Raw genomic sequence first — 55,605 nt, forward strand, 5'->3', positions numbered from 1 at the left:
GCGCCGGCCGCCGACAACGCCTTCGCCGGCGGGGCCCTGTGGGAATTGAGCGACGAACCGGCGGCGATCACGGATGTCGACGGGGTCATCCGCGCCGCCAATCCGGCCTGGTGCGAGCGTCTCGTGCCGGGCGGCGATGTGCCCGCCGGTATGCCCCTGGCGCGTTTCGTGCCGGAAGCGGGGAACCTGTTCCCGCTGTCGGAACCGGTGGTCACCGGCGAATCCGCCGGCGCCGACGGCGGCGAGCCCGTGACCTATCGCATCGCCGCGATCGAGAGCGGCGGCATGCCCACCTATCTGGTGACACTGCGTCCCGGCGCGGCACCGTCGCTCGCCGCGGACGACGCGACCGGAACGGGCCGTGATCCGCTCACCGGCCTGCCCGCCCGCGATCGTCTCGCGACGGCGCTGAAGCGGTTGTGGCCGGCCGACGAGCTGGCCGCCGCGCTCGGACTGCTGGTGCTGGACATCGTCGACTTCGGGCGCCGCAACCGGAGCCTGGGCCGCGACGCCTGCGACGAGTTGTTGGCCGCGTTCGCTCGCCGCCTGACGGCCGCGGTGCCGGCCGCCGAGATCGTCGCGCGCCTGGGCGGGGACGAATTCGCGGTGCTGGTGCGTCTGACCGCCGACGCCGAGGACATCGACGTCACGGCGCGACGCATCGCCGATGCATTCGGCGAGCCCGTGCGCAGCGGCGATCATGAGCTGATGATGCCGGTGGACGTGGGCTACGCCGTCGCACCCGAGGATGCCGATTCCCCGGCGGCGCTGCTGGCATGCGCCGAGACGGCCCTGACCGCGGCCCAGGTCGCCGGCGAGCACAGCCCGCGCCGGTACGCCCCCGACATGGCCGATTTCGGTGTGGACGTCGACCGCACGACACAGGCGCTGCGCCGCGACCTCGCCCGTCGCGCGGTGACCCTGCGGCTGCGCCCCGTCTGGGCCGGGACCGGGGCGGACGCGCCGGTCGCGGCCGCGTGGGCGGAGCCGGTCTGGGATGCGCCCGGCGACCGGCAATATGCCGGTCCCGCGTTGTTCGAACATGCCGAGAGCCTGGACATGGCCGGCGAGGTCGCCGCCTGGTGCCTGCGCGCGCTCGCCGAGACCTACGCCGACTGGCGCAACATCGGCCTCACCCCCGTGCCCCTGGCGATACCCCTGTCGACGGGCGCCGCCGTATCGGAGCGTCTGCCGGAGGCCTGGCGCGCGGCCCAGAGCCGCAACCGCGTGCCTCCGGAAGCGCTGGTGCTGGTGTTGCCTTCCGACGCCGCCGTGCCGACGGACGGCCCGCGCCGGATATACGCCGACGACGCGGCGGACGGGCAGGGCCTGTATCTCGAAGTCGCGACGCTCGCCAACGATACCGCGACCGCGGCCGAGCGGGTCGCCGCCGTGCGCACGCGCGGCCTCCCCGTGCTCGCGGGGCCCGTGACCGACGCGCAAGCCCGCGCCGCCGTCGACGCGGCCGGCGTCGAGTACTGGTTCGGCGACATCGACGACGCCGTCGCCCCGCGCGCCTTCGGCCGCCTCATCGCCCGCCGCGGCGCGCAGCCTATGTGATCTGTCGGTGTTGCCCGTTCTTGAAACAATCCACAGATTACGCCGATATACGCAGATTGGAAGAAAGGTAAAAAAATCTGTGCCAATCCGCGTAATCTTCGGATAGTTTTAGTAGAGCCTGACTGGAAAGCCACAGATCTTCGCTTGCGGCTGGCGATTCTCATTTCCTTCTCCCCCGCGGGGAGAAGGTCAGGATGAGGGGTTTGCATCCGGACTCTTCTTTTTTGTCTTATTTTTCTTTCTTTGATCTGCGTATATCGGCGTAATCTGCGGATTTTTTTAACCGTGTGATTTATTCGCCACGCCCTGATGAATCGACGTCGGAAAGCCGCAGCGCGAGGGCCGCGAACCGCTCGGGCGTGATCCGCTCGGCGCGGTCGCCGGGGTCGACGCCGGCGGCGGCGATGGCGTCGGCGTCCAGGAGGCCGGAGAGGGCGTTGCGCAGGGTCTTGCGGCGCTGGCCGAAGGCGGCCGTGACCACGCGGTCGTAGGCGGCCGGGTCGGGCAGGGGGAAGGGCGCCGGTCGCGGACGCAGCCGGACCACCGCCGAGTTCACGCGGGGCGGCGGGTTGAAGGCGCCCGGTCCCACCGTGAACAGGACCTCCGCCTCCGCGCGCGCCGCCACCGCCGCGCTCAGGCGGCCGTAATCGCGTTCGCCGGCGGTCGCGACGATCCGGTCCACGACCTCCTTCTGCAGCATGAAATGCATGTCCGCGACGGGGGCGTCCCCGCCGAGCAGGGCGAACAACAGCGGCGAGGAGATGTTGTAGGGCAGGTTGCCCACCAGCCGTAGCGGTCCCGCGGCCGCCAGGGCGGCGTAGTCGGCCTTGAGGGCGTCCGCCTCGATCACGGTCAGGGCCTCGCCGAAACGCGCGCGCAGCGCCGGTACCAGGTCGCGGTCGATCTCGATCGCGGTCAGACGCCCGATCCGCTCCAGCAGGCGCTCGGTCAACGCGCCCCGGCCCGGGCCGATCTCCACCAAGTTGTCCCCGGGCCGCGGCGCCACCGCGTCCACGATCCGGCCCAGCACCGCCGGGTCGTGCAGGAAATGCTGCCCGAATCGCTTACGCGCTTTCACGTTTGGATGCTAACCACAGAGGCACAGAGTCACAGAGGGAAACACAGCCAAGCGTATTGTCACATTCAAGCCGCGTCCGCTGCGCCGCTGTGGTTCGTTTTTTCAGGGAGTTGGCTAACCACAGAGACACAGAGGGCACAGAGGGAAAACACAGTAGGACTCATTGTCACATTCGCTCCGTGTCCTCTGTGTCTCTGTGGTTAGTCTTCTTCAGGGCAGCCATAGTCGATCGCCGCACGGGTATAACCATAGAGTCACAGAGAGAGTGCCATTCAAGGCACGGGAATTCCCGACGTCCGAATATCCGTGCCCCACGAATCCTTCGCGCGCCATATTCCCTGCGCCAACCGTTCTTTCCCTCCGTGCCCTCTGTGTCTCTGTGGTTATATCAGTCATCGATCGTGCGCGACGAGGTCGAGGGCCATCGCCAGGGCGGCCTCGGCGCTGCCGGTGTCCACCGCGTCGGTGCCGGCGATGTCCAGGGCGGTGCCGTGGTCGACCGAGGTACGCACGATCGGCAGGCCCAGGGTGACGTTCACGGTGCGGCCGAAACCCAGGTGCTTGATCACCGGCAGACCCTGGTCGTGGTACATCGCGAGCACGGCGTCGGCGCCGCGCAGGCGGGCGGGCGTGAACAGGGTGTCCGCCGGCAGCGGACCGGTCAGCTCCAGGCCCTCGTCGCGCAACGCCTCGATCACCGGCGCGATCACATCGATCTCCTCGCGGCCCAGGTAGCCGCCTTCGCCGGCGTGCGGATTGAGGCCGGCGACCAGGATGCGCGGCCGGGCGATGCCGAAGCGGTGGCGAAGATCGTCGTCGAGCACCCGCAGGGTATGGGTCAGCCCGTCGGCGGTGATCGCGCCGGGCACCGCGGACAGCGGGATGTGGACCGTGGCCAGGGCCACCCGCAGCTCCGGCTCGCCGCGCGTGGCCAGCATCATCACCGGCTCGCCGCTGCCGCAGCGTGCCGCCAGGTAGCCGGTGTGACCGTCGAAGGCGATGCCGGCGTCGTTGATCACGGCCTTGTGCACCGGGCCGGTGACCAGGGCGCCGCAGTCGCCGCGGCGGCACAGCGCCACGGCTGCGTCCAGGGTGTCGAGGACATAGCGCGCGTTGCGCGGATCGGGTTCGCCGCAGCGGGTCGGGGCGGCGCGCTCGACCGGCCATACCGTCAGCCGCCCCGGCCGCTGCGGCACGGGATCGCTGCCGAAGTCGGCCACGTCCAGGGTCAGCGACAGCCCCAGGGCCGCCGCCCGCTCGGCCAGCAGGTCGGGATCGGCCACGGCCACGATCTCGCAGGGATGCGCGGACTGGGCCAGCCGGACCGCCAGGTCCGGCCCGATGCCGGCGGGCTCGCCGGGGGTGAACACAACGCGGGGTGTTGCGTCGTGTTTCGTGTGTCGTATCGCGTGTTTCATGTCGGGTGACGGGTACGTCTAGGTTCGTCGATGGCACTGTCCATCACGAAACATGAAACACGAAACAGAGGACGGCCGTCGGTCGCGTCAGCCGCCTATCTCGGCGTCCTTCTTGTAATCGTCCATCCGGATTTCGACATACGCCTCGTCGCGCAGGCGGCGCAGCCAGACCTCGCCTTCCTCTTCGACCTTGCGCCGCCCCAGTGCCTGGCGGGCGCGGGCGCGGCGCCGCTCCTCGGTCTGGTCGCGCTCGCGGCGGTCCAGGACCTCGACGATATGCCAGCCGTTGGGCGACTTGAAGGGCTCGCTGATCTCGCCGGCCTCGAGCTGGCGCAGGCGCTCGGCGAAGGCCGGATTGTAGGCCTCGGCCGGTGCCCAGCCCAGGTCGCCGCCCTGGTTCGCCGAGCCCGGATCGTCGGAGTGCTGGCGCGCCAGCTCCGCGAAGTCGTCGCCGGCGAGAATCCGCTCGCGCAGCTTCTCCGCCTCCCGGCGGGCGCGCTCGTCGTCGCGGATCTCGTTGAGTTCGAGCAGGATGTGGCGGGCCTTGACCTCTTCCACGATCACCTGCTCGTCGGGCGCCGCGGCGTTGCCGGTGGCGCGCACGTCCTCCAGCTTGATCAGGTGGTAGCCGCTGGCGCCGCGGAAGGGTTCGCTGATCTCGCCCACTTCCAGCTTGGGCACCACTTCCGAGAACACCGTCGGCAGGTAGCCGCCGGCGAGCCAGCCGAGGTCGCCGCCCTCCAGGGCCTTCTGGCCGTCCGAATGCGCGATCACCAGGTCCGAGAACGAGGCGGTCCCGCTGACGGCGCGCTCGCGCAGCGTCTCGATGCGCTGGCGCGCCGCCCGCACCTGCTCGGGACTCGCGCCGTCGGGCAGGGAGATCAGCAGGTGGCGGATGCGGTACTCGCGGTTCTCCTGGACCCGCAGGGATTCGCTCTCCAGGTAGCGGTCCACGTCCTCTTCGGTGACCACGATCCGACTGTTGACCTCGCGCTGGCGCAGCTTGTTGATCAACAGCTCGTCGCGCAGCCGTTCGCGCAGATCCTGGGGTTCCATGCCGTCGGCGCGGATGTTGCGCAGGAACTGGTCCAGCGACATGCCGTTCTGCTGCGCGAGCCGTTGCAGGGCGGCGTTGACCTCGCTGTCCTCGACCCGCATGCCCGCCTTTTCGGCACGCTGCGTCTGCAGACGCTTGATGATCAACTGGTCCAGGACCTGCGACCGCAGTACGTCCTCGGGGATGCGCTGGGCCTCCGGGCCCAGGCGCGCCTGGATCTGCCGGGTCGCGGCGTCCAGTTCGCTTTCGAGGATCACGCCCTCGCCGACGACCGCGACGATGCGATCGAGTTGCTCGGCGGCCGGCACGGCCGGCACGAATGCCGCGAGAACGCCGGCGAGAAGACCGGCGGACAACAACCATCTCATGGGAATCGTATGTCGCTGTAGCCCGAATAATCCGACACGATATCACGATCCAGCTCGGACTCGATGTCGTCGCCGAAGCGGCCCAGACCGGTCAGCTCGATCTGCAGCATGATCGCGTTATCGTAGTCGCCCTCGTCGTTGCGCACGTACCGACGCCAGGCCGTGCGCACCGCCCAGCAGCAGCTCGCGCGGTAGGCGAGGCCCGCCAGGGTCTCGACGCTTTGACGCCGCTCCAGCGAATAGTTCCATCGCCCGATCAGTTTCCAGCGCTCGCCCACGGGGACCACCGCGCTGACATCGGTCTGCTCCAGCGTCTGGAAGCCGGTGCCGGCTTCGTTCGGACGGTAGTCGCGGTACAGGCGGTAGCCCAGGTCCAGGCGGGTGCCGTCGTCCTCGCGGTAGCCGATACGGGCCGCGGAACGGTTGGCGCGGTCGTCGTCCGGATCGTAGGCGACGGTCGCGCCTGCGTGCCAGCGCGGCCAGGGCGATGCCTCCACGTTGGCCACCACGTCCGAATGGCGATTGCCGTAGCCCAGCGCGGTGCGTTGCGGCAGGTCGACGCGCAGGTCGCGGAAACCGTAGGCCCGGCCCAGGTCCAGCTTGAGTAGGGTGCGGCCGGAGGCCGGGTCCAGGAACCGGGACGTGAGCGCCAGCGTGACCTGGTTGGCGTCGCCGATGCGGTCGCCGCCGACGAAGCGGTTGTCGGCGAACAGCCGGTCGAAATGCAGGTCGGGCACGCCGGTGTCGAATACCGGCAGACCGGACTGGTCCTCGTAGCGGTTGTAGAGATAGAAGGCGCGCGGCTCCAGGGTCTGGATCCAGCCGTTGCCGAGCCGTCGGGTGAAGCGCAGGCCGCTTTCCGCGGTCAGGGACGGGATCTCGCGGTCGCGGATGCTGTCGGTGCCCGCCGGCGTGTCGAGATCGTAGCGGGTATAGCGATAGGCGGCCTCGGTCTCGGCGTACCAGCCGCCGCGATCGATGCCCCAGCCCAGGCGCGGATGCACGTCGTAGCGCAGGCCGTCGAGGGCGTTATCGCGCCGGAAACTGGCGAAGCCCGCGTCCAGGCCCACGTGCCAGGGATGGGTCGGCGACAGCAGCGACAACCGGGCCTGCGGCAGGCGCGCGTAAGGCTCGGCGCGGAAACCGCCGCGGTCGTCCTCCAGCGTCTGGAAATCCTGCGCCAGCAGCGAGAACCGCACCCCCGGACGCGCCGCGGTGAACTGCAGCGTACGCTCGAGCTGCGACTGCGAGCTGCGGGCGAGGGTGTTGTCCAGGTCCTCGAAATACTCGTCGTCGCTGACCCGCGTGTAGTCGGCGCGTACCGCCAGACCCGGGGTCAGCCGGCCCTCGTGCCGGAAGGCGAACAGGCTGCGGTCGTCGCCGGCGACATCGTCGCCCGGCAGGTATTCGCCGACGATCTCGCCGCGACTGTGCCGGTTCAGGTAACGGAATTGGCCGGCGACCTGCAGGCCGCGCTCGCTCAGCAGCCGCGGGGTCACGGTGGCGTCGCGGTTCGGGGCCAGGTTGAAGTAATAGGGCGTGGCCAACTCCAGGCCGTTCTCCCCGGAATGGCCGAGGGTCGGGGTCAGGAACCCGCTGTGCCGGCGGTCGTCGATCGGGAAGTTGAGATACGGCGAATACAGCACCGGCCAATCGTGCAACCGCAGCACGGTGCCGAAGGCCTCGCCGCGTCCGGTACCCCGGTCGAGATCGATGCGGTCGGCGTTCAGCCGCCAGGCAGGATCGGGACCGGCGCAGGTGGTGTAGTCGGCGTCGTGCAGGCGGATCGCGTCGGCGTCCAGGGATTCGATGCGGTCGGCGTGGCCGCGGCCGCCGTTTCCGGTCAGGGCGAAATCCGCGTTCTCGAATACGCCCGTGCGGTCGTCGATGAGTACATCGGCGAATGCCGCCTCCAGGCTCAGGCCGGGCCGGGCGTAGCGCAGCCCCGATTCCGCCAGCACGCGGCCGGTATCGCGCTCGTAGCGCAGCCGGGGCGCCTCCACCGCCTGGTCGTCGTACTCCAGGCGCACATCGCCGAGGGCCTCGGCGACGTTGTCGTAGGTCTCCGCGGTATCCGCGGTCAGGCCCGATTCCGCGCCGGGCGCCGGCGGCGCGATGAAGGGCGCGACCGGGCAGCCCGCGGCGTGGGCGCCGCTGGCCGGGATCAGGGCGAGGAGGATAAAGTGGCGACGGAACGGGCGCAGGCGGCGGAAAACGGGAAACGGAAGACGGAAAACGGAAGACGGGAAACGGGATACGCGAGACGGTGAACGCGCGGTCTTGCCGGCGCCGTGGTCCGGCGTCGTGTTGTCCCTGGCAGATTTCATTCAGACACTGGTATCCATGAACGAGCTATATCGTCGCCGCGGCGCGAATCCCGGCGATTATGCGGGCCGGGGTCCGGCCCCGCAACGACGGAGCGGGGCCGCGTGAGCGCGGACGACACACGCCGACGGGCCCTGGCGGCCTGGGTCGCCGCCCGGCTGGGCGAGGCGGACGCGGTCCTGGTGCCGGTGTCGGTGGACGCCAGCTTCCGGCGCTATTTCCGGGTCCGGCATGCCGGCGGTACCCTGATCGCGGTGGATTCGCCGCCGGACAGCGAGGACCCGCGCCCGTTCCTGCGCGTGGCGGCGCTGATGCGCGAGGCGGGCCTGCATGTGCCGGCGGTGCACGCCGAGGACGCCGGGCACGGCTTCCTGCTGCTGGAGGATCTCGGCACCGAGACCTACCTGGATGCCCTGGACGACGATAACGCCGACCGTCTCTTCGGCGACGCGATCGCCGCCCTGATCGACTGGCAGGCCGCCAGCCGGCCCGGCGTCCTGCCCGAATACGATGCCGCGCTGTTGCGCCGCGAGCTGGAATTGTTCCCGGACTGGTTCCTGGGGCGCCACCTGGGCGTCGTCCCGGACGAGGCCGAGCGCGCCCGGCTGGCGACGGTGTTCGACACCCTGGTCGACTGGGCGCTGGCCCAGCCACGGGTCTATGTCCACCGCGACTTCATGCCCCGGAACCTCATGGTCAGCGAGCCCAATCCGGGCGTGATCGATTTCCAGGACGCGGTCCACGGCCCCATCGCCTACGACATCCTCTGCCTGTTCAAGGACGCCTTCCTGAGTTGGCCGGAAGCACGCGTCGAGGCCTGGCTGCGGGATTACCGGGAACGGGCCCGCGACCGCGGTCTGCCGGTCCCGGCCGGCTTCGACGAGTTCCGCGCGATGGTCGACCGCATCGGGATCCAGCGCCATCTCAAGGTGCTCGGGATATTCGCCCGCATCCGCCACCGCGACGGCAAGCCGCATTACCTGGAGGACGCGCCGCGCTTCGTGGGCTACGTGCGGGACGCCGCGGCGCGCCTGCCGGAGATGGCGCCGTTGGCGGGCCTGTTCGAGCGCCACGTCGTGGACCGGCTGGCATGAGTGCCGATACGGGCATGCGGGCGATGGTGCTGGCGGCGGGCCGGGGCGAGCGCCTGCGCCCGCTCACCGATCGGTTGCCCAAGCCGCTGGTGCGGGTGCGCGGCGCGGCCCTGATCGAACATCATCTACGGGCCCTGGCCGATGCCGGCTTCAAGGACGTGGTGATCAACACGGCCTGGCTGGCGGAACGGATCGAGGCCGCGCTGGGCGACGGCGCCGCCTACGGCGTGCGCATCCACTATTCCCGCGAAACGCCGGGTGCCCTGGATACCGGCGGCGGCATCCGCAACGCCCTGCCGCTGCTGGGGCAGGCGCCGTTCGCCGCGATCAACGCCGACATCCTCACCGACTACGATTTCACCCGCCTGCGGACACCCTTGCCGGCGGATGCCGACGCCCGGCTGGTGCTGGTGCCCAACCCGCCCCACAACCCGGCGGGCGACTTCGGGCTCGACGACGACGGCCGGGTCACGTCCGAATCCGCGTATACCTTCGCGGGTATCGGGGTCTACCGGCCCGCATTGCTCGCCGCGGAGCCGCGCACCCGCTTCGGCCTGGCGGCCGTGCTGCGCCCGGCCGTCGCGGCGGGCCGGGTGATCGGCGAGATTCACCGCGGCGTCTGGCACGATGTGGGGACGCCGGAAGCCCTGGAACGGCTGGGCGGGGGCCGGTGCGATGGCTAGGCCGGCGCCGGCGTTCGCGGCGGCCGACTACCGCCGCTTCCGCGCCGAGCTCGACGCGGAGACCGAGCGCCTGGGCCGCTGGTTCCGCGAGGACCGCTTCGCCGACGGTCCCGTCACCGTGGGGTACGAGCTGGAATCCTGCCTGGTGACCCCGGAGTTCATGCCCGCCGATGCCAACACGGAATTCCTCGCCCGCCTCAACATGCCCGAGGCCGTGCCCGAGTTGGCGCGCAGCAATGTCGAGTTCAACGGCCGCCCGCGCGGCATCCGCGACCGCGGCCTGGAGGCCCTGCACGCGGAGCTGGACGACTGGTTCGCGCGCGGGCGCCGCACCGCCGCCGAGATGGGGCTGCGGCTGCTGCTGATCGGCGTGCTGCCGACACTGCAGGAACGGCACCTGACCCTGGAGCACATCTCGCCCTCGCCGCGCTACCGGGCCCTCAACGCCGCTGTCGCCGCGCGCCGCGGCACGCCCTACGTGGAGCTGACGGTGCGCGGGCGCGAGACCTACCGCGGCTATTACGACAGCATCATGGCGGAATCCGCGGCGACCTCGTTCCAGATGCACATCAGTCTGCCGCCGGCGCGCGCGGCGCGCTGCTACAACGCCGCGCTGATCGCTTCCGGCCCGTTGCTCTCGGTGGCCGCCAACGCCCCCTACCTGTTCGGCCGCGACCTCTGGGCCGAGACCCGGGTGCCGGTGTTCGCGCAGGCCGTGGACGCCGGCGACGTGCATTACGTCACCTTCGGCCACGGCTACGTGCGCGAGTCGCTGTTCGAGTTGTTCGAACGCAACCGCGACGAGTTCCCGGTGCTGCTGCCCCAGGCCCGCGATACCGGCGGCCTCGAGCACCTGTTGCTGCACAACGGCACCGTCTGGCGCTGGAACCGGCCGGTGGTGGGGGCTGGTGAACCGCCGCACCTGCGGTTGGAACACCGCAGCCTGCCGGGCGGGCCGAGCGTGCTCGACATGGTCGCCAACTGCGCCTTTTTCTACGGCCTGATGCGGGCGCTGGGCGATCGCGTGCCGGCGCCGGAGACAGTGCTCGACTTCGGCGCCGCCCGCGCCAACTTCTATCGGGCCGCGCGCGACGGCATGGACGCCGAGCTGCATTGGCTCGACGGCCAGCGGCCGGCCCGCCGCCTGTTCGCCGACACCCTGTTGCCCCTGGCGCGCGACGGACTGGCGTCCCTGGGCGTGGCCGACGACCTGGCGCGGCGCTACCTGGATGTGATCGCCGCGCGGGTCGAACGCGGCCTGTCCGGCGCCGGCTGGCAGCGGGCCTGGGTCGCCCGCCACGGCCGCGACATGCCGGCCATGCTGGCCGCCTATGCCGAACGGCAGGCGAGCGGGGCGGCGGTGGCGGAATGGTCGTTGGATTGAACGGAGACGGGAAACGGGAAACGGAAGACGGAAAACGGAAGACGGGAGACGGGAGACGGGAGACGGGAGACGGGAGACGGGAGACGGGAGACGGGAAAGGTGAGCGGCGATAGGGACAACGGGGCGGTGCCGGTGTTGCGGCGTTTCGAGCGGGTACCGGACGGCTTCCTGGACGCGGACGCGGTCGGAGTCGCCGGCCTGCTGGGCGGGCCGGCCCTGATCGAGCTGCCCGGCGAGCGCTCGCGGCCGCTGTGCGTGGCGATCCTGCTGCATGGCAACGAGATCACCGGCCTGGCCGCGGTCCAGCGGCTGCTGCGACGCTATCGCGGACGGGCCCTGCCGCGGGCCCTGACATTGTTCGTCGGCAATGTCGCCGCGACGGTCGCCGGCATGCGGCGACTGCCGGAGCAGCCCGACTACAACCGCATCTGGCCGCGCGCCTCGGGCGGCGGTCCGGCGGTCGCGCCCTGTGCCGAGACCGATCTGGCGCGGACGGTGTACGCGGCGCTGGCCGCGCGCCATCCCTTCGCGGTCGTGGACGTGCACAACAACAACGGCCGCAATCCGCACTACGCCTGTGTCAATGTCCTCGACGCGGGCAGCCTGCGCCTCGCGGCCGGCTTCGGCCGGCGCGTGCTGTATTTTACGGACCCCGAGGGCACCTTCAGCGGCGCCTTCGCCGGCACGGCGCCGGCCGTGACGCTGGAATGCGGGCGACCGGGGGAGGCGGCCGGCACGGCCCACGCCGAGGCGTACCTGGAGCGGCTGATGCACCGCGCGGATTTGGGGCACACCATGCCCGGTCCGGACGAGATCGACCTGCATCGCAGCGCGGTGCGGCTGCACGTGCCGGAGGCGGTGAGCGTCGCCGTCGGTCCCGGCCGGGCCCAGCTCCTGCTGCGGCCCGATCTCGATGCGCTCAACTGGGTGCCGCAGCCGGCCGGTACGCCGTTGGGACGGATCGCCGTGCCGCTCGGCGGTGCCGCCCTCACGGCGCTGGCCCCGGGCGGGGCGGACGCGACCGGCGCCTACCTGCGGCGCCGGGGCGATGCGATCGTACTGGCCCGGCCCGCGACGCCCGCCATGTTCACGACCGATATCCGCATGGTCCGTCTCGACTGCCTGGGTTACCTGCTGGAACGCGTCGCGCTGTAGGTCCCGTCAGTGTCCGCGGTCGCGGTGGCTGGCACACCTTACAAGTCGCCGCATGCGGGTTTAGACTAGCGCCCTTTGTCGACCAGGAGTCCCGGTCTATGGGCATGGTTCCCGAATTCCGGCACGTCGCCGGGCTGGTACTGGCGGCCTGTCTGCTCGCCGCCTGTGCCGAGACGCCCCACCGCGTGCCCGCGCCGCCCGATCTGAGCCCGTTGTCGGAGGCCGAGGCCATGCTGGAGCGGGCCCGCGAGGCCGGTGCCGACCGGCTCGCCCCCGAGCCGCTGCGCGAGGGCCGGCGTCGTCTGGCCGCGGCGCGCGACATCCTGTTCCGGGCGGCCACCGAGGCGCGCGAGCCGAACGAGGCCGAGCGCCGCCGGGTGCGCCGCCTCGCCGACGAGGCCTACCTGGACGCCCGCCTTGCACTGGCTCGGACCCAGCGGGTCGCGGTCGACCGCAAGCTCGCCGAGCTCGAATCGGAGTTGTCCGCCGCGGATTCGGGGGATTCGCCATGAGGACCGGTCATATCGCGTTGTTGACGACACTGGCGTTGGCGACCGCCGGCTGCAGCCTGTTCCGCGGGTCGCCGGTGCCGCCGCCCCCGCCGCCGCCCGAGGCCGGGCCGGCGGAACTCGGCAGCGGCAATCTCGCCGGCCTGGTCGAGCGCAGCGAGGACGGCGCCGTCACCGGTTTCGAGCCGCTCGTCGAGGCGCGCGAGGCGGTCGCCGAGGCGCGCGCCGACGAGGCTGTCGGTGAATACGCCGGCGAGGCACTGGCCCGCGCCGAGACCGCGCTCGAAGCCGCCGAGTCCGAGTGGCGCGGCATCGCCGACGCGCCCGACGGCCATGCCGGGGTGCTGGCGACCGTGGCCCACCGCAGCCACCAGGCGCGGCGCTGGGCCGGGATTGCGCTCGCCGAGGCCGCACGCGAGGCCGGGCTGGCCGAGATCGAACGGGTGCAGCTCGACCTGGCGCGGATCGAGGCCGAGGACGAGCGCTGGCTCGGCAGCGAGTTGGTGCCCGCCATGTACGGGCATATCCGGTTCGCCCCCGGGACCGCCCGCATGACGGGCTCGAACGATGTGATCGCGCGATTGGTCGAGTTCCTGCGAGTCCACCCGCGCTACGCCCTGGAGGTCCGGGGTCACACGGACGACATGCCGCCCTCCGACGGCAACCTGCGTCGTTTCCTGGCATCGCACCCGGAGATCGCCGACAAGACCGAGAGCCGGGCGGAACGGGCCGCGGCCTACAACCGCGACCTGTCGCTGCGCCGCGCCGAGGCCGTGGTCGAGGCCGTGACGGCGGCCGGTATCGAGCCGGCGCGTCTGGAGGCCAAGGGCTTCGGCTCCAGCCAGCCGGTGGCGGACAACGATACCGCGGCCGGCCGGCGCGCCAACCGGCGGGTCGAGGTCCTGGTGGTTCCGGGTCTCGGCTGGGCCGGCGGTTAGCCGCGCCGGATCGTGGTCCGGCGGGTTAAACTCGTGACCATGGCGCCAAGGGAAACGGCATGACGGCAGGACTCACACGTGTCGCGAGCGGCTTGTTGCTGGCCGTGGCGGTCGCGTTGGCCGGTTGTGCCGGCACCCCGCCGCCCGACGACGCCATGGCGCGGGCCGATTTCTCGTTGCGCCGGGCCGAGCGCGCCGGTGCCGGCGAGCATGCCCCCCTGGAACTGCGCGAGGCCCGCAAGACCCTGGAGCGGGCCAAGTCCCTCGTCCGCGAGGGCGACAATCTCGCCGCGCGTCGTGCCGCCGAGCGCGCCCAGGTGGCCGCGGAGCTGGCCGAGGCCCTGAGTCTGGCCGCCCGCGCGGAAGCCGAGGCCGGCGAGGCCGAGGACAACCTGGCGCGCATGCGCGACGAACTGCAGCGCCGGAAGGACGACTACTGATGGCCGCCGTGCTCCGGTTGTCGGCGCTCGCGCTCGCCGCCCTGGCGGCGGCCGGCTGCGCCAGCGCGCCGACTCCCCGCTACGAGGAAGCCAAGATCGCCGTGATCGAACTCGGCGGCGACCGCGAGGTCGAGGACAAGGCGCCGGTGGCCCTGGCCGAGGCTCAGGAGGCCCTGGAGGCCGCCAAGGCCGCGGAGGAGCCCGAGGAGATCGAGCACCGCGCCGGCTTGGCCCTCGAGCGGGTGAAGATCGCCCGGGCCGAGGCCCGCCGCCGCGTCGCCGAGGCCCGCGCGAAGGAGGCCGGCGAGGCCATGGCGCGCCTACAGCTCGAGTTGCGCGAGCAGGAGGTGCGAACCGCCCTGCGCAAGGCCCGCGAGGCCGAGGAACGGGCCGAGCGCCTGCGCGAGGAGGCCGAGGCCGAACGCCGCCGGGCGCACTCGGCCCAGACCGAGTTGGACCAGCTCCAGCAGCAGCTCGCCGAACTCAAGCCGCGCCTGACCGAGCGCGGTCTGGTCCTGACGCTGGGCGAGGTCCTGTTCGATTTCGACAGCGCGCGGCTCAAGGCCTACACCCTGCGGATCATGGACCGGCTGGCGGCGTTCCTGAACCAGCATCAGCGCTACGTGCTCACGGTGGAGGGCCATACCGACAGTACCGGCAGCGCCGATTACAACATGCGACTGTCGCGGGAGCGCGCCCAGTCCGTGGCCGACGCCCTGATCAATCGCGAGATCGACCCCGACCGCATCGCCACCCGCGGCTACGGCGAAAGCCGGCCCATCGCCTCCAACGAGACCAGCTCGGGGCGGCGCCAGAACCGGCGGGTCGAGGTGGTGATCAACGAGTCTTAGGAGGGGGGCTGCAAAATCAACCGGCATGAGTGAGCCGTCTGGCCAGTAGCCAAGCTCCCGCCGTCCGGGGCCGGGCTTTGATTGGCGGAACATGAAACCACAGAGGCGCACGGAGGTGCACAGAGGTTTTTGATGGGCGCTTGTCGAGGCGCTTCCCGGAAGAAAGAATCCACAGATTACGCCGATGGACGCAGATTAAAGAACAGCCCTAACCAATCTGCGTTAATCGGCGTTCATCCGCGGATAAACAAATGCCCTGGTTCGGCACGGCACCGCCCGCGCAGCGCCCCGGCGACCGAAACGCGGAGCCAGAACCGGACCTTGGCGGGTGGTTGCCGGAAGAAACGATCCACAGATTACGCTGATGTACGCAGATTAAAGAACAGCCCCAATTAATCTGCGTTAATCGGTGTCAATCTGTGGATAAAACAAGCGCCTTGACTGGGCACGGCGCCGACCGCGCAGCGCCTAGGCGACCGAACTGTCGGGGTGGCAACGAACCTTGGCGGGCGGTTCCCGTAAAAAAATCCGCAGATTACGCTGATGTACGCAGATTAAAGAACAGCCCAACCAATCTGCGTTAATCGGCGTTCATCCGCGGATAAACAAATGCCCTGGTTCGGCACGGCACCGGCCGCGTAGCGCCCCGGCGCTCGAACTGCCGGGTTGGCAGCGAACCTTGACGGGTTATCCGCCTCTTCCGCTTGAAAACCGTGATCGTGTCCGGGACAACAGTCAGTTCCCTCTGTGTGCCTCCGTGCGCCTCTGTGGTTAATTTTCTGGCTGGCCGTTTGCCGAGGCGCTTTCCGCCGTTGTGCTCTTCGGCAGGGGGATGCCGGGAACGCGTCGCTTATCCCGGCCTACGGTCTGGCAGCCGGCCGAAGGCATTATTCGGGAAACGGGAAACACGTGCTCCGGCACGCGCACTACACCCGCCTCAGCACTCCCACGGCCACGCCTTCGATCACCGCGTCCTGCCGCCGCAGGTCGATCTCGATGGGCTCGTAGTCGGGATTGGCGGGCAGCAGGGTGAGGCGGTGGCCGTCGCGCTTGAGGCGCTTGACGGTGACCTCGTCCTCCACGCGCACCACGGCGATGCGGCCGTCGGCGGCCTCGGCGGTGGCGTGCACCGCCAGCAGGTCGCCGTCCAGAATACCGGCCTCGATCATGCTGGCGCCGCGCACTCGCAGCAGGTAATCCGGCGCCGGCGAGAACAGGCCCGGCGGCACCCGCTGCCGCGATTCCACGTTCTCCACCGCCAGCACCGGGGCGCCGGCCGCCACCCGGCCGACCACCGGCAATTCGGGGCCGTCTTCCTCGGGATCTCCGGCGGATGCCTCCTCGGGCAGCCGGATACCACGGCTCGCGCCGGATACGAGCTCGATCGCGCCGCGCCGCGCCAGGGCCTTCAGATGCGCCTGGGCCGCGTTGGGCGAGGCGAAGCCGAGGCCCGCCGCGATCTCGGCGCGCGTCGGCGGGATGCCGTTGGCGGCCGCGTGCCGGCGGATGAAGTCGAGCACCCGTGCCTGTTTCGGGGTCAGTTCCATGCTGTACGTAAATCCAGTGGTCCGGTGGATGCTAGTCGCGACGGTCCCGCTTGACAAGCGGCGGGCGCGCTCCTATGATGCGCCGCAACAAATGCTGCAACGCAGCATTGGTTAGGGAGCACGCATTCGAGCTTCAAAACGGGAGTAGAGGCAATGGCGATCCAGAATATCTTCAACACGGTGAAGGGCCGCGTCGAGACCGCGCGCAAGCAGTCGCGCGAGGCGTTCAAGGCCTACATGGACACGCAGAAGAAGGCGCTCGACGTGGTGTCGGCCAACGCGCAGTCGCTGGCCAAGACCGAGATCGGCGCGGCCAAGGACGTCTACGCGGCGGCCAAGGCCAGCTTCGAGAAGGCGCGCCAGGACGGCGTCCGCCAGGTGGCGAGCAAGCCGCAGGACTATGTCCCGGCCAGCCGCGACACGGTCGTGTCCGCCTACAAGGAGACCCTCGACCTGCTGGTGAAGACCGGCAACGAGCTTTCCACCGTGGTCAACAAGGGCTACAAGAGCGTGCGCGACAAGCTCACCGGCAAGAAGCCGGCGGCCCGCAAGACCGCGGCCAAGCGCAAGTCCACGACGACGACGCGCAAGACCACCGCCCGCAAGAGCACCGCGCGCAAGTCCGCCGCGACCCGCAAGTCGGGCAACGGCACCGCCGCGACCACCGCTTCCTCGTAAGCGGCCGCTCAGCGGCACCGGCCCGGCGTCCCCCAGGGGGCGCCGGGCTTTTTTGTGCGCGTCGTCCGGAGGGTCACGCCTTCTTGCCGCCGCCCCGGCCGCGTCGTTGTCCGCCGCCGGTGCCGCGGCGGGACCGGGTCTTGCCGCCGCCGGGCTCGTCTCCGTCATCCGCCGGTTCGTCGTCGTCCTCGACGTTCATCCGGGACGCGGCCATCGACAGGAGCCGCTGCAGGGTCTTGTTGCCCCACTCGGTGGTGTCGCGGATGAGGTCGGCGGGGTCGAAGCCCTCCGCGCCCCGGGACACGCGGCCCCGGATGTAGTCGATCATGTCTTCCTGGAGGCCGGCCACGTCGGGCAGGCCCAGGAAATGGCGCAGCTCGGCCGGCGTGACGTCGATCTCGATGTTGATCTTCATGCGGACCTCCCGACAGGAGCGGACGTCGCCTTACCAGGGGTTGTCCGGCGTGAACAGGATCTTGCCGTCGCGGCCGCCGGCCGCCGCCGCGCGTACCGCGTCGCGGAAGCGCTCCAGCGGGTAGGTGCCCGCGACCTCCGCCCGGATCTGGTCCTTGCGGATGTGTTCCAGCAGCTTGGCGTAGCGGGCCTGGGCCTGCTCCGCCGGGGTCTGCTCGGCCCAGCGGCTCAGCCAGAATCCGACCAGCCGGATATCGCGGAACACCAGGTCCTGCGGCGGGATCCGGCAGGGGGCGTCGGCCAGGGCGCCGTAGTTGACCACGGTGCCGCCGTCGGACAGACAACCGGCGATCACCGCGGTGGCTTCGCCGCCGACGGCGTCCACGCCCAGCGGGACCCGGCCGCCCCCGGTCAGGGACGCCGCCTCGGCCGGCACGTCCTGGCCCTGATCGACGATGACCTCGGTGGCGCCGATCGCCTTGAGGCCGTGGGTGACGCCGCCGTTGCGCCGCACCAGCGCCAGGGTCTTGAGACCGCGCCGGTGTGCCAGGGAGACGAGGTAATGACCCACCGCGGAATTGGCGGCGTTGACCACGACCCAGTCGCCCTCGCGCAATTCGACCATGTCCGAGAGCAGGACCTCGGCGGTCATGGGATTGATGTAGAGCATCGAAAGCTGCAGCGGGTCGACGTCGGCGGGCAGCGGGAACGCGCCGCGGGCGTCGAAGGTCATGGCGCTGCGCCAGGTGCCGCTGCCGGGTGGCAGCATCACCAGGTCGCCGACCTGCACCTCGGTGACGCCCTCGCCGACCTCGGTCACCCGGCCCACGCCCTCGTTGCCCGGCACCGCCGGCAGGTCGTCGGGCAGACGGCCGTACATGCCGCGCACGGTGAGCAGATCGGAGGGATTGATGGGCGCCGCCTCGACGCGGACCCGGATCTGGCCGGCGCCGGGCGCGGGGGCGTCGTCGTCCGCCAGTTGCAGTTCGTCGAGCGGATCGCCGAAGCGGTGGAATTCGATGCGTTTCAAGGCTGCCTCCTCGTGTCTTCGGGGTGGCGGCTGTCGCCGCCATGGTCAGGTCCCAATGCTATCAGTAGCCGTCGGCGTGCGTCGGCTCGCCGGGGGCGGGGTCAGCGCCGGACCGGCCGCTTGGCGAGCTTGCGCTGCAGGGTGCGCCGGTGCATGCCCAGCGCCCGGGCGGCGGCCGAGACATTGCCGTCGTGGGCGCGCAGGACCTGCTGGATATGCTCCCATTCCAGTCGTTTGAGACTGGGTGTCTCGACGGACGGCGCGGGGGCGTCGCCACGCAGGGCGGCGAGCACCTGGACGGCGTTGGCGGGCTTGGCCAGATAGTCGTCCGCGCCGCGCTTGATCGCCTCGACGGCGGTGGCCACGCTGGCGTATCCGGTGAGCACCAGCAGCCTGGCATCCGGCAGCCGCGAGCGCAGCGGCTCGATCAGGGCCAGGCCGGATTCCTCCCCCAGGCGCAGATCGATCACGGCGGCATCGGGGGGCGCCGCGGCGGCCGACGCGAGCGCGGCGGGGCCGTCGATCGCGTGCGCCACCCGGTGGCCGCGTGCCGTCAACGCCCGCGACAGCACGCGCGCGAACACCGGATCGTCCTCCACCAGCAGGATGCGGAGGGTGTCGCCGGGGCCGCTCACGAAGCGTCTCCGGGCGTCAGCGCCGCCAGGGGGACCTCCACCTCGGTCCGGGTGCCGCGCGGCAGGCGCGGCAACAGCCGCACTTCGCCGCCGAGCCGGGCCAGGGTGGCGTGGGACAGGACCAGGCCCAGGCCGAACCCGTCCGGCTTGGTGGTGAAAAAGCCACGGCCGGCGCGTGCGATCTGGTCCGCGTCCAGTCCCGGCCCCTCGTCCTCGATCGTGACCGTCAGGCGCTTGCCGTCGCTGCGGCAGGTCACCGCGACCCGGCGGCTGCCGTTGGCGTCCGAGGCATCGGCGGCGTTGTCGAGCAGGCTCCCCAACGCTTGCGCCAGCACCGGGTCGGGTCGTACCGCGGGATCGGCGAAGCCCGGCGCGAAGTCGAGGTCGGCCTCCGCCTCGGGCCGCAACAGCCGCCAGCGGCGCACGCTGTCCTCCAGGTAGCGGCGCAGGGGGCGGGCCTCGGGTTGGCCGTGACGGCCCGGGTCGGCCGCCGACAGCATCTCGCGCAGGCGGGTCGTGCAGACGTCGATCTGCTCCTCCAGCAGCCGCAGGTCGTCCTGGACGTCGGTGCCGAGCCCTTCCCGCGCGCGCAACTCGGATACCAGTACGGCCATGGTCGACAGCGGCGTGTTCAGTTCGTGTGCCGTGCCCGCGGCGAGCAGCCCGGTGGCCACGATCCGTTCGTGCTGGAGGATGCTCTCGCGCGCCTCCGACAGGGCGCGCTCGCGCCGTCGCAGCAGACCGGCCAGGGCCGTGAGCCCCGCGGTCAGCAGCACGGCGCCGAGCAGGAAATTCGCGCCCATGCCCCAGACATGCAGCATGAAGAAGCGGTGGTCCACCGGTCCGGTGGCGTGGCCCCAGAACAGGCCGGCATAGAGCAGGGCGCACAGGACCGCCGTGGCCCAGGCGTGGGCGGCGGGCAGCGCCGCGGCGGCGAGGGCGATGGGCAGCAGGTACAGGGAGGTGAAGGGATTGGCCGGGCCGCCGGACAGGGCCAGCAGCGCCGTCAGGGCGAGACAATCGAGGGCGAGGTGCAACAGCACCTCGCCGTTGGTGCCGGCGCGCAGCCGCCGCAGGCGCCACCAGACCAGAAGGTTCGCGAGCAGCAGCCCGCCGGGCACGGCGAACAGGCCGGCCCAGGGCAGATCCGGCGACAGCAGGAGGGCGACCGTGGCCAGCACGGCGACTTGCAGGGCCACGGCCCCCAGGCGCAGCCAGGCCAGGAGGCGCAGGATCTGAAGCGGGGTCAGGGAGAGGTTCGCGCGCATGGGGACTCCGGAGCGGGTCCAAGCATAACCCGGCGGCGGTCCGATCGTCCCCGCCGGCGACAATACGTCGCAGCGGCGAGTCCTTTTACCTAGGAGAAAAGTATTACACGCCTACTCCATTAAATTATTTATTCCTACATGAATAACGTCGCTTATAAGAGGGTTTTCATGATGATGCCGGACGAAAACAGCGGCCGTTAATCCTTAATATGTTGAATAAAGAGGGTATTAGGAAACGGGCCCGGTATTATTGTAGGAATAGGACTACGTAGAAAGACATATAATTCCTATATATCGAATCGGGTCAAATCGGTTCCGATGGGGGTGGAAGGGCCGAGGCACTTCCGAGTTTGGAACCCATACCTACCCACTCAGGGAAGCGGAGGAATAATCATGATCCGTAACACACTGACCGCGCTCCTGCTCGTCGGCTTCGCCGGCGTCGTGAGCGCCCAGGGACCGCAGGACGTCGTCACGGCGCTCAACAACGTCGACGGCGCCGTCAACAATCTCGTCGGCAACCTCCAGGGCACCAGCGTCTCGCTGCTGTCCGGCGACGCGACCGGCACGGCCAACGGTCTCAACGACAGCCTCACCGGCCTGGCCACCGACCTGTCCGCGAACACGCCGGCGAGCCCGCTCGGCGATATCGCGGTCCAGGTGGGGGACCAGCTCGTGGCGGCATCGGCGCCGCTGACCACGGCGCTGGACGGCCCGGCCGGCCAGCTCGCCGCGCTCGGCGCGCCGCTGGCGGAGCCGGCCATCGACGCCATCGAGGGTGTCGAGTTCGAGCTGTCGCTCGAGTTCGTGGCGCCCGGCCTCCCCGGTCTGCCTGGTGGCGGCGGCGGTCTGCCGCTGCCGTTGCCGGGTCTGGGCGACGGCGGTCTGCCGTCCCTGCCGGGACTCGACGGCCTGCCGGCGCTTCCCGGCCTGGACGGCGGCCTGCCGCTGCCGGGCCTGCCGGCCTGACGAGCCGAGACCGCGGACGCGAGGGGGACTCTCCCTCCCCCTCGCTTCCGTGTCGCCACCGTCGCAAGGCGGATGTGCGGCGACAAATGTCCTCCCCTGGCCGGGGGAAGGCATTTTTTTGCGTCCGGGCAAAATCCCTTGAAAGCGCCGGGATGTGCGCTGAGCGGGGGGCGGGTTTCGGCCCCTGAGGGTCGCATCCCGCCGCTGACGCGGCGGGAGCCCTGCTCCGCCTCTCGGGCCGATACCGCCGTAGGCGGACACACGAGCAACCAATCGACTAGCTGTCGAGGTCCTTGTCGCGCTCGATCTGCGCGTACGCCGAATGGTTGTGGATCGACTCGATATCCGCCGAAGGCGAGGAGCGGGTTTCGGCCCGCCGAGGGTCGCATCCCGCCGCTGGCGCGGCGGGAGCCCTGCTCCGCCTCTCGGGCCGATACCGCCGCCGGGCGGACAACTTTGAGCGTGTTATCGACTAACTGTCTAGGTCCTTGTCGCGCTCAATCTGCGCATAGGCCGAATGGTTGTGGATGGACTCGATATCCGCCGAAGGCGAGGAGCGGGGCCCCAGCGAAGCTGGGGTGCGACCGCCGTAGGCGGACAATTTCGAGCAACCAATCGACTAATTATCGAGGTCTTTGTCTCTCTCGATTTGCGCGTACGCCGAATGGTTATGGATAGACTCGAAATTCTCGGACTCCACCATGTAATACCGAAACCGAGCATCGTCATTCAGCCGGATGGCGACGTCCCGGACCAGGTCCTCGACGAACTTGGGGTTCTCGTAGGCGCGCTCGGTGACGACTTTCTCGTCCGGGCGCTTGAGGATGCCGTAGAGCTCGCTCGAGGCCTCCGACTCGGCCAGGTCGATCAGTTCCTCCAGCCAGAAGAACTCGTCGGCGCGCACGGTGATGCGCACGTGCGAGCGCTGGTTGTGGGCACCGTAGGCCGAGATCTTCTTGGAGCAGGGGCAAAGCGTGGTGACGGGCACCTGGACGAACACGAACATGTCGGATTCGTCGCCCTGCTGCTGGCCGCGGAAGCACACCTCGTAGTCCATCAGGCTCTTGACGCCGGTGGCCGGCGCCGCCTTCTCCACGAAATAGGTGAAGCGCATCTCGATGTGGCCCTCGTCGGCCTCCAGGCGCTGCGTCATCTCGTGCAGCATGTCCCGGAACGAGGCCACGGTGATCTCGCGTTCGTGGCTGTTGAGGATTTCCACGAAGCGCGACATGTGCGTGCCCTTGAAGTGATGGGGCAGGTTCACGTACATGCTGAACTCGGCGACGGTGTGCTGGTCGCCGCCGGTGCGTTCGCGAATGCGCACCGGGTGCCGGATGTCGCGGATGCCGACCTTGTTGATCGGCAGCCGGCGCGGATCGGCGCTGCCCTGGACGTCCTCGATCTCCTGGGCGTCCGGGCGCGACAGATCCTTGGATGCAACGGTCATGGGCTCACCTTAGGTATTCAGGGCCATTCATGCGGGCGGGGCGGGCGCGTGGTCCCGCAAACCGCCTATTTTACCGCCTGGGCGGGGGCGGGACAAAGCCGCGGTCCGCGACCGCGGCCTCGTCCCGGTTCCCGGCTGTCGGTTTCGGGGCGGCGGTCCGCTTGCCCGGCGCCCGGCGTCGATCGTTCCGGTGCCGGAAACCGGCGACGGCTCCCGGCCGGTGTCGTCAGCCCGGCGGCCAGGAGAAGCTACGTCCGCCGAGGATGTGCAGATGCAGGTGGAAGACGCTCTGGCCCACGGCCTCGCCGTTGTTCGTGACCAGGCGGAAGGCGTCGCCGTAGCCTTCGTCCCGGGCGATGTCGGCGGCCTTGAGCATCATGTGACCCAGTACGTCCCGGTCCTCGGCGGTGGCGTCCGCCAGCCGCGGGATGGGCTTCTTGGGGATCACCAGGATGTGCATCGGCGCCTGGGGATTGATGTCGCGGAACGCCAGGCATCGTTCGTCCTCGTGGACGATGTCGGCGTCGATCTCGCGGTTTATGATTTTCCCGAAGATGGTATCGGACATGTCGGGTCGTGTTCCGGTTCGGATGAGGCGTGACAGGTTACCGCAACAGCGGCGGGGCGCGGCACCGGCGATTCGCATCGCCGCGAGTATGCACATAGAATCCGGCGAAGGGGGAACGGCCAGAGTGCGTATCCTGCAAACCAACCTGCATTCTGTGAGCTGAACAATATGAAATATCTCGTCACCGGCGGCACCGGCTTCATCGGCCGGTTCTTGCTAGAGCGTCTGCTCAAGCGGCGCGGCGCCACGGTCTATGTGCTCATGCGCAAGGCCAGCGCCGACAAGTACGATGCCCTCCTGGAGCGCCTGGGCGCCTCGGAGGAGCGGCTGATCCCGGTCTGGGGCGATGTCACCCGCAAGGGCGTGACCGACGCCGCCACGCGCAAGGCGCTGGCCGGCGAGATCGACCATGTCTTCCACCTGGCCGCGGTCTACGACATGGACATGGACGACGCCACGGCCGATCGGGTGAACAACGAGGGCACCCGCAACCTGGTGGCGTTCGTCAACGAGCTCGGCGGCAACGTGCGCCTGCATCACGTCTCGTCGGTCGCCATCGCCGGCGCGGACTACGAGGGCGTGTTCACCGACGACATGTTCGACGAGGGCCAGACGGTCCGCCATCCCTACTACCGCACCAAGTTCGAGTCCGAGCGCATCGTGCGCGAGGAGGCGCGGGTGCCGTGGCGGGTCTACCGGCCGGGCATGGTCCTGGGCGATTCCGAGACCGGCGAGATGGACAAGATCGACGGTCCCTACTACTTCTTCAAGACGATCCAGAGGCTGCGCGACCGCCTGCCGAAGTGGGTGCCCCTGCTGGGTATCGAGGGCGGCCGCATGCCGCTGGCGCCGGTGGACTACGTGGTCGACGCCATGGACCGCATCTCCCACCTGCAGGACAAGAAGTGGGACGGCCGCGCCTATTTCCTGATCCAGCGCGACGCCCCCACCGCCGGCGAGATGCTCAATACCTTCATGCAGGCGGCCCACGGCCCCAGCTTCGTGCGCAACCTGCCGACCCGCGACCTGCCCCAGGACCTGGAGCTCTCGCTCAAGCGCCTGGCCGGGCGCGTGCCCATGGCGCGGGTGCTGGAGAAACGCCTGTCCAAGGCGCTGGGCGTGCCGCTGTCGATCCTGGGCTACGTGAACAACCGGGCGGAATTCGACGACCGCAACACCCGCGCCGCCCTCAAGGGCAGCCGCGTGCGCTGTCCGCGCCTGGAGGAGTACGCGGAGACCCTGTGGCGGTACTGGGAACTCCACATGGACTACGACGTGAAGGTCCCCGACCGCCTGTTGCCGCGGGTCAAGGACAAGGTCGTGGTGATCACGGGCGCGTCCTCGGGCATCGGCTTCATGACCGCGAAGAAGCTGGCCAAGGGCGGCGCCAAGGTCTGCCTGGTGGCCCGCACGCCCGAGAAGCTGGAAGAGACCCGCGAGATCATCGCCAAGTTCGGCGGCAAGGCTTATACCTATCCCTGTGATCTCAACAACATGGAGGCGATCGACGCCTGTTGCGAGCGGATCCTGGCCGATCACCACCACGTCGATATCCTGGTGAACAATGCCGGGCACTCGATCCGCCGGTCGATCTTCGAGTCGCTGCACCGCTTCCACGACTTCGAGCGGACCATGCAGCTCAACTATTTCGGCGCGGTGCGCATGATCATGGACTTCCTGCCGTCCATGGCGAAGCGCCGGACGGGGCACATCATCAATATCTCCAGCATCGGCTGCCTGACCAATGTGCCGCGGTTCTCCGCCTACGTGGCCAGCAAGTCGGCGCTGGATGCGTTCTCGCGCTGCATCTCCGGCGAGGTGGCCTCGCGCAACATCGACCTGACCACCATCTACATGCCGCTGGTGCGCACGCCGATGATCGCGCCCACCAAGATCTACGACTACGTGCCCACGCTCAGTCCCGAGCAGGCGGCCGACATGGTGGTCTCGGCGGTCATCGAGAAGCCCAAGCGGATCGCCTCGCCGCTCGGGACCACGGCCCAGGTGAGCTACGCCCTCTGGCCCAAGGTCAACGATTACGTCCTGAACAAGGCCTTCCACCTGTTCCCGTCCTCGGCCGCCGCCCGCGGCCGCAGGCACCAGGAGGAGCAGAAGCCGACCGTGCGCGGCATCATCATGGCGGCGTTGTTGCCGGGTCCCTACTGGTAAGCCGGCGCCCCTGTCCCCGGCCGTTCATTTCGATACCATGGGGACAGGGGACCAGACCCGTGCCGCATCGACGACGGGCACGAGGAGGCAGAGATGAGGCGTCCAACCATGGTCCGCGATACGATCGCGGGTATCGGCGCCGTCGCGGCGACACTGGTTGCCGCGCCCGCCGCCGGCGCTCCGCCGGCGCTCGATTTCAAGCAAGTCGATATCAACGACGACGGTCGTATCGCGCCGTTCGAGGCACGGCGGGCGGGGTTCTCCGACAGCCGGTTCGAGAGGCTGGACACCGATGGCGACGGCGTCATCAGCCGTCTCGAATGGCGGGCGGACGTGCGCGTCCCCGCGGACGGCGATCCGTCCGCGGATCCGTCCCGGATCTGAGCCGGTATCAGGAGGCTTCGGCCGAGGTCAGCTCGCGGCGTTGGGCCACCGCCTCGGCGAAATCCTCCAGCAGCGGCGCGGTGTCTTCCCACGACAGGCAGGCATCGGTGATGCTCTGGCCGTAGGTCAGCGGCTGGCCGGGGGCCAGCTTCTGGTTGCCCTCGACCAGGTGCGATTCGATCATCACGCCGAAGATGGCCTCGCTGCCGGCGGCCACCTGGCCGGCGACGTCGCGGCCCACCTCGAGCTGCTTCTTGTGCTGCTTGCGGCTGTTGGCGTGCGACAGGTCGATCATCAACCGGCCCGGCAGGCCGGCCTGCTCCAGCAGCGCCACGGCGGCGGCCACCGAATCGCTGTCGTAGTTCGGGCCGTTGCTGCCGCCGCGCAGGATCACGTGGCTGTCGTCGTTGCCCGCGGTGGTGAAGATGGCCGAGTGGCCGTCCTTGGTCAGCGACAGGAAATGGTGCGGGTGGTGCGCGGCGCCGACCGCGTCCACCGCGATCTTGATCGAGCCGCCGGTGCCGTTCTTGAAGCCCACGGGGCAGGACAGGCCGGAGGCCAGCTCGCGGTGGCCCTGGCTCTCCGTGGTGCGGGCGCCGATCGCGCCCCAGGCGACCAGGTCGGCCAGGTACTGCGGCGTGATCAGGTCCAGGAATTCCACGCCCGCGGGGATGCCCTCGTCGGCGAGGTCCAGCAGCAGCTTGCGGGCCAGGCGCACGCCCTTGTTGATGTGGAAGGAGTCGTCCAGGTCGGGATCGTTGATCAGGCCCTTCCAGCCGACCGTGGTGCGCGGCTTCTCGAAGTAGACGCGCATCACCACCAGCAGCCGGTCGGACAGCCGCTCGCGGATATCCGCCAGCTTGCGGGCGTAGTCGCGGGCGGCGTCCACGTCATGGATCGAGCAGGGCCCCACGACCACCAGCAGCCGGTCGTCGCGACCGTGCAGGATGTCCTGGATCTCGCGGCGCGTGCGGTACACGGTCTCGGCGGCCCGCTCGCTGATCGGCAGCTCCTCGAGCAGGGCGCTCGGGGCCACCAGTTCCTTGATCCCCTTGATGCGCAGATTGTCGGTTTCGTACATCATTTCCGCCCGTCCCAACGGGCCTCGGCAAAAGCGCAATGCTAGCAGAAATGGGTCCGTCCCATCTGCCGCCGGTGCAATGGCGGGCGCAGGCAACCGGTCGTCTACGGCGGGCGTAGACAGGGGATCGGGATCGGCGGCGCGGGGCGGTCGCCCCCGCGACCGATCGGAGAAGGAGCAAGAGTGACGAAACGCATCCTATTGGCGATCGCGGTGGCCGCCGCAATCGGCATCTTCCTGCTGTCGGACCCCGGCAGCCGTCTCGGTCCGGCCTGCGCCGACGGCCTGCTGTCGCTGGATTGCTTCGCCGCCCAGCGCGATGCCGTGGAGGCCTTCCGGCAGGCCCATCCGGTGGCCCTGGCGGCGGCGTTCTTCGCGGGTTACGTGGCGGTCACGGCCTTGTCCATCCCCGGAGCGGCGGCCATGACCCTGGTGGCCGGGGCGTTGTTCGGGCTGGGCGCGGGCACGTTGCTGGTGTCCTTCGCCTCCAGCATCGGGGCGACGCTGGCCTTCCTGGTGGCGCGCTTCCTGCTGCGCGATGTCGTGCAGCGGCGTTTCGGGCGTCGGCTGGCCGCGGTCAACCGCGGCGTCGAGCGCGACGGGGCGTACTATCTGTTCGCCCTGCGGCTGGTGCCGGTGTTCCCGTTCTTCGTGATCAACCTGGCGATGGCGCTCACGCCCATCCGTGCCGGCACTTTTTACCTGGTGAGTCAGATCGGGATGCTGCCGGGCACCCTGGTGTACGTGAACGCCGGTACCCAGCTCGGCCAGGTGTCCGCCGCCGGCGACATCCTGTCGCCCTCGCTGATCGGCGCGTTCGTGCTGCTGGGACTGTTTCCGCTGCTGGCGCGCAAGACGCTGCGTCTGTTCGAGCGGCGCAAGGCCCTGCGCGGCCACAAGCGCCCGCGGCGCTTCGACCGCAACCTGATCGTGATCGGCGCCGGCTCGGCCGGACTCGTGGCGGCCTACATCGCCGCCGCGGTCAAGGCGCGGGTGACCCTGATCGAGCGCGATCGCATGGGCGGGGACTGCCTCAATACCGGCTGCGTGCCCTCCAAGGCCCTGTTGCGTACGGCGAAGTTCCTGTCGCATGTGCGCCGCCATCGCGACTTCGGGGTGCGGACGGCGGAGGCCGAGTTCGATTTCGCCGACGTGATGGCGCGCGTGCGCGGCGCGATCGACACGATCGCGCCGCACGACTCGATCGAACGCTACGAGGGTCTGGGCGTGGAGTGCCGCACCGGCCATGCCCGCGTGGTCGATCCCTGGACCGTCGAGGTCAACGGCGAGCGCCTCACCGCGCGCGCCATCGTGCTCGCCACCGGGGCCGAGCCGCTGGTGCCCTCCATTCCGGGCCTGGCGGATACCGACTACCTGACCTCGGACAATCTCTGGGACCTGCGCGAGTTGCCGGAGCGGCTGGTGGTGCTCGGCGGCGGGCCGATCGGCTGCGAGATGGCCCAGGCCTTCGCCAATCTCGGCTCGCGGGTCGTGCAGGTGGAGATGGCGGACCGCCTGATGGGCGCCGAGGATCCGGACATCGCGGCCCTCGTCCGCGAGCGTCTGGCGGCGGACGGTGTCGAGGTGCGCACCGGCCACGAGGCCGTGCGGGTGGACCCCGAACGCCGGGTGCTGGTCTGCGACCGCGGCGGCGAGACCGTGGAGATCGACTTCGATCGCCTGCTGGTGGCCGTCGGCCGGGCCGCCCGCCTGGAAGGCTTCGGCCTGGAAGCGCTGGGCATCGACACCGATCGCGCCATCGGCGTCGACGACTTCCTGCAGACCTCCGTGCCCACCATCTATGCCTGCGGCGATGCCATCGCGCCGTACCAGTTCACCCACACGGCGGCGCACGAGGCCTGGTTCGCCGCGGTCAACGGCCTGTTCGGCAGCTTCAAGCGCTTCCGGGTGGATTACTCGGTGATCCCCTGGGCCACGTTCACCGATCCCGAGGTGGCCACGGTCGGACTCAACGAGACCCGTGCCCGGGCCGAGGGCATCGATTACGAGGTCACCCGCTACGACATCGCCGACCTCGACCGCGCCATCGCCGAGGACGAGGCCCGCGGCGTGGTGAAGGTGCTCACGGTCCCCGGCAAGGACCGCATCCTGGGCGCCACGGTGGTGGGGACGCACGCCGGCGAGACCATCGCCGAGTTCGTGCTGGCGATGAAGCACGGCCTCGGCCTGAACAAGCTCCTGGGCACCATCCACGTTTATCCCACCTACGCCGAGGCCGCCAAGTTCGCCGCCGGCGAATGGAAGCGGCAACACGCACCCGCCTGGGCCCTGCGCCTGCTGGCCCGCTTCCACGCTTGGCGGCTTTGATCGTTACTGCGCGGGTGTTTTTCAACTGGGGATTGAACCACAGAGGCACAGAGGACACAGAGAAAACCAATTTGTGTATCGGCCCTCTGTGCCCTCTGTGCCTCTGTGGTTAGAGTCTTGTTTTCTCAGAAAAAACGCGTGACGGTCACGGCGAGGTAGTCGTCGTCGCGGAAGCCGTATAGGGGGTCGGTCACCGGTATGTCGAAGAAGAAACGGCCGGTCAGGGCCGCGCGGTAGCTGCCGAGGAAGCGACGGCTGGCCTCCAGGTTGGCGAACAGGGCGCCGGTCTCCAGGTCGCGCACGGCGCCCGCCAGGATCTCGCTGCCGGCGAGGTCGTTGAAGGCCAGCCGTCCGCCGAGGAACAGGTCGTCCTGGAGGATGGCGGCGTTCTGGGTCTCGTCCACGGCCACCTGGAACGCGCGGGCCTCGCGGATCGAGTCGAAACGCAGGGTGTCGGATTCGGCCAGGCGCGCGGCGGCCTCCGCCACGGCGCGATCCAGGCGGCCGCGCTCGTCATAGAGATATTCCGCCAGCAGGCCCAGGTCGTAGCCGCTGCCGAACAGGTCGTAGAGGGTGTATTCGAGACCGACGCCCGCGGCGGTGAATTCGAACTCGCGGGCGCGGCGATGGATGGCCTCGGCCTTGAGCGACAGGGCGCCGCGCACGTACTGCAGGTCGATGCCCGCCTGGTCGATGCGGTCGTAGACCGGCGCGAAACGGGGGGCGTCGACGGTCACGTCCACGCCCTCGATGAGTCGCGGCAGCCAGGGCGGCAGGACGCCGGGATCGATGGCGCGGGCACGGTCGCAGCCCAGGGTGACCGGCGGTATCAGCGGCAGGCCGAACAGGGGGTTGAAGCGCACGCTGACGTCGCAGGCGTCGTAGATGGTATCGAAGCGCGGATCCCGGCCGGTGCCGTGGAACCACGACAGGCCCACGTCCAGCCGGCCGAAGCTGCCGAAGTAGCGCACCGCCGCGTCCAGGCCGTCGTCGTCGGTGCGCGCCGCGGCGGTGGAGACCGGGAGCAGGGGACGCGGACGCCCGTCCTCGGCCGGGAAGGTGCGCTCCCGGAAGACCGGCATCAGGTAGAAATCCACCGTTCCGACCGGGGCGAACCAGGCCAGGTTCACCATGGGCTGGCCGAGCTTGGCCTCGCCGGCGATGTCCTCGACGAAATCGGACTGGTTGATGGTGTCCACCAGGTGTGCGGATTCCAGCACGCCCCAGAATTCGCGCTGTACGCCCACCCGCCATTCGAAGTCGCGCGCGGTATAACGGTAGAAGGCCTCGCGCACGTCGGCGTGGGTGCGGCGGTCGTCATGGCGGTCGAGGCGTCCGAACAGGCGCAGGGTCACGCTCTGGTCGCGGTTGTCCCAGTCGGCATAGACCTCCGGGGCCAGGGCCAGCGAGCCGTAGTCCCGGTGCTGGGCCGGGTGCGGCGCGTCCTCCGGGAAATGCCGGTACTCGAGGCTGGCCTCCAGCGACAGGTCGAGCGCGGCCGCCGGCGTCACGACCGCGGCCAGGGCCAAGGGGAGCAGGCGGCGCAGTCCCTTGCGCGGGTTAATCCGGAACGACATCTTTCCCAGTTTACGCGCGAATGCCGGCATTTGGCATAGGATGTCACGCCATGATGGCCGTTATTCTCACTCTCGTCGCCCTGGCGGCCGCGACCCTTTCCGGCATGACCGGGCTGGGCGGGGGCACCGTCCTGATCGCGGCCCTGTACGCGGCCGGCCTGGCGCCGGCCGTGGCGGTGCCGCTGCATGCCGGGGTCCAGCTCGTGTCCAACGGCACGCGCACGCTGGCCTATCTGACCCATGTGGATTGGCGCGGGTTGGCGTTGTTCCTGGTCGGCGCGGCGCCGGCGCCCTTCCTGGTGGCGCCGTTGGTGGTACGCGCGGACGCCGACCTGCTGCGCCTGGTGATGGCGGGCTTCGTGGTGTTGGCGACCATGCCGGGGCTGATCCACCGCGCGCGCCTGGGCGGCGCCGCCGGTCTCGTCGCGGCGGGGGCGATCTCGGGTGGCGCGGGCATGGTCGTGGGCGCCACCGGGTTGCTGATCGCGCCGTTCTTCCTGCGCGAGGACTGGTCCAAGGAGACCGTGATCGCGAGCATGGCCGTGTGCCAGACCCTGGTGCACCTGCTCAAGATCGCGGCCTTCGCCTGGCAGGGGTTCGGCCTGCTCGGCGAACTCGACCTGCTCGTGCCGATGAGCGTGGCGGTGATCGCGGGGACACTGCTGGGACGGCGCATGGTGGGGCTGTTCGACGAGCGGTTGTTCCGCATCGTGTTCCGGATCGTGCTGCTGTCGCTGGCGGCGCGGCTGGCCTACGATGGCGTCACCGGTTTGTTGGGAGTGGGTGGATGAGTCTGATGACGGCGGCCGAGGTGCAGGCCGCGATCGAGCGCAACGTGGCCTCGGCCCTCGGGTTCGAGTTCGAAGTGACGGCGGTGACCGGGGACGGCGCCGAGGTGCGCGTGCCGTTCCGCGAGAACATGGTGCGCCTGGGCGATACCGTCTCGGGCCCGGTTCTCATGACGCTGGTGGATATCGCCCTGTACGCGGCCGTGGTCGGCCACGTGCCGGACGGCGAGTACGGCGTCACCAGCCATCTCAATATCGAGTTCCTGAACCGTCCGCCGCGCGCGGCGCTGGCCGCGCGCTGCCGCATTCTGCGCCGGGGCCGCCGGCAGATGACCTGCACCGTGTCGATCGAGAGCGAGAGCGACGGGCGCCTGGTGGCCCACGCCACCGGTGCCTACGCCCTGTTCGGGCCGCCGCCGGGCTAGGCCGCCCCGCATCCCCGCGGGGCGGGCGTCCTCAGATCACGGCCAGCAGGAGCAGGATCACGATCACCAGCAGCGCGATGTTGCCGACCTCGAAGGCGATCGTGCGCCACGGCTGCAGGGATAGCAGGTAGGTACCGGTGTGGGCGATGCGGGCGGCCGTGAACACGGTGAACAGCCACCACGCCAAGTCCTGCGAGGGGCCGGTCAGGGCATACAGGAAACCCGCCGCGAGGAAGGGCAGGATGTTCTCCAGGTCGTTCTGGTGGATGCGGCGCAGGCGCTCCACGAGCGGGTCGGTGTTCGGCTCGGCCTTGCCCACGAGGGCGTAATCCTCCTCGGTGATGTAGGCCTTGCGCACGATGCGCGTGACACCCGTGGCGGTGCCGGTAAGCCACATCTTGAGCACCAGCAGGGCGGCGCACACGGCGAATACCTGCATGGTGGGGTCGGTCATCAGTTGGGTCATGGTCTCTCCCTTCGTTATGCCGATGTTTTTGTCTGAGCTTGGTCTTCGTGGTCACCAGTCGGCCGCGGCCTCGCGCGCGGCCCGGTTCTCGGCGCGCGCGATCAACCCCGACTGGGTCAGGCTGACGCTGAAGCGGGCGCCGTCGGCCATGGGCAGGTAGGTGGCGCTACCGTAGCTGGCGTCGACCAGCGGCAGCCAGCTCGAATGGCGACGCGCCAGGGTCCAGACGTCCAGGCCGGGCTCGTCGGCGAGGTCGTGCGCGGTGCGCGGCCGGGAGGTCTCGTCGACGACGTCGGCGTAGCGGCCGCTGAGGCGTTCCAGGCGGTATTGCGCGTCCAGCCCCAGGAGATTGGCGGGGGCGCGCCATTTCAGCACGCGGGCGTCGAGCTGCCACTCGTCGCCGGCCAGTTCGTAGCGCCGGGTGGGCTTGCCGGGTTGTGCCAGCCGGGCCAGATAGCGGCCGTCGCCCCGATGCTCGAAGGTCACGGTCGCGACCGGCTGTTCGTAGGTCAGCCGGGCGTAGGTGTAGAGATTGAGCCCCGCGGCAATGAGCAGACCGCCCAGGGTCAGACAGCCGCCGCCCGCGCAGGCGCTGCGCGCCGCGGCCAGTGGGCGCCGCCGCCGGATACGCGCGCCCGACAGGCCGAGAAAGAACAGGCCTGCCGCCAGCAGAAGCGCGACGATCAGGATCGGATCGGGCATCACAGGCCCCGCACAAGCCGGCGGTCAGCATAACCGCCGGTCCGCGAATCACCAATCACAGGATACGCCTCAGGTCGTCCGGCGTGACGCCGTCGATCTCGACGGTCTTGCGGGGGGCGCCGGCACCCGACACCAGGTGCACATCGCGTTCGGGCACGCCCAGGCGCGCGGCGAGCAGCGCGATCACCGCGGCGTTGGCCTTGCCCTTCTCGGGCGGCGCGCTCACGCGGACCTTGAGGGCATCGCCGAGCCAGCCGGCGATCTCGTCTCGCCGGGCGCCCGGCACCACCTTGAGTTTGAGCTTCACGATGTCTCCCACGATTCAATCAGGACCGCGATCGTGTGCCGGGCGTAATCCGCCCCCGCCGGCCAGCCGCTGGCGCGCGGGCCGGCGACGTTGAGGCGCGTCACGCCGTGTCCGGCCACGAACCGCCGGGCCTCGCCGGCGGCCTCGTCCGGCGACAGGCGATCGGCGTCGACCAGCAGCACCGGACGCCCGTGGCGTTCGGCGAAGCGGCGCGTGAGTTCGGTGCCGCCGGTCGGCGGGCCGGGACACAGGATCAGGGTGGCGTCGGTGTCGCGCACATTGGCTTCGGTGCGCGCGGCATAGCCCGGATCGTCCAGCGTCGTCAGCGGGTATCGGGCCGGGATCGGGCCGTCCTCGGCGCGGCGGCCGGCGGGACAGGCGCCGCCGCAGGGCACGCCCGCCGCCAGGGCGGCATCGAGGGCACCGCGGTCGACACCGGTCTGGCCGCCGGAGACGATCTGCAGGGTCGGGCGGTTCATGCGGCGTCGGTATCGTGCGGGGCGATTTCCGGCGCCAGGGCCGCGGCGAGGATATCGGCCCAGCGCGCGTGGCCGGCGGGCGAGGGATGGAAACCGTCGGTGCAGAAGAAATCGGGCCCGCCGTCGCGCGGCACGGGCACGAAGCGGCAGCCGGCGGCGACGGCGGCATCGCGGGCGATGGCGTCGAGCAGGGCCGCGCGCAGCCCCAGCGCGCCGGCCAGGGGTTGGGGCAGGGCGGGGAAGCGATGCATCGGCGGTACGCCCGAGATGGCGATCGTCGCCGGTCGCAGCCGCGCGCGGATGTCATCGATCAGGCCGGCCAGCTCGCGGCGCCACGCGCGGGGCGGGGTGAGGCCCACGCTGTCGTTCACGCCCAGGGCCGCCACCACGATGCCGCCCGGTACCGGATCGAGGCCCGGCAGCAATTCGCGCCGGGTTCGCGCGGCGGTGACGCCGTCGCGGCCGCGGGCGCGCCAGTCGACGGCGCGCCCGGTGCGACGGGCGAGTGCCGCGGCCAGGCGGCCGGTTATCGCTTGTCCGTGGTCGGGGGCGCCCCAGCCGGCCACCGGCGATTCGCCGAGGGTGAGCAGCGACAGCGGTGGCGTCGCCCCCGCGACATGGCCTGTGGCCGCCCCCGCGGCGGGACCGACTCGGGGTGTCCGCCGGCGCACGCCGCGCCCCTGGAACCAGAGCACCGGTGCCAGGCCCAGCGACGCCGCCGCGGCACAGCGCAGCGCGAGCCCGGCGCCGGGCCGGGCTAGTTGAGTTGCCGGTAGCCCCACAGCAGGAGTAGCGCGCCGCCGGTCGCGATCACGATGCTGCCGAGGCTGAAGCCGGAGACTCCGCCGATGCCGAGGAGCGAGGCGATGAAGCCGCCGACCAGGGCGCCGGCGATGCCGATGAGAATGGTGACCAGAATACCGCCCGGATCTTTGCCGGGCATCAGCCACTTGGCCAGGGCGCCGGCGATCAGGCCGAGCACGATCCAGGAAATGATACCCATGTGCGCGTTCTCCTAGGGGTGGTCCGCGTCGTCGACGCCCAGTGTGCGGCAGGTTTCGGAGCGCGGCACGCTGCCGTGGTCCGGCCCGGTGCCCAGCGCCCGGTCGATCGGCGGCACGGTGAAGCTGTACCAATAGTTCTCGTTGCGGAAGTGGTGCATCCGATGGTTCCGGAATATCCGTCGCGCCATGCGGCTGCGGGGCTGGATGCGCGTGTGCACGATGTAGTGGGTCCACTCGTACAGGAGCGCGACGCTGAAGAGACCGGTCAGCACGCTGGCCGCCGGGCCGGGGGTGGGCAGCAGCGCGAAGGCCAGCGCCGCCAACGTCGGGATCGCCACCAGGTGGAGGTAGGGCGGCAGGAAGATCAGTTCCGGGATCCAGGGCTCGCGGTGGTGGGCGCGGTGCTTGCGCGCGAAGTCCAGGTCGACGCGCAGGCCGAGCAGCGTGAACGGCCGCAGGTGCAGTACGTAGCGGTGCAGGGTCCATTCCAGCAGCGGCCATACCAGCCAGGGTGCGGTCACGGCCAGCGCGTCGCCGGCGCCTAGGGCGCCCAGGTGGAGCCGGTACGCGAGCGCCGCCAGCAGGGCCGCCGCGAGGATCAGCGGGCTCGGATAGCGGAAGAACGCACGCACCGCGCCGCCCAGCGTGTCCGGGCTGTCGGCGGCGGCGAAGCCGTCGCCCCGCCGGGTGGGATGTGTCGCGGTCATACCTGATCCGGCCTCCTTCCTCGACGCGTCGGCCGACGCGTGTCCGTCCCGTGGTCCGCGGCCGTGGTCAGGCCGGCGATCGATTTCCTGGCCGGTCCGCTGGCGTCGGCGCGTGCAATGAACGGATCAATAAATCCTCGGAGCCGTCCGTGTCAAAACCGCGGGGCTGTCTGGCTTCGGATCACGAGGCACTCGCCGTCGCCAACGCCGGGCCGTCCCGCTCCTGTCCTTCCGTGGGTTCCCAGCGCAGGTTCCCGCAGTAGCGCCGGGTCAGCGAGCCGCCGTCATCCATGGCGATGAGGTGTAGCCAGCCGTTGTCGAACAAGGCGCGCACCTGCGGGTGTCGTGCCAGCACGTCGTTCATGGCGTCCGTGGGAGCCTCGATCACGACGGTCAGACGCAGCGGTTCGTGCACCAGCCGCTCGCCGTCGTGTACCGACTGCCAGGGCATCCCGACCCGCAGCGGGCCGTCGTTGCCCTCGAGTACCCCCATGCCGCCGACCACGTTGTGCAGCAGCTTGTTGCCGGCGCCGAATACCGTCGGCGCCACCACGGAACCGTAGTACTGCAGGCTGATCCAGCTCGCCACCACCACCGGTGCCGTCATGATCAGCTCCAGTACCTCGAAGCCCTCGTCCGCGCGCCAATCGTAGTTGTGCAGGAAGGTGCGGCCTTCGAGTTGCCGGTCGACCGTGCGGTGTCGCGGCGCGGCGATGAACGCCTTGCAGCCGGCCAGGCCCCACTCCGGGCGCACCTCGGCCCAGTCGCGGCTGCGCCGATGGATGTCGCGCGCCGTGCGCGCCCGCGGCAACCGGCGCGTCCGTTCGCCGCGCACGATCTCGCCGGCGGTCCGCAGCCAACGGCGCGCGGTGTCCAGGTCCGTCGCGTGCCCCGGCGCGGGACAGTCATCGTCGTACAGGGTGACCGTGTCCGTGGTGGTGTCGTGCAGCGCCCCCACGAACAGGGTGTCATCGGGAATCCGGATGCCGCGCTCGGCGAGACCGGTGCGCACTTCGGCGTCGTTGAGCAGCGCCGCCAACAAGCGGGCGTTGACGTCGCCGGCGTAGCCGCCGCAGGCGCCGCAATGCAGGGCACTGGCATGCGGATTGTTGACGACGTTCGCGCCGTGACCCGTCAGCACCACCAGCCGTGCAAAGCCGTCGGTCAACGACATTGCCCGGAGAATCGTCTCGGCGGTCGTCACGCGCTCGGCGGCCGGCAGCTCGGGATCGAGCTTCGGGGGCGGTTCGTGGTGGCCGTGGTCCGCCGGCCGCGCGAGCGCCCCGCGCAGCAGCTTGCCCACGTAGAGCGGTCCGGCGGCTTCGATGAAGGCGAACGAGGACACCGCGGCCAGCTTGAAGCGCCCCCAGGCGCGCACCGCCCTGGCGGCCAGGCGGGTCTTGCGGTCGGCCTCGGCGTACTCGGGGCCGCCGGCGCGGGTGTGCAGTTCGGGCTCCAGCAGCACCGGCAGCCGGGACTCGGTGACGTCCGACGCGAAGCGGCGATGTTCCAGGGGCAGGCCGAAGAAGCCGGCGAACCCCAGCGTCTCGATGCCGTCGTCGACGCTCTCCAGGGCGCGGCGGATGACCTCGGAGCGGACGTCGATGCAGAACGCCGCCTGCAGCGACGGACGCCCGCGGTCGTTCGCCGCCGGCGCGAGGAAGGTTGCCGCCAGCCGGCGTTGCTCGGCGCGTTCGGCCGCTTCCTGGAGGGTCGCGCTAGTCACCTGGTCGAGGTCGGGTGCCAGCGGCTCGGCGTGGGCGGCGCGTACGGAACGCCAGCGTTCGGCGACGGTTTCGGTGTGCTGGTCGTAGAGCGCCTGCTCCCAGATCAGCCGGATCGCCAGCAGGTCGACCACGCCGTCGTCGTGTTCGCCGGCGAGCTCGGCCTGCCACTGCAGGTGGCGCGCATACTGTGCCCAGCCGCCCAGGGTGGCGAGCAGCCGGTGGAAATAGGTCGGCAGTGCCGCCTCGTCGAGGCCGAGCGTCGCGACGCTCTCGATGATGGTTTCCTCCGCGGTGCGGGGGGCTTCCGCGACGCGGGCCGCGAAGCCGCGCACGCCGGCGATCTCGGGCGTCAGGTCGTAGATCGCGGTGGCCCGCCAGGCGGTGTACGGCGTTTTCTCCTGGGGCGCCGCCCACAGCGCCTGGCCGCGATCGAAGTAGCCGGCCGCCCACAGCCCGATGCGTTCCGCGATGAGCTCGGGGTAGTCCACGCCCGTGCCCTCGGCGGCCAGGTCGGCGATGGTGGGCAGTGCCGCCACCTCGGGATCGGGATCCGCGGCGGCGGCCTTGAGGGCGGCCACCGTCGGCGGGCGCGGCCGCGGCGCACGCGCCAGCGCAGCGGCGAGGTCCGCATCGCTGATGACGCCCGATTCGATACGCTCTCGGTACCACGCCCTGGGCATGGTGACGGGTGCCGCGGCGACGCGGGCCAAGCGCGCCGCGGCATGGGGCAGGTTCTCGCCGGTCTGCCCCAGAAACGGGTTGACGGCGACGGTCGCCTCCAGCGGCCAGGTCGGCGGGATGGCCCGCGCGGCTGCCTGCGCGGCGGCGAGCGCGGGGTGCTCCGCGGCAGCGCCGCCCGCCGGTTCGTGCTTGTGCATGCGGCTTCTCCTCGAGGCGTTCAATGATTTTCGCGGGCGGACCAGCGCCCGAGCGCGCGGTCGAACAGGGCGTTGACGTAAAGCCCGTTGGACAGATGCACGCGCAGGCCCGCCGACGCGGGGTGATAGGCCCACAGCGGGAACATGGCCTGGGCCACCGCCACCAGACCGAAGCTGACCACCGCCAGCACGATCAGTGCCCATTCCAGCGGCCCCGGCGCGGGCGTGACCGGGAGGGCGTCGGCGGTCAGCGTCGTCGCCATGGTCTGCAGCGAGAAATACGCGACCGACGCCGTCACCGAGTACAGCGCCGTCCGGTATGTCAGTGCCCGGGGCGCGGCGTCCGCCAGCCCCTGGGCCAGTAGATAGGCGACACCGAAGATGAGGATGGCGCCGAGCGCGATGGCCTGGGGCGACTTGTCCTCGAAGCCGATGGCGGCGCCCGTCAGGGCGTAGATCGCCAGCGCCAGGAGGAATGACTTGCCCACCGCGGCCATGCTGGGGATGGCGATGGGCCCGGGACGCCGGATGTCCGTCACGTGCTCGACGGTGTTGCCCGAGTAGAGGAAGGCGTGCGCCTTGTAAAGCGAGTGGGCGATGATGTGCAGCAGGGCCAGCGGGAACAGGGCCAGACCGCATTGCAGGATCATGAAACCCATCTGCGCCACGGTGGACCATGCCAGGGAGGTTTTGACCGCGGGCTGGGTGAGCATCACCAATCCGCCGAACAGCGCGGTCAGCCCCCCGACCATGACCAGCACGGCGAGCACCCCGGGCATCAGCAGCATGACGTCGGCAAAGCGGATGAGCAGAAAGCCCCCGGCATTGATCACCCCGGCGTGAAGGAGTGCCGAGACCGGCGTCGGTGTCTCCATCACCTCGGTGAGCCAGCCGTGGGTGGGGAACTGGGCGGACTTCAGCAATGCCGCCAATCCCAGCAGGCCCGCGGCGACGCAGGCGGCAAGCGGCGCCGTGCCGGCCCTGGCCGCCTCCAGGATGGCGGCGATGTCGCCGGTTCGGTAGCCGACCGCGAGCAGCAGGGCGGCGCCCAGCAGGGCTACGTCACCGGCGCGTGCGGTGGTCAGTTTCTTGCTGGCCGCGCGTTGCGCCGCCGGGCGTTCGGGATAGAACAGGAGCAGCCGGTAGAGGGCGTAGCTGGTGGCGGCCCAGGCCAGGACGAACGGCACCAGGTGTCCGGATTGCACCAGCAGCAGCACCATGGCCAGTGCCGTGCACAGCCAGCCGGTAAAGGCGCCCTGGCGCGGCTCGCCGTCCATGTAGGTGCGGGCGTAGCGCACCACCACCCAGCCCACGAAGGCCACGAGCAGCAGCATGGGAACGCTCACCGCGTCCACGCGTGTCGCCAGGTACACGTCGGCAATCCCGAGCGCCGGGCTGGTTCCCGGTCCCAGGGCGACCAGGACCGCCAGGGTCGCGATGGTCACTCCCAGGGCCGCGAGTGCGGCGGCCTCGGCCAGGCCCGTTGCCAGCCGCGGTCGTTGCCCCGGCGAGAGGAACGAGATCACGGCGGCGACGATCAGGATCGTGGGCGCGAGCAGCGGCAGCAGGTAAATGGCGAACATTGCCCGGGTCCGTCTCTAGGGGAATGGACACAATGTTACCCAGGTTTTAATATTTAAAAAAATCATTTTTTGAAATGTATCGTTCTTTTTTGTAGATGAATCATGAGCCGGCTCAACTACAATCACCTGCGGTATTTCTGGGCCGTCGCGCACGAAGCCAATCTGACGCGCGCGGCGGAGCACCTGAACCTGTCGCAGTCGGCGCTGTCGACCCAAATCCGCAAGCTGGAGGACCGACTCGGGCACGAACTGTTCGAGCGGCGCGGACGCAATCTGCACCTGACCGAGGCCGGACGGATCGCGTTGGACCATGCCAACGCCATCTTCGCGATCGGCGAGGAACTGGTCGGCACCCTGGAGGGGGCGGCGGCGCGCCGTCAGGTCTTGCGGGTGGGCGCGCTGGCGACGCTGTCGCGGAACTTCCAGATCGGTTTCCTGCGCCCGCTTCTGGGCCGTCCCGATGTCGAGGTGATCGTGCATTCGGGCGGCGCGGGCGAATTGCTGCAGGCGTTGCGGGCCCTGCGGCTCGATCTGGTGCTGGTGAACCAGGCGCCGGTACGCGACGCCGTCACCCCGTTCGTTTCGCATCGCATCGCCGAGCAGCAGGTGAGCCTGGTCTGCACGCCCAATCGCCTTCCCGGCGGGGAGCGGCCCGATCTGGCGGCGCTCCTGGCCACGCACCCGGTGGTCCTGCCGACGTCGCACAGCAGCATCCGCGTGGGTTTCGATGCGCTCCTGGACCGGCTGGAAGTGCGGCCGCAGGTTGCCGCCGAGGTCGACGATATGGCGATGATGCGTCTGCTGGCCCGTGCGGACGTCGGGTTGACCCTGGTGCCGCCGATCGTGATCAAGGACGAATTGTCCACCGGCGTGCTGGTCGAGGCCGCACAGATGCCGGGCCTGGCCGAGACGTTCTACGCGGTGACCATCACGCGCCGTTTCCCGAATCCGCTCGTTAGGGAACTGATCGAGGCCGGCACGCCGCCCGGCATCTGAGCCGGAGGCGGGCAGGCCCGAGCGCGCCGCGTTCGCGCCAGCCTATCCGAACCAGGCCCGCGCGCGTTCCCGGGCGCGGGCGCGCACACCGTCGTCGATATAGGCCGACAGTGTCGCGATGGCGGCGGTGAGGGCGGCCAGGTCGTCGGTGTAGCCGACGCCCGCCAGGAAATCGGGCACGGCGTCGGTGGGCAGGATGAAGTAGGCGAGGGCGCCGTAGGCGGTGCGGCGCGCCCAGGCGGGCGTGTCGGGCCGCTGCGCGGCGTAGTGGAGCTGCAACGCCCGTTCCACCACCTCGCGGCCGGCGCGCCCGGCCTGCCGCGCCAGCTTGCGCCAGAGGGCGGGCTCGTCGCCCGCCCGGTCCCCGGACGTCGGATAGTCGGCGTTGTCTCGCATACGCCGATTCTCGCATGCCTTCACAGCCCGCGGGCGCCTCTCGTATACTTGCGGGCAAATAAGTGACGCCTGTGTCATTTTTCGACCGGGCGGGAGGAGACCGTCCATGAGTGCCACCGTCGCCGCAGACACCCCAGCACGCGAGGTCGAGGTCGCGATCGTCGGCTCCGGCTTCGCCGGCTTGTGCATGGCCATCCGCCTGCGGAAGGCCGGTATCGACGATTTCGTGTTGTTCGAGAAGGCCGGCCGGGTGGGCGGCACTTGGCGCGACAACACGTATCCGGGGCTGGAATGCGACATCCCGGCGATGTTCTATTCCTTCTCGTTCGAGCCGAAGACCGACTGGTCGCGCAAGTACCCGCCGCAGCCCGAGATCCTGGCATACCTCGACCACTGCGCCGACAAGTACGGCGTGCGCCCGCACATCCGTTTCCATTGCGAGGTGAGCGAGGCCCGCTTCGACGAGGACGACGGTCGCTGGGATATCCGCACGGCGGACGGCGGCCGGGTGCGCGCCCGCGTTCTGGTCAGCGGCACCGGCCAGCTCAATCGCCCGTCGATCCCGGACCTACCGGGTATCGACCGCTTCCGGGGGCACAGCTTCCACTCCGCGCGCTGGGATCACGATCACGACCTGACCGGCAAGCGCGTGGCCGTGGTCGGCAACGCCGCCAGCGCGGTGCAGTTCATCCCCAGGATCGCGCCGCAGGTCGAACGCCTGACGGTGTTCGCGCGCAGCGCCCAATGGCTGATCCGCCAGAACGGCCGGCCCTATACCGCGTTCGAGAAGGGTCTGTTCACGCGTTTCCCGGTCATCGTGCGGATGCTGCGCGGCTGGCTCTGGCTCAAGCACGAGATGCGCTGGCCGGTGTTCGCGCGGGGCGATACCCGGCTCGGCCGCCTGTTCGAATGGCTCGCGGTGCGGGACATGCGCAAGCGGGTGCCCGATCCGGAGCTCCAGGCCAAGCTGATCCCGGACTATCCGGTGGGCTGTAAGCGCGTGCTGCTGTCCGACCACTATTACGAGGCCCTGCAGCGGGACAACGTGGAACTGGTCGACAGCCGGGTGAGCGAAGTGACGCCGAACGGCGTGGTCAGCGCGGACGGCCGCGAGCGCGAGGCCGACACCATCATCTACGCCACCGGTTTCAAGAGCACCGAGTTCCTGACGCCGATGACGGTCTACGGCAAGGGCGGCCGCAGCCTCAACGACGAGGAGTGGTCGTCCGGCGCGCATGCCTATCTGGGCGTGACGGTGCCCGGCTTCCCCAATTTCTTCATGCTGTACGGGCCGAACACCAACCTGGGCCACAACTCGATCGTGTTCATGATCGAGCGACAGGTCGGCTACGTCATGCAATGCCTGGAGGCCATGCACGAGCGCGGCCTCAAGGCCTTGAGCCTGCGCGAGGACGCCATGCGGCGCTGGCAGCGGGAGTGCCAGGCCAGCCTGGACACCACGGTCTGGGCGACCGGCTGCAATAGCTGGTACAAGACCGAGGACGGCAAGATCACCAACAACTGGCCTTACAGCACCATCACCTACTGGTGGCGCATGCGCCGGCCGGCACTGGCCGATTACCACCAGGTGCCCCTGGACGGCGACGACGATCTGTCGCCGACCGCCGCGGCGGCTTAGTGGTTGAATAATCCACAGATTTCACGGATTACACGGAAAGGCGGGGAAACAAGAAAAGTTCAGTGGATCTGCGTCCGTCTGCGGATAAAACAAATGCCCAGATTCGGCACAGCGCCAGCCGCGAAGCGTCCCGGCGACCGACTCGCCTAGCCGAAGATCGGCCTTGGCGGGTGCTTCCGGAAGGAATAATCCGCAGATGACGCAGATGGACGCCGATTAAAGAACGTCCTAAATGACTCTGTGAGAATCCGTGTAATCTGTGGATCACACAGACGCCCTGAACAGCCGCGGCGCCAACCGCGAAGCGTCCTGGCACTAGCGCTGACAAACCGGGCAGAAGAAGGTGCTGCGCTGGCCGATCACGCGCCGGCGTACGGGGCCGCAGCCGCGGGGGCAGGGCTCGCCGGCCTTGCCGTAGACGGCGAGGCGTAGCTGGAACCAGCCGGTGCCGCCGTCGACACCCACGTAGTCGCGCAGGGTGGTGCCGCCGGCGGCGATGGCGTCGGCCAGCACGGCGCGTACCGCTTCGGCCAGGGCCGTGTAGCGGGCGCGGGAGATCCGGCCCGCGGGCCGCGCGGGATGGATGCCGGCCATGTGCAGGGCCTCGCAGGCGTAGATGTTGCCCACCCCCACCACGATCCGGCTGTCCATCAGGAACGCCTTGACCGGCGCGCGCCGGCCGCGCGAACGGGCATGCAGCCAGTCGCCGTCGAAAGCGTCGGACAGCGGTTCGGGGCCGAGCCCGGCGAGCAACGGATAGGTCTCGGGTTCGCCGGTCAGCCAGAAGGCGGAGCCGAACCGGCGAGGGTCGTGGAAACGCAGCGCCTGTCCGCTGTCCAACACGATATCCAGGTGGTCGTGGCTCTCGGGTGCGAGCCCCGCGGGCACCACCCGCAGGCGGCCCGACATGCCCAGGTGCAGCATCAGGTGGCCGTCGCCCGCGGCGAACAGCAGGTATTTCGCCCGGCGCGAGACGTCGTCGATGCGCCGGCCGGGCAGGGTCTCGGCCAGCGCCGGCGACACCGGCCAGCGCAGCCGCGGCTCCCGCACGATCACCCGCTCGACCCGCCGGCCGATCACGTGCGGCGCCACGCCGCGGCGCGTGGTCTCGACCTCGGGTAATTCGGGCATCGGCTTTTGCCAGCGTCGTTATTAATCAAGCACGCCAAGCTTAACCACAGAGACACAGAGGGCACAGAGACTTGGCAGTTCAAGAAGCCGACAGGTCATGACACTGCTCCTGGCGGTGCGTTTCCCGCCGTTTGCGTGCCCAGACCGACTATTTCTGCTCTGTGTTCTCTGTGTCTCTGTGGTTCGTCTTTTCGGCATCGTGCTGCATGTCCAGAAGCGGGCCGGCTTCGTTGGCGGCGATATGGTAGTGCACGCCGAGCGCCGGGTCGCGGAGGATGAGCTGGGGCTGGCGGGCGACCACGGCCAGCTCGCGGACCTCGCCGCCGGCGAGGTGGATGCGTACGCGGGACTCGGGTTCGCGATCGTCCGCGGGTTTCAGCCACATGGCGCGCGCGGCGTGCCAGGCGCGGAGGGTGCGCTGGGCTGCGTCCGCGCCGCGGTCGGCGCTCGCCGGGCTGACGGCCCAGCCGCCGTTGCCGGCGGGGGTGAGGGTGGCCCCCGGCAGTTCCAGCTTCTCGATCTCGGCGTCCTCGGACAGCAGGTCGCGGGCGATCAGGTTGCTGAACTCGGCGTCCAGGGCCCGCATGTTGGGTTCGTCGATCAGGTACACGGTATCGCCCACGCGGGCATAGCGGTTGCCCTCCAGGGCCGATTGGCCGCCCAACTCGATGCGGGCCCCGCGGCCGTCGCCGGTTTCGAGGATCACCGTGTGGGGCGGCTCGTCGAGCCCGATACGGGCGGGGTCCAGTTCGCCCTCCGGGTACTCGCGGTGAACGTCGGCCTCGGCCAGCCGCAGTATCTGCATGACCTCGCTGTCCTCCAGCCGGGCCGCGATCGGCGCGGTCATGCGCCAGCCGTCGTCCCCGCGCACCAGGTGCAGGTCCAGGGCGTCGGGATACTCGATCCGCACGTCGGCGATCGCGTCCCGCGACAGCGCCGTGAGCGGGTCCGGCTCGGGCGCGCTCTCGCGGTCCAGCCAGAGCAGGGCGGTCAGCAGCACGGCCGCCGCGACCAGCACGAGGTTCAACAGACTGCGTCGATGCATGGCGTCTCGCTATCCCGGAGGGTGAAGCCTTGGCTGACGCTCAACGCCGGCGCCGCAGCCACCAGCGGCCCACGCCGACGGCGAGCAATGCCAGCGGCAGGATGACCACGAACAGATACCAGATCGCCCGGCCCTGCCAGGGCGCGAGCTGCAGCGAGCTGTCGGGTGCCGGCGGTACCCGCACCGCGATCTGCTCGTCGCGGTTGGCCAGCCACTGGAAGATCGACAGGCCCAGGTCGAGGTTGCCGGCGGTGTTGATGTAGCCGTTGGCCAGGAAATCGCTGTCGGCCATGACCACGGCGCGCTGTTGCGACGGCTTGCCGGTGTCCGTGCCGTTTGCCTCGTCGCCGGCGGGCCGTTCGCGGGTGGCGGCCATGCCGATGGTCACGGGACCGACCGCGTCCTCGCTGTCCTCGTCGTAGGTGACCTGCTCGGCATCCAGGGTGCCGGTCTCCAGCCACGAGCGCGAGGGGGTGCGCACCAGCGGCTTGGCCTGCCAGCCGCCGCCGGCGCTGTCGCCGTTCTCCGCCGCGGCCAGGCCGCCGGCGAAGGGGAACAGCGAGAGGCTGTCCAGGCGTTTCGTGATGGGGTGCTCGGGGTAGCCGATCACCAGGGCGATCGCCGGGTGCTTGAGGCCCAGCTCGCGGTAGTCCGGGTAGATCACGGTGCCGTCGCGCCAGCGCAGGCCCAGATCCCCGGCCAGCGGCGACAGGCCGTAGCGCTTGCCGGGATCGTCGGCCCACAGCAGGTTGCCGCCGCCGGCGACGTATTCGCGCACCATCTCGACCTCGCCCGGCAGCAGGCCGCGCTGCGGGCTGGCGATCACCAGCACCGCCGTGTTGTCGGGAATGCGCGGCGTTTCCGCGAGGTTGAGGGTACGGGTCTTGAGTCCCTGGCTGTCCAGCTCCTTGGCCAGGGCGCTGTAGCCGCCCTGTTCCTCGTCGGCCGGTGTGCGCTCGCCGTGGCCGGTGAGGAACACCACCCACTGCTCGCCCGCGGCCGAGAGCTGCTGCAGGGCGTTGGTGACGGTCTGCTCGCTCAGGTCGTCGAGGGTACGGGAACGGCCCTCGTAGCTCACCCGGACTTCGCCCGCGCGGCGCACGCCCAGTTCCCGCATCTTCTGCGGATTGGCGGTCGGATCGACGAAGGTCAGGGCGACGTTGTCGCGGTAGCGCCGGTAGCGGTCGATGCGGGTGCGAATGCCCTCGCGTTCGGGCCCGGGGTACTCGAACGCCGTGAACTCGATCGGCTCCGGCATGGCGTCGAGCACCCGCTTCGAGGCGTCGGTCAGCGAGTTGCGGTTGGCATGGGTCCAGTCGGCATCCCAACTGTAGCGGTTGCTGACGAAGACCAGCAGGGCCGCGATCGCGACGATCAGGACGACGGTGAGCGCACGTTGGTATTTCATTGACGCTCCATATCCAGGCGCTGGACGGTCAGGGCCAGGAACAGCCCGCAGAAGATCACGTAGTAGAGGACGTCGGCGGTGTCGAAGATGCCGTAGAGCAGGTCGTCATAGTGGCCGATGAGCGACAGTTGCCGCGCGGCCTCGGCCAGCGGGAGCTGGTAGCCGAACACCGCGGGTTGCCACTCGAAGAACGACACCGCGTGCAACAACCACACGCCGAGCAGTACGCCGAAGCTGCCGATCGCCGCCAGCGTGGGCTCGCGCGTCAGCGAGGACACGAAGATGCCGGTGGCCGCGAACGCCGCCATCATCAACCACAGGCCGAGGGTGGCCGAGGCCAGCATGCCCACGTCCAGCGGCGTGCCCATCAGCAGCGAGTAGGGCATGAGCGCGATCAGGGCCAGCATCACGGTGAGAAAGCCCAGCACGCCCAGGAACTTGCCGATCACCATGGCGGTGACCGACACCGGTGCCGCGGTGAGCAGGTCGAGGCTGCCGTTCTTGCGCTCCTCGGCGAAGCTGCGCATGGTCAGCAGCGGGATCACCAGCAGCAGGACGATGGTGGCGAAGCGGTAGAGCCCGGCGCCTACCACCTCGGAGACACCGGCGTACTCGTTGATCCGCTGCGGGTTCATCATCAGGTCGGCCAGCGACATCGCGAACAGCAGCCCCAGCAGGAGCTGCACGACCGCGAGGACGGTCCAGGCCAGCGGCGACACGAACAGTCGCCGCAGCTCGTGGCCGGCGATATGGATACTTCTCATGCGGCCTCCTCTCGGATCGGCTCGGGCTCGCGGCTGGTCAGCTCGGCGAAGATGCCCTCCAGGGTCCGGCGTGCCGCCGACAACTCATAGAGCCGCCAGCCACGCTCGGCGGCGGTGGCGGCCACCCGCTCGCGGATATCGACGCCGGACCGGCATTCGAGTCGCCAGCGACCGTTTCCGAGATCTTGGACCGCGGCGACGCCGTCGATGGCGGCCAGATCGTCGCGGGTGACGTCGGCATGCAGGCCGACGTCAACCAGTTCCGGCAGGCGGTCGCCCTCGATCTCGGCCATCGGCCGGTTGAACACGACCCGGCCGCCGTGAATGATCATCACCCGGCTGCAGGTCGCCTGGATCTCCGGGAGGATGTGGCTGGAGAGCAGTACGCTGTGGTGCTCGCCCAGGCGCGCGATCAGGCCCCGGATCTCGCGGATCTGGTTGGGGTCCAGGCCCACCGTGGGCTCGTCCAGGATCACCACGTCCGGCCGGTGAAGGATCGCCTGGGCGATGCCCACCCGCTGCTGGTAGCCCTTGGATAGGTTGCCGATCACGCGGCGGCCGGTGTCCGCGAGGCCGCAGTCGTCCTTGGCCGATGCCACGGCGTCCCGGCGGCGGGCGCGTGGCACGCCGTGCAGGCGGGCGCAGAAGCCCAGGTACTCGTCCACCGTCAGTTCGGGATACAGCGGCGGGCGCTCCGGGAGATAGCCGAGGCGGCCCTTGGCGCGGGCCGGGGCCTCGGCCATGTCGTGGCCGCAGATGCGCACGCTGCCCGAAGTCGGCGCCAGGCTGCCCGACAGCATCCGCAGCGTGGTGGTCTTGCCGGCCCCGTTGGGTCCGAGCAGGCCCAGGATCTCGCCCTGGCGCAGCGTGAGGTCCACGCCGGCCACCGCTGTCTTGACGCCGTAGCGGCGGTGCAGTCCCCGCGCGGAGACCAGTGGTTCGTCACTCATTCGACAACCTCCCCGTTGTCCGGTCGCGGCCTTGTTCGTTCTCGTGCAGCATACGGGACGGCGCCCGCCGGGGTGGCCGCCCCTTTCGTTTAAACTGTTTGCCCGACATGACTACCGCCGACGACAGAAGTTCCGGAGACCGCGCGTATCTGCTGGGTGTCGACACCGGCGGCACCTTCACGGACTTCGTGCTGTTCGACAGCGAGCGTCTGCGGGTCGCCAAGCGCCCCTCCACGCCGGATGCCCCCGAGCGCGCGGTGCTGGACGGCGCCGCCGGCCTCGCGCCGGCCGACGGACCGGCGCCGCGCCTGGTGCACGGCTCCACCGTGGCCACCAACGCCCTGCTCGAGGGCAAGACCGCCCGCACCGCCTATATCGCCAACGAGGGCCTGGCCGACGTGCTCACGATCGGGCGGCAGAACCGCTCGGAATTGTACAAACTGGAACCGGCTTGCCAAGCGCCGCCGGTGCCTTTCGATCTGTGTCTCGAAGTCGCCCAGCGCAGCGCGCCGGACGGTGCCGATGTGACGCCGCTGGACGCCGCCGCCCTGGAAGAGCTGGTCGCCCGGGTGCGCAAGCTGGACCCGGAGGCGGTCGCCGTCAACCTGCTGTACTCATTCGTGGACGACAGTGCCGAGCGTCGCATCGAGCGTGCCCTCATCGACGCCCTGGGCGCGGATGTCACCGTCTGCCGGTCGAGCCGGGTGCTGCCCGAATACCGGGAGTACGAACGCGGCATCGCCACCTGGATCAACGCCGCCCTCGGCCCCCGGGTCGGGCGCTACCTCGGCCGGCTCAAGGCCGGCGTGGGGCCGCTCGCGGTGATGCACGGGGCGGCCGGCACGGTGGACGTGGACCAGGCCGCGGACCACGCCGTGAATCTCCTGCTGTCCGGGCCGGCGGCGGGACTGCTCGGGGCCCGCTTCGCGGGACGGCTGGCCGGCGAGGAACGGCTGCTGACCTTCGACATGGGCGGCACCAGCACCGACGTCGCCCTGATCGACGGCGGGATCCGGCTCACCAGCGAGGGGACGATTGCGGGCTACCCCGTGGCCGTGCCCATGGTGGACATGCACACCATCGGCGCCGGCGGCGGCTCGCTGGCCCGGGTCGATGCCGGCGCCATGCTGCGCGTGGGCCCCGAATCCGCCGGCGCCGATCCCGGCCCCGCCTGCTACGGCGGCGGCGGGGAACGGCCCACGGTCACCGACGCCAACGTGGTGCTCGGCCGCCTGCCCGCCAGCACCCGTCTGGGCGGGGACATGGCGTTGGACGTGGCCGCCGCGCGCAAGGCGATGGGCGGACTGACCGACACCCTGGGCGTGGATGTCGCCGAGGCCGCCGAGGGGGTGATCCGGGTCGCCAACGAGGCCATGGCCCAGGCCCTGCGCGTGATCTCGGTGCAACGCGGCGAGGATCCGCGCGACTACGTGCTGCTGTGCTTCGGCGGGGCCGGCGGCATGCATGTCTGTGCGCTCGCGGAGGCGCTGGGCATGCGTCGGGCCCTGGTGCCGGTCTACGCGGGCGTTCTCTCCGCGCTGGGCATGCTCGCCGCGCGCCGCTCGCGCGAGCTGTCGCACAGTGTCCTGAAGCCGCTGGCCGCGATCGACGCGGCCGCGATCGACCGGCGCCTGGCGGACATGCGCGAGCGCGGCCGGCGGGAACTCGCGGCGGAGGGCGTCCCCTCGGCGGACATGGAGGCCCGCATCAGCGCGGACCTGCGTTACGCCGGGCAGAGCTTCACCCTGAGCCTGCCCTGGCGCGGCCCGGAGGAGACCGGCGACGCATTTCATGCCGCCCACGAGGCGCGCTACGGCCACCGCCTGGATCTGGACGTGGAACTGGTGAACCTGCGCCTGTCCCTGCAGGGGCCGGAGCCGTCGCTGCCGATTCCGCAATTGGCGCGGGGGGACGGGGTGCCGGACCCGGTCGAGCGGGTGCATGTGCACGACGTGGACGGGGATGTCCCGGTCTACGCGCGCGAGGACCTGTTGGCCGGCCAGCGCTTCGCCGGCCCGGCGATCGTGCGCGAGCGGGTGTCGACGACCTGGGTGGCCCCCGGCTGGGGGTGCGCGGTCGACGACTACGGGAATCTGCGGTTACAGGGGTAACCAGATTGCAGATTACAGGTTACATATCAGAAAGAAGACGGGTGCCTGCGGCGCCTGTCTTGCTTGCAACCTGTCTCCTGTAACCTGAATCCTATGAAGAAGGCCCGCGTCGAGCGGGCCTGCTTCATTATTTGATCTTGCCTTCCTTGAAGATCACGTGCTTGCGCACGACCGGATCGTACTTCTTCATCTCGAGCTTGTCCGGCGTGTTCCGCTTGTTCTTGTAGGTCGTGTAGTAGAAGCCGGTGTCGGCGGTGGAAACGAGCTTGACCTTCTCTCTCATCAGACCTTCTCCCCGCGCGAACGAAGCTCGGACAGCACCGTGTCGATGCCCTTGCGATCGATGATGCGCATGCCCTTGGAGGACACCCGCAGGCGAACGTAGCGCTTCTCGGACTCGACCCAGAAGCGATGCCAATGCAGGTTCGGCTCGAACCGGCGCTTGGTCTTGTTGTTCGCGTGCGACACGTTGTAACCGGTGACCGGACGCTTGCCGGTGACCTGACAGACTCGGGACATGGCCAAAATCCTTGGGTGACGACCTCGAATCGGGGCCGGCGAGCGCGCCGAGCCCCTGCAAAGAGCCGCGTTTTATACCAGTTCGCGCGGCTCGGCGCAAACGGCGGGCGCGAAAAAAGGCCCCGCCGGGGCGGGGCCTCAAGTCGCCCTCGACGGCGGTTTACATCCAGTAGAAACGCGCGCCGAGGCGGATCTCGTTCTCGAGGTCGATATCGGCGTTGACGCCGCCGCCGTCAGCTTCGAGGTTATGCGTGCGCCACTCGGCGTTCAGCGCGACCTGATCGGTGACGTTGAAGATGCCGCGGATGCCGTAGCGCCAGCCGTCGAGGTCGAGACTGGTGCCATCGATCTCGCCGTAATCGACATAGGCCACGGAGGGATTGATCTCGACGCCGGCGGTCGGCACCCAGCGGAAGCCGCCGGTCAGGCCGAAGCCCTCGGCGTCGGAGTCGAACTCCTCGTAACTGAGCATGCCGTAGACATCGGCCGCGCCGTTGGCGGGATTCAGCGCCGCCCGCAGACCCACGCCCAGGGTGGTCAGGTCGGCGTCGCCGGCATCGTCGAAGGACAGGTCGTTGTACTCGCCGAGCAGGAACAGGTTGTCGGTAACGGCGCCGGAGGCCTCGATACTCCAGCCGTCGTAGTCATCGGAACCGTTGCCGAGCCCCGGCACATTGGTATCGAGGTCGATCTCGCCGTCCGCGATCCAGTCGGCCTGGACGTAGTTGTAGCTGATGTCGGCATTGGCGGTCAGGGGCCAGGCCAGGGCCGCGCCCATGACCAGTGCAATACGTTTCATAGTCGTCTCTCCCATTGCAGAGTTGCTTTCGCGTCGTAGGAACGCCCCACAACAGTGCTTATAATGGACTGGTTATATTACTTTTTTTCGAATCATGCAATCACTTTCGATTGCCGTTGCGCCGGATCGGTGCAGCATTACAGGAGACCGCGTTCGGCGAAGGAGGTGCTGGCGCCGTCGCCGATCACCAGGTGATCGAGCACCCGGATGTCGACCAGGGCCAGGGCCTCGCGCAGGCGCCGCGTGAGCTCGCGGTCGGCGCGCGACGGCTCGGGGATGCCGGAAGGGTGGTTGTGGGCCAGGATCACGGCCGCGGCGTTGTGCGACAGCGCCGCCTTGACCACCTCCCGAGGATAGACCGCGGCCCCGTCGATGGTGCCGCGGAACAGTTCCTCGCAGGCGATCACGCGGTGGCGGTTGTCCAGGAACACCACCGCGAACACCTCGTAGGCGCGGTCGGCCAGGCGCTGCCGCAGATAGGCCCGCGTGGCCTCGGGGTCGGTGAGGGCGTCGCCGCGCCGCAGGCGCTCGGCCAGATGACGGCGGGCCATCTCCAGCACCGCCTGGAGCTGCGCGTATTTGGCGGCGCCGAGACCGCGCGTGCCGCAGAAGCGGTGCCGGTCGGCCTCCAGCAGCGGGCGCAGGCCACCGTACTCGCTCAGCAGCGACCGAGCGAGGTCGACGACATTGGTGCCGGTCACGCCGGTACGAAGGAAAATCGCCAGTAGCTCGGCGTCCGACAGCGCGGCGGCACCGCGCTCCAGCAACTTCTCGCGCGGCCGTTCCCCGGCCGGCCAGTTGGTGATGCTCATGGTTCTCCGCTTCCCTGCGGGTTGTGGGCACTAGATTGCTTGGAGCGGGCGTTTGGATCAACCGGTTTCGTGTTTCGTGTTTCGAGTTCGGCGGCTCGATCTTTGGGGGCGCTGTGCGGTTGGCGCGGTGCCGGGTCAAAGCGTTTGTTTTTATCCGCAGATGGACGCCGATTAACGCAGATTGGTGGGGGGTTGTTCTTTAATCTGCGTACATCTGCGTCATCTGTGGATTGTTTCTTCCAGAGGCACCCGCCCAGGTCCGTTTCCGGCTCGGCGTTTCCGTTGTCGAGGTGCTGCGCGATCGGCGCCGTGCGGCTCGGAGTCCGGTTTGATCCACGCATTACGCAGATGACACAGATTGATGTCTGTGTCATCCGTGAAATCCGTGGATTGTTTGACCCGGCACGCCGCGCCGGGCGCCGATCCGGTAGAATCCAACCCCATGAGCGCATTGCAAAACCGCCGTATCCTACTGGGCGTGACCGGGGGCATCGCCGCCTACAAGGCCGCCGACCTGACGCGCCGCCTCGTGGAGGCGGGCGCCGAGGTCCAGGTCGTGATGACCGACGGCGCGCAGCGGTTCATCACACCGCTGACGCTGCAGGCGGTCTCCGGGCGCGCCGTGCGGACCTCGCTCTGGGACGAGTCCGCGGAGCTGGGCATGGGCCACATCGAGCTCGCGCGCTGGGCCGATCTGGTGTTGGTCGCGCCGGCGACCGCGGACCTGATCGCGCGATTGGCCCAGGGGCGGGCGGACGATCTGCTGACCACGTTGTGCCTGGCCACGGAGGCGCCCCTGATGGTGGCGCCGGCAATGAACCGCGTGATGTGGGCGCATCCGGCCACGCGGGCCAACTGCGACACCCTGCGCGAGCGCGGCGTGACGATCGCCGGGCCGGGCGAGGGCGAGCTCGCCGAGCGCGAGAGCGGTCCCGGCCGCATGCTGGAGCCCCTGGATATCCGCGAGCGGGTGATCGCGCATTTCGCCGGCGGGGCGCTGTCCGGCCGGCGGGTGCTGGTCACGGCGGGGCCCACGCGGGAGCCGCTGGACCCGGTGCGCTATCTGAGCAACCGCTCCTCGGGCCGCATGGGCTTCGCGGTGGCCGCGGCCGCGGCCGCGGCGGGCGCCGAGGTGACCCTGGTCACCGGCCCGGTCGCGCTGGCCACGCCCCCGGGCGTCGCGCGCGTGGATGTGGAGACCGCGCAGCAGATGTTCGACGCCGTCGCCGAGCGGGCCGCGGATGCGGATATCCTGATCGCGGCGGCGGCGGTGGCGGATTACCGGCCGGAGACGGCGGCCGCGGGCAAGATCAAGAAAACGGATGCCGCGATGACGCTGGATCTGGCCCGTACCCGCGACATCCTGGCGGAGACCGCGGCCGCGCATCCGGATCTGTTCGCGGTGGGTTTCGCCGCCGAGACCGACGACATGGAGACCTACGCCCGCGGCAAGCTGCGTGACAAGGGCCTGGACATGGTCGTGGGTAACGAGGTCGGGCCGGACAAGGCCTTCGACCGCGAGGACAACACGCTGTACGTGTGCTGGCCGGGGGGCGAGGCCCGTTTCGCCACGGCCTCCAAGACGGCGCTGGCGCGGGATCTGGTGACGCTCGTCGCCGAGAGATTGGAAGACTCGACACAGACCTAGGAAACGACGATGCACAAGCTCCAGGTGCGGATACTCGACCCCCGGCTCGGGACCGAATACCCGCTGCCCGATTACGCCACCGCCGGCTCCGCCGGCATCGACCTGCGCGCCTGCCTGGACGCGCCGTTGACACTGCAACCGGGCGATTGCGAGCTGTTGCCCAGCGGCATGGCGATCCACATCGGCGATCCCGGCCTGGCGGCGGTGATCCTGCCCCGCTCGGGGCTGGGCCACAAGCACGGTATCGTGCTCGGCAACCTGGTGGGGCTGATCGATTCCGACTACCAGGGCCAGGTCATGGTCTCCTGCTGGAACCGGGGCGGTACCGAGTTCACCATCGAGCCCGGCGAGCGCATCGCCCAGATGGTGCTGGTGCCCGTGGTCCGGGCCGCGCTGGAGGTCGTGGACGAGTTCCAGGCCAGCGAGCGCGGCGAGGGCGGCTTCGGCTCCTCCGGCAGGCATTGATTGTGAATGAACCACAGAGGCACAGAGCACACAGAGTGCTTTGAATAGCAGAATACCGTAGAGATTTTTGTCGCCGAGAAATGCTCGCGCTCGCGAGTCTCAATATCTTTTACAGGCGATTCATTACTCTGTGCCCTCTGTGTCTCTGTGGTTAATCTTTGGGAAAAACCATGTCGCTGACTTCGGAACAGGCCATGAACATCGCCCGGGTACTGGGCGAGGCGTTGCCGTACATCCGGCGCTTCGCCGGCAAGACCGTGGTGGTGAAGTACGGCGGCAACGCCATGACCGAGCCCACGCTCAAGAGTGGCTTCGCGCGCGACATCGCCCTGATGAAGCTGGTGGGTATCAACCCCGTCGTGGTGCACGGCGGCGGGCCGCAGATCGGCGAGCTACTGGGACGGCTGGGCAAGGAGAGCCGTTTCGTCGGCGGCATGCGGGTGACCGACGCCGAGACCATGGACGTCGTGGAGATGGTCCTGGGCGGCTTGGTGAACAAGGAGATCGTCAACCTGATCAACCAGCACGGCGGCCGGGCCGTGGGCCTGTCCGGCAAGGACGGCGGCCTGATCCGGGCGCGCAAGCTGCCCGCCGGCAGCGGCGATGCCGGCGAGGAGGTCGATCTCGGCTTTGCCGGCGAGGTGGCGTCGATCGACCCCGACCTGGTCCGGCGGCTGGACGAGGACGACTTCATCCCCGTGATCGCGCCGATCGGCGTCGGCGACGACGGCCGCTCTTACAACATCAACGCCGACCTGGTGGCCGGCAAGATGGCCTCGGTGCTCGGCGCCGAGAAACTGATGCTGCTGACCAACACCCCCGGCGTGCTGGACAAGGCGGGCAAGCTGCTCACCGGCCTCAAGCCGGCCCAGGTCCAGTCCCTGATCGATGACGGCACCAT

Annotated in this window: 54 protein-coding genes (2 of these 54 only partly in view); 22 read left to right on the top strand and 32 right to left on the bottom strand. The window is 69.7% G+C overall.

The window, feature by feature from the left end:
* A protein-coding gene (locus PC39_RS03450; protein WP_353251964.1) for a diguanylate cyclase domain-containing protein crosses the window boundary here: on the top strand, positions 1-1,560 show its 3' portion. It extends 1,107 nt beyond the left edge of the window; the window shows 1,560 of its 2,667 coding nt (coding positions 1,108-2,667); its start codon lies off the left edge, out of view; it ends in the stop codon at positions 1,558-1,560.
* 292 nt (positions 1,561-1,852) lie between these two features.
* Here PC39_RS03450 and rsmA read toward each other — a convergent pair whose 3' ends face one another.
* The 4 genes from rsmA to PC39_RS03470 form a co-directional block, all read right to left on the bottom strand.
* The gene (rsmA, locus tag PC39_RS03455) at positions 1,853-2,638 is read right to left on the bottom strand and encodes a 16S rRNA (adenine(1518)-N(6)/adenine(1519)-N(6))-dimethyltransferase RsmA (protein ID WP_353251965.1); all 786 of its coding nucleotides are present in this window, start codon (positions 2,636-2,638) and stop codon (positions 1,853-1,855) included.
* A gap of 392 nt (positions 2,639-3,030) precedes the next feature.
* Positions 3,031-4,056 (bottom strand): 4-hydroxythreonine-4-phosphate dehydrogenase PdxA, encoded by a 1,026-nt coding sequence (gene pdxA, locus PC39_RS03460; protein WP_353251966.1) that lies wholly within the window; start codon positions 4,054-4,056, stop codon positions 3,031-3,033.
* Positions 4,057-4,143: 87 nt separating this feature from the next.
* Positions 4,144-5,481: a peptidylprolyl isomerase gene (locus tag PC39_RS03465; protein WP_353251967.1), complete on the bottom strand. Its 1,338-nt coding sequence runs from the start codon at positions 5,479-5,481 to the stop codon at positions 4,144-4,146.
* Positions 5,478-7,808, bottom strand: a complete 2,331-nt coding sequence (locus PC39_RS03470) for an LPS-assembly protein LptD (protein ID WP_353251968.1) — start codon at positions 7,806-7,808, stop codon at positions 5,478-5,480. The genes PC39_RS03465 and PC39_RS03470 overlap by 4 nt, the downstream gene beginning before the upstream one ends.
* Before the next feature lie 102 nt (positions 7,809-7,910).
* Between PC39_RS03470 and PC39_RS03475 the strand changes: the two genes are divergently transcribed.
* The 8 genes from PC39_RS03475 (at position 7,911) to PC39_RS03510 (ending at position 14,860) form a co-directional block, all read left to right on the top strand.
* Positions 7,911-8,900 (top strand): aminoglycoside phosphotransferase family protein, encoded by a 990-nt coding sequence (locus PC39_RS03475; RefSeq protein WP_353251969.1) that lies wholly within the window; start codon positions 7,911-7,913, stop codon positions 8,898-8,900.
* A 14-nt stretch (positions 8,901-8,914) separates the two neighbouring features.
* Positions 8,915-9,583, top strand: coding sequence for an N-acetylmuramate alpha-1-phosphate uridylyltransferase MurU (murU, locus tag PC39_RS03480; protein ID WP_353252044.1), 669 nt, complete (start codon positions 8,915-8,917; stop codon positions 9,581-9,583).
* Positions 9,576-10,967: a glutamate-cysteine ligase family protein gene (locus PC39_RS03485; RefSeq protein ID WP_353251970.1), complete on the top strand. Its 1,392-nt coding sequence runs from the start codon at positions 9,576-9,578 to the stop codon at positions 10,965-10,967. Before murU ends, PC39_RS03485 begins: the two co-directional genes overlap by 8 nt.
* 99 nt (positions 10,968-11,066) lie before the next feature.
* Positions 11,067-12,122: a M14 family metallopeptidase gene (locus PC39_RS03490; protein WP_353251971.1), complete on the top strand. Its 1,056-nt coding sequence runs from the start codon at positions 11,067-11,069 to the stop codon at positions 12,120-12,122.
* A gap of 98 nt (positions 12,123-12,220) precedes the next feature.
* On the top strand, positions 12,221-12,634 hold the full coding sequence (locus tag PC39_RS03495; RefSeq protein WP_353251972.1) for a DUF4398 domain-containing protein: 414 nt from the start codon (positions 12,221-12,223) through the stop codon (positions 12,632-12,634).
* Positions 12,631-13,569 carry an OmpA family protein gene (locus PC39_RS03500; RefSeq protein ID WP_353251973.1) on the top strand — a complete coding sequence of 313 codons (939 nt, stop codon included), beginning with the start codon at positions 12,631-12,633 and terminating at the stop codon, positions 13,567-13,569. Before PC39_RS03495 ends, PC39_RS03500 begins: the two co-directional genes overlap by 4 nt.
* 59 nt (positions 13,570-13,628) lie before the next feature.
* A complete protein-coding gene (locus tag PC39_RS03505; RefSeq protein ID WP_353251974.1) occupies positions 13,629-14,009 on the top strand; it encodes a DUF4398 domain-containing protein in 381 nt (126 codons plus the stop codon).
* Positions 14,009-14,860, top strand: coding sequence for an OmpA family protein (locus PC39_RS03510; RefSeq protein WP_353251975.1), 852 nt, complete (start codon positions 14,009-14,011; stop codon positions 14,858-14,860). The genes PC39_RS03505 and PC39_RS03510 overlap by 1 nt, the downstream gene beginning before the upstream one ends.
* 926 nt (positions 14,861-15,786) lie before the next feature.
* On the opposite strand, the gene lexA is transcribed toward PC39_RS03510, so the two are convergent.
* On the bottom strand, positions 15,787-16,407 hold the full coding sequence (gene lexA, locus PC39_RS03515) for a transcriptional repressor LexA (RefSeq protein ID WP_353251976.1): 621 nt from the start codon (positions 16,405-16,407) through the stop codon (positions 15,787-15,789).
* A gap of 153 nt (positions 16,408-16,560) precedes the next feature.
* Here lexA and PC39_RS03520 point away from each other — a divergent pair, with 153 nt between their 5' ends.
* Positions 16,561-17,085, top strand: a complete 525-nt coding sequence (locus PC39_RS03520; protein WP_353251977.1) for a hypothetical protein — start codon at positions 16,561-16,563, stop codon at positions 17,083-17,085.
* A gap of 73 nt (positions 17,086-17,158) precedes the next feature.
* Here PC39_RS03520 and PC39_RS03525 read toward each other — a convergent pair whose 3' ends face one another.
* The 4 genes from PC39_RS03525 to PC39_RS03540 all read right to left on the bottom strand — a co-directional run bounded on the left by PC39_RS03525 (position 17,159) and on the right by PC39_RS03540 (position 20,432).
* Positions 17,159-17,500, bottom strand: a complete 342-nt coding sequence (locus tag PC39_RS03525) for a hypothetical protein (protein ID WP_353251978.1) — start codon at positions 17,498-17,500, stop codon at positions 17,159-17,161.
* Between the two features lie 30 nt (positions 17,501-17,530).
* Entirely contained in the window at positions 17,531-18,529 is a 999-nt protein-coding gene (locus PC39_RS03530) for a zinc-dependent alcohol dehydrogenase family protein (protein WP_353251979.1), read from the bottom strand.
* Positions 18,530-18,630: 101 nt separating this feature from the next.
* Positions 18,631-19,164 carry a response regulator transcription factor gene (locus tag PC39_RS03535; RefSeq protein WP_353251980.1) on the bottom strand — a complete coding sequence of 178 codons (534 nt, stop codon included), beginning with the start codon at positions 19,162-19,164 and terminating at the stop codon, positions 18,631-18,633.
* Entirely contained in the window at positions 19,161-20,432 is a 1,272-nt protein-coding gene (locus PC39_RS03540) for a sensor histidine kinase (protein ID WP_353251981.1), read from the bottom strand. The genes PC39_RS03535 and PC39_RS03540 overlap by 4 nt, the downstream gene beginning before the upstream one ends.
* A 393-nt stretch (positions 20,433-20,825) precedes the next feature.
* Between PC39_RS03540 and PC39_RS03545 the strand changes: the two genes are divergently transcribed.
* Positions 20,826-21,401 carry a hypothetical protein gene (locus PC39_RS03545; RefSeq protein ID WP_353251982.1) on the top strand — a complete coding sequence of 192 codons (576 nt, stop codon included), beginning with the start codon at positions 20,826-20,828 and terminating at the stop codon, positions 21,399-21,401.
* A 619-nt stretch (positions 21,402-22,020) separates the two neighbouring features.
* Here PC39_RS03545 and folE2 read toward each other — a convergent pair.
* Together folE2 and PC39_RS03555 are read right to left on the bottom strand one after the other, a co-directional pair.
* The gene (folE2, locus tag PC39_RS03550) at positions 22,021-22,848 is read right to left on the bottom strand and encodes a GTP cyclohydrolase FolE2 (RefSeq protein ID WP_353251983.1); all 828 of its coding nucleotides are present in this window, start codon (positions 22,846-22,848) and stop codon (positions 22,021-22,023) included.
* Between the two features lie 226 nt (positions 22,849-23,074).
* A complete protein-coding gene (locus PC39_RS03555) occupies positions 23,075-23,416 on the bottom strand; it encodes a histidine triad nucleotide-binding protein (RefSeq protein ID WP_353251984.1) in 342 nt (113 codons plus the stop codon).
* 168 nt (positions 23,417-23,584) lie between these two features.
* Here PC39_RS03555 and PC39_RS03560 point away from each other — a divergent pair, with 168 nt between their 5' ends.
* A complete protein-coding gene (locus PC39_RS03560; RefSeq protein WP_353251985.1) occupies positions 23,585-25,585 on the top strand; it encodes an SDR family oxidoreductase in 2,001 nt (666 codons plus the stop codon).
* A gap of 93 nt (positions 25,586-25,678) precedes the next feature.
* Positions 25,679-25,969, top strand: coding sequence for an EF-hand domain-containing protein (locus PC39_RS03565; RefSeq protein ID WP_353251986.1), 291 nt, complete (start codon positions 25,679-25,681; stop codon positions 25,967-25,969).
* Positions 25,970-25,976: 7 nt separating this feature from the next.
* Here the strand turns inward: PC39_RS03565 and aroG are convergent, their stop codons facing one another.
* Positions 25,977-27,053, bottom strand: coding sequence for a 3-deoxy-7-phosphoheptulonate synthase AroG (aroG, locus tag PC39_RS03570; protein WP_353251987.1), 1,077 nt, complete (start codon positions 27,051-27,053; stop codon positions 25,977-25,979).
* A 180-nt stretch (positions 27,054-27,233) separates the two neighbouring features.
* Between aroG and PC39_RS03575 the strand changes: the two genes are divergently transcribed.
* Positions 27,234-29,378 (top strand): dihydrolipoyl dehydrogenase family protein, encoded by a 2,145-nt coding sequence (locus PC39_RS03575; RefSeq protein WP_353251988.1) that lies wholly within the window; start codon positions 27,234-27,236, stop codon positions 29,376-29,378.
* Between the two features lie 125 nt (positions 29,379-29,503).
* On the opposite strand, the gene PC39_RS03580 is transcribed toward PC39_RS03575, so the two are convergent.
* Positions 29,504-30,955, bottom strand: a complete 1,452-nt coding sequence (locus PC39_RS03580) for a hypothetical protein (RefSeq protein WP_353251989.1) — start codon at positions 30,953-30,955, stop codon at positions 29,504-29,506.
* Between the two features lie 50 nt (positions 30,956-31,005).
* On the opposite strand from PC39_RS03580, the gene PC39_RS03585 reads away from it, so the two are divergent.
* Both PC39_RS03585 and PC39_RS03590 read left to right on the top strand, forming a co-directional pair.
* Positions 31,006-31,746, top strand: a complete 741-nt coding sequence (locus tag PC39_RS03585; RefSeq protein ID WP_353251990.1) for a sulfite exporter TauE/SafE family protein — start codon at positions 31,006-31,008, stop codon at positions 31,744-31,746.
* Complete coding sequence (locus PC39_RS03590; RefSeq protein ID WP_353251991.1) at positions 31,743-32,168, top strand: PaaI family thioesterase; 426 nt, start codon at positions 31,743-31,745, stop codon at positions 32,166-32,168. Before PC39_RS03585 ends, PC39_RS03590 begins: the two co-directional genes overlap by 4 nt.
* Positions 32,169-32,199: 31 nt before the next feature.
* On the opposite strand, the gene PC39_RS03595 is transcribed toward PC39_RS03590, so the two are convergent.
* From PC39_RS03595 to PC39_RS03635, 9 genes are all read right to left on the bottom strand, one after another.
* On the bottom strand, positions 32,200-32,634 hold the full coding sequence (locus PC39_RS03595) for an MAPEG family protein (RefSeq protein WP_353251992.1): 435 nt from the start codon (positions 32,632-32,634) through the stop codon (positions 32,200-32,202).
* Between the two features lie 51 nt (positions 32,635-32,685).
* Entirely contained in the window at positions 32,686-33,336 is a 651-nt protein-coding gene (locus tag PC39_RS03600) for a hypothetical protein (RefSeq protein ID WP_353251993.1), read from the bottom strand.
* Positions 33,337-33,391: 55 nt separating this feature from the next.
* Positions 33,392-33,646, bottom strand: a complete 255-nt coding sequence (locus tag PC39_RS03605) for a DUF167 domain-containing protein (RefSeq protein WP_353252045.1) — start codon at positions 33,644-33,646, stop codon at positions 33,392-33,394.
* Complete coding sequence (locus tag PC39_RS03610) at positions 33,640-34,122, bottom strand: putative molybdenum carrier protein (RefSeq protein ID WP_353251994.1); 483 nt, start codon at positions 34,120-34,122, stop codon at positions 33,640-33,642. The genes PC39_RS03605 and PC39_RS03610 overlap by 7 nt, the downstream gene beginning before the upstream one ends.
* Positions 34,119-34,904 (bottom strand): SGNH/GDSL hydrolase family protein, encoded by a 786-nt coding sequence (locus tag PC39_RS03615; RefSeq protein WP_353251995.1) that lies wholly within the window; start codon positions 34,902-34,904, stop codon positions 34,119-34,121. Before PC39_RS03615 ends, PC39_RS03610 begins: the two co-directional genes overlap by 4 nt.
* Positions 34,880-35,125, bottom strand: a complete 246-nt coding sequence (locus tag PC39_RS03620) for a GlsB/YeaQ/YmgE family stress response membrane protein (RefSeq protein WP_353251996.1) — start codon at positions 35,123-35,125, stop codon at positions 34,880-34,882. Before PC39_RS03620 ends, PC39_RS03615 begins: the two co-directional genes overlap by 25 nt.
* A gap of 12 nt (positions 35,126-35,137) precedes the next feature.
* Positions 35,138-35,833, bottom strand: coding sequence for a sterol desaturase family protein (locus PC39_RS03625; RefSeq protein WP_353251997.1), 696 nt, complete (start codon positions 35,831-35,833; stop codon positions 35,138-35,140).
* 181 nt (positions 35,834-36,014) lie between these two features.
* Complete coding sequence (locus PC39_RS03630; protein WP_353251998.1) at positions 36,015-38,438, bottom strand: YbcC family protein; 2,424 nt, start codon at positions 38,436-38,438, stop codon at positions 36,015-36,017.
* A gap of 20 nt (positions 38,439-38,458) precedes the next feature.
* A complete protein-coding gene (locus PC39_RS03635; RefSeq protein ID WP_353251999.1) occupies positions 38,459-40,021 on the bottom strand; it encodes a proton-conducting transporter transmembrane domain-containing protein in 1,563 nt (520 codons plus the stop codon).
* Between the two features lie 102 nt (positions 40,022-40,123).
* On the opposite strand from PC39_RS03635, the gene PC39_RS03640 reads away from it, so the two are divergent.
* Positions 40,124-41,017 carry a LysR family transcriptional regulator gene (locus PC39_RS03640; RefSeq protein ID WP_353252000.1) on the top strand — a complete coding sequence of 298 codons (894 nt, stop codon included), beginning with the start codon at positions 40,124-40,126 and terminating at the stop codon, positions 41,015-41,017.
* 42 nt (positions 41,018-41,059) lie between these two features.
* On the opposite strand, the gene PC39_RS03645 is transcribed toward PC39_RS03640, so the two are convergent.
* Positions 41,060-41,413 (bottom strand): YkvA family protein, encoded by a 354-nt coding sequence (locus tag PC39_RS03645; protein ID WP_353252001.1) that lies wholly within the window; start codon positions 41,411-41,413, stop codon positions 41,060-41,062.
* A gap of 106 nt (positions 41,414-41,519) precedes the next feature.
* Between PC39_RS03645 and PC39_RS03650 the strand changes: the two genes are divergently transcribed.
* Positions 41,520-43,052 (top strand): flavin-containing monooxygenase, encoded by a 1,533-nt coding sequence (locus tag PC39_RS03650; protein ID WP_353252002.1) that lies wholly within the window; start codon positions 41,520-41,522, stop codon positions 43,050-43,052.
* A 315-nt stretch (positions 43,053-43,367) separates the two neighbouring features.
* Here the strand turns inward: PC39_RS03650 and mutM are convergent, their stop codons facing one another.
* From mutM to PC39_RS03675, 5 genes are all read right to left on the bottom strand, one after another.
* On the bottom strand, positions 43,368-44,183 hold the full coding sequence (gene mutM / locus PC39_RS03655; protein ID WP_353252003.1) for a bifunctional DNA-formamidopyrimidine glycosylase/DNA-(apurinic or apyrimidinic site) lyase: 816 nt from the start codon (positions 44,181-44,183) through the stop codon (positions 43,368-43,370).
* A 148-nt stretch (positions 44,184-44,331) separates the two neighbouring features.
* Complete coding sequence (locus PC39_RS03660; protein WP_353252004.1) at positions 44,332-45,228, bottom strand: DUF4340 domain-containing protein; 897 nt, start codon at positions 45,226-45,228, stop codon at positions 44,332-44,334.
* Between the two features lie 40 nt (positions 45,229-45,268).
* On the bottom strand, positions 45,269-46,636 hold the full coding sequence (locus tag PC39_RS03665) for a GldG family protein (protein ID WP_353252005.1): 1,368 nt from the start codon (positions 46,634-46,636) through the stop codon (positions 45,269-45,271).
* Positions 46,633-47,400, bottom strand: a complete 768-nt coding sequence (locus tag PC39_RS03670; RefSeq protein WP_353252006.1) for an ABC transporter permease — start codon at positions 47,398-47,400, stop codon at positions 46,633-46,635. The genes PC39_RS03665 and PC39_RS03670 overlap by 4 nt, the downstream gene beginning before the upstream one ends.
* A complete protein-coding gene (locus PC39_RS03675) occupies positions 47,397-48,350 on the bottom strand; it encodes an ABC transporter ATP-binding protein (RefSeq protein ID WP_353252007.1) in 954 nt (317 codons plus the stop codon). The genes PC39_RS03670 and PC39_RS03675 overlap by 4 nt, the downstream gene beginning before the upstream one ends.
* Positions 48,351-48,457: 107 nt before the next feature.
* On the opposite strand from PC39_RS03675, the gene PC39_RS03680 reads away from it, so the two are divergent.
* Positions 48,458-50,461: a hydantoinase/oxoprolinase family protein gene (locus tag PC39_RS03680; RefSeq protein ID WP_353252008.1), complete on the top strand. Its 2,004-nt coding sequence runs from the start codon at positions 48,458-48,460 to the stop codon at positions 50,459-50,461.
* Between the two features lie 127 nt (positions 50,462-50,588).
* On the opposite strand, the gene rpmG is transcribed toward PC39_RS03680, so the two are convergent.
* The 4 genes from rpmG to radC form a co-directional block, all read right to left on the bottom strand.
* Entirely contained in the window at positions 50,589-50,744 is a 156-nt protein-coding gene (gene rpmG / locus PC39_RS03685; RefSeq protein WP_353252009.1) for a 50S ribosomal protein L33, read from the bottom strand.
* A complete protein-coding gene (gene rpmB, locus PC39_RS03690; RefSeq protein ID WP_353252010.1) occupies positions 50,744-50,980 on the bottom strand; it encodes a 50S ribosomal protein L28 in 237 nt (78 codons plus the stop codon). The genes rpmG and rpmB overlap by 1 nt, the downstream gene beginning before the upstream one ends.
* A 160-nt stretch (positions 50,981-51,140) precedes the next feature.
* Positions 51,141-51,779: an outer membrane beta-barrel protein gene (locus tag PC39_RS03695; RefSeq protein WP_353252011.1), complete on the bottom strand. Its 639-nt coding sequence runs from the start codon at positions 51,777-51,779 to the stop codon at positions 51,141-51,143.
* A 137-nt stretch (positions 51,780-51,916) separates the two neighbouring features.
* The gene (radC, locus tag PC39_RS03700) at positions 51,917-52,591 is read right to left on the bottom strand and encodes a RadC family protein (protein WP_353252012.1); all 675 of its coding nucleotides are present in this window, start codon (positions 52,589-52,591) and stop codon (positions 51,917-51,919) included.
* 442 nt (positions 52,592-53,033) lie between these two features.
* Between radC and coaBC the strand changes: the two genes are divergently transcribed.
* The 3 genes from coaBC to argB form a co-directional block, all read left to right on the top strand.
* Positions 53,034-54,239 carry a bifunctional phosphopantothenoylcysteine decarboxylase/phosphopantothenate--cysteine ligase CoaBC gene (coaBC, locus tag PC39_RS03705; RefSeq protein ID WP_353252013.1) on the top strand — a complete coding sequence of 402 codons (1,206 nt, stop codon included), beginning with the start codon at positions 53,034-53,036 and terminating at the stop codon, positions 54,237-54,239.
* Positions 54,240-54,248: 9 nt separating this feature from the next.
* On the top strand, positions 54,249-54,704 hold the full coding sequence (gene dut / locus PC39_RS03710) for a dUTP diphosphatase (protein ID WP_353252014.1): 456 nt from the start codon (positions 54,249-54,251) through the stop codon (positions 54,702-54,704).
* 170 nt (positions 54,705-54,874) lie between these two features.
* A protein-coding gene (gene argB, locus PC39_RS03715; RefSeq protein ID WP_353252015.1) for an acetylglutamate kinase crosses the window boundary here: on the top strand, positions 54,875-55,605 show its 5' portion. The gene runs 154 nt beyond the window's last position; only the first 731 of its 885 coding nucleotides appear in the window; it begins with the start codon at positions 54,875-54,877; its stop codon lies beyond the right edge, outside the window.

It is taken from the genome of Salinisphaera sp. PC39 (assembly GCF_040361335.1).
Lineage (GTDB): Bacteria > Pseudomonadota > Gammaproteobacteria > Nevskiales > Salinisphaeraceae > APNM01.

Bases quoted from the DNA above. Each gene is read 5' to 3' on its own strand.
- PC39_RS03610 (WP_353251994.1), bottom strand. From the start codon at position 34,122: ATGAACCGCCCGACCCTGCAGATCGTCTCCGGCGGCCAGACCGGTGTC.
- PC39_RS03485 (WP_353251970.1), top strand. From the start codon at position 9,576: ATGGCTAGGCCGGCGCCGGCGTTCGCGGCGGCCGACTACCGCCGCTTC.
- PC39_RS03510 (WP_353251975.1), top strand. From the start codon at position 14,009: ATGGCCGCCGTGCTCCGGTTGTCGGCGCTCGCGCTCGCCGCCCTGGCG.
- dut (WP_353252014.1), top strand. From the start codon at position 54,249: ATGCACAAGCTCCAGGTGCGGATACTCGACCCCCGGCTCGGGACCGAA.
- mutM (WP_353252003.1), bottom strand. From the start codon at position 44,183: ATGCCCGAATTACCCGAGGTCGAGACCACGCGCCGCGGCGTGGCGCCG.
- PC39_RS03660 (WP_353252004.1), bottom strand. From the start codon at position 45,228: ATGCATCGACGCAGTCTGTTGAACCTCGTGCTGGTCGCGGCGGCCGTG.
- rpmB (WP_353252010.1), bottom strand. From the start codon at position 50,980: ATGTCCCGAGTCTGTCAGGTCACCGGCAAGCGTCCGGTCACCGGTTAC.
- PC39_RS03595 (WP_353251992.1), bottom strand. From the start codon at position 32,634: ATGACCCAACTGATGACCGACCCCACCATGCAGGTATTCGCCGTGTGC.
- PC39_RS03640 (WP_353252000.1), top strand. From the start codon at position 40,124: ATGAGCCGGCTCAACTACAATCACCTGCGGTATTTCTGGGCCGTCGCG.
- PC39_RS03630 (WP_353251998.1), bottom strand. From the start codon at position 38,438: ATGCACAAGCACGAACCGGCGGGCGGCGCTGCCGCGGAGCACCCCGCG.
- PC39_RS03565 (WP_353251986.1), top strand. From the start codon at position 25,679: ATGAGGCGTCCAACCATGGTCCGCGATACGATCGCGGGTATCGGCGCC.
- PC39_RS03585 (WP_353251990.1), top strand. From the start codon at position 31,006: ATGATGGCCGTTATTCTCACTCTCGTCGCCCTGGCGGCCGCGACCCTT.
- rpmG (WP_353252009.1), bottom strand. From the start codon at position 50,744: ATGAGAGAGAAGGTCAAGCTCGTTTCCACCGCCGACACCGGCTTCTAC.
- PC39_RS03680 (WP_353252008.1), top strand. From the start codon at position 48,458: ATGACTACCGCCGACGACAGAAGTTCCGGAGACCGCGCGTATCTGCTG.
- PC39_RS03560 (WP_353251985.1), top strand. From the start codon at position 23,585: ATGAAATATCTCGTCACCGGCGGCACCGGCTTCATCGGCCGGTTCTTG.
- PC39_RS03590 (WP_353251991.1), top strand. From the start codon at position 31,743: ATGAGTCTGATGACGGCGGCCGAGGTGCAGGCCGCGATCGAGCGCAAC.
- PC39_RS03635 (WP_353251999.1), bottom strand. From the start codon at position 40,021: ATGTTCGCCATTTACCTGCTGCCGCTGCTCGCGCCCACGATCCTGATC.
- PC39_RS03470 (WP_353251968.1), bottom strand. From the start codon at position 7,808: ATGAAATCTGCCAGGGACAACACGACGCCGGACCACGGCGCCGGCAAG.
- PC39_RS03675 (WP_353252007.1), bottom strand. From the start codon at position 48,350: ATGAGTGACGAACCACTGGTCTCCGCGCGGGGACTGCACCGCCGCTAC.
- PC39_RS03665 (WP_353252005.1), bottom strand. From the start codon at position 46,636: ATGAAATACCAACGTGCGCTCACCGTCGTCCTGATCGTCGCGATCGCG.
- PC39_RS03625 (WP_353251997.1), bottom strand. From the start codon at position 35,833: ATGACCGCGACACATCCCACCCGGCGGGGCGACGGCTTCGCCGCCGCC.
- PC39_RS03525 (WP_353251978.1), bottom strand. From the start codon at position 17,500: ATGAAGATCAACATCGAGATCGACGTCACGCCGGCCGAGCTGCGCCAT.
- PC39_RS03545 (WP_353251982.1), top strand. From the start codon at position 20,826: ATGATCCGTAACACACTGACCGCGCTCCTGCTCGTCGGCTTCGCCGGC.
- radC (WP_353252012.1), bottom strand. From the start codon at position 52,591: ATGAGCATCACCAACTGGCCGGCCGGGGAACGGCCGCGCGAGAAGTTG.
- PC39_RS03540 (WP_353251981.1), bottom strand. From the start codon at position 20,432: ATGCGCGCGAACCTCTCCCTGACCCCGCTTCAGATCCTGCGCCTCCTG.
- PC39_RS03520 (WP_353251977.1), top strand. From the start codon at position 16,561: ATGGCGATCCAGAATATCTTCAACACGGTGAAGGGCCGCGTCGAGACC.
- PC39_RS03645 (WP_353252001.1), bottom strand. From the start codon at position 41,413: ATGCGAGACAACGCCGACTATCCGACGTCCGGGGACCGGGCGGGCGAC.
- murU (WP_353252044.1), top strand. From the start codon at position 8,915: ATGCGGGCGATGGTGCTGGCGGCGGGCCGGGGCGAGCGCCTGCGCCCG.
- PC39_RS03670 (WP_353252006.1), bottom strand. From the start codon at position 47,400: ATGAGAAGTATCCATATCGCCGGCCACGAGCTGCGGCGACTGTTCGTG.
- lexA (WP_353251976.1), bottom strand. From the start codon at position 16,407: ATGGAACTGACCCCGAAACAGGCACGGGTGCTCGACTTCATCCGCCGG.
- coaBC (WP_353252013.1), top strand. From the start codon at position 53,034: ATGAGCGCATTGCAAAACCGCCGTATCCTACTGGGCGTGACCGGGGGC.
- PC39_RS03695 (WP_353252011.1), bottom strand. From the start codon at position 51,779: ATGAAACGTATTGCACTGGTCATGGGCGCGGCCCTGGCCTGGCCCCTG.
- PC39_RS03600 (WP_353251993.1), bottom strand. From the start codon at position 33,336: ATGCCCGATCCGATCCTGATCGTCGCGCTTCTGCTGGCGGCAGGCCTG.
- folE2 (WP_353251983.1), bottom strand. From the start codon at position 22,848: ATGACCGTTGCATCCAAGGATCTGTCGCGCCCGGACGCCCAGGAGATC.
- PC39_RS03580 (WP_353251989.1), bottom strand. From the start codon at position 30,955: ATGTCGTTCCGGATTAACCCGCGCAAGGGACTGCGCCGCCTGCTCCCC.
- PC39_RS03495 (WP_353251972.1), top strand. From the start codon at position 12,221: ATGGGCATGGTTCCCGAATTCCGGCACGTCGCCGGGCTGGTACTGGCG.
- pdxA (WP_353251966.1), bottom strand. From the start codon at position 4,056: ATGAAACACGCGATACGACACACGAAACACGACGCAACACCCCGCGTT.
- PC39_RS03500 (WP_353251973.1), top strand. From the start codon at position 12,631: ATGAGGACCGGTCATATCGCGTTGTTGACGACACTGGCGTTGGCGACC.
- PC39_RS03505 (WP_353251974.1), top strand. From the start codon at position 13,629: ATGACGGCAGGACTCACACGTGTCGCGAGCGGCTTGTTGCTGGCCGTG.
- PC39_RS03555 (WP_353251984.1), bottom strand. From the start codon at position 23,416: ATGTCCGATACCATCTTCGGGAAAATCATAAACCGCGAGATCGACGCC.
- PC39_RS03465 (WP_353251967.1), bottom strand. From the start codon at position 5,481: ATGAGATGGTTGTTGTCCGCCGGTCTTCTCGCCGGCGTTCTCGCGGCA.
- aroG (WP_353251987.1), bottom strand. From the start codon at position 27,053: ATGATGTACGAAACCGACAATCTGCGCATCAAGGGGATCAAGGAACTG.
- PC39_RS03620 (WP_353251996.1), bottom strand. From the start codon at position 35,125: ATGGGTATCATTTCCTGGATCGTGCTCGGCCTGATCGCCGGCGCCCTG.
- PC39_RS03650 (WP_353252002.1), top strand. From the start codon at position 41,520: ATGAGTGCCACCGTCGCCGCAGACACCCCAGCACGCGAGGTCGAGGTC.